General features: G+C 36.0%; 53 protein-coding genes and 1 tRNA gene (2 of these 54 cut by a window edge). 31 read left to right on the plus strand and 23 right to left on the minus strand.

Annotated features, from left to right (window positions below):
- Together DRF57_RS00480 and DRF57_RS00485 are read left to right on the plus strand one after the other, a co-directional pair.
- Positions 1–918: the 3' portion of a sensor histidine kinase gene (locus tag DRF57_RS00480; protein WP_084085761.1), read on the plus strand. 537 nt of this gene lie to the left of the window's left edge; 918 of the gene's 1,455 nt are visible here — the last part of the coding sequence; the start codon falls outside the window, past its left edge; it ends in the stop codon at positions 916–918.
- On the plus strand, positions 918–1,616 hold the full coding sequence (locus DRF57_RS00485; RefSeq protein ID WP_115916310.1) for a tRNA1(Val) (adenine(37)-N6)-methyltransferase: 699 nt from the start codon (positions 918–920) through the stop codon (positions 1,614–1,616). Before DRF57_RS00480 ends, DRF57_RS00485 begins: the two co-directional genes overlap by 1 nt.
- Positions 1,617–1,675: 59 nt before the next feature.
- On the opposite strand, the gene DRF57_RS00490 is transcribed toward DRF57_RS00485, so the two are convergent.
- Positions 1,676–2,386 (minus strand): cell division ATP-binding protein FtsE, encoded by a 711-nt coding sequence (locus tag DRF57_RS00490; RefSeq protein WP_047488760.1) that lies wholly within the window; start codon positions 2,384–2,386, stop codon positions 1,676–1,678.
- Between the two features lie 153 nt (positions 2,387–2,539).
- Positions 2,540–2,698: a 50S ribosomal protein L34 gene (gene rpmH / locus DRF57_RS00495; protein WP_039365072.1), complete on the minus strand. Its 159-nt coding sequence runs from the start codon at positions 2,696–2,698 to the stop codon at positions 2,540–2,542.
- Positions 2,699–2,934: 236 nt separating this feature from the next.
- On the opposite strand from rpmH, the gene DRF57_RS00500 reads away from it, so the two are divergent.
- Both DRF57_RS00500 and DRF57_RS00505 read left to right on the plus strand, forming a co-directional pair.
- Positions 2,935–3,951, plus strand: coding sequence for a DHH family phosphoesterase (locus DRF57_RS00500; RefSeq protein ID WP_115916312.1), 1,017 nt, complete (start codon positions 2,935–2,937; stop codon positions 3,949–3,951).
- A gap of 72 nt (positions 3,952–4,023) precedes the next feature.
- The gene (locus DRF57_RS00505; RefSeq protein WP_115916314.1) at positions 4,024–5,616 is read left to right on the plus strand and encodes a T9SS-dependent choice-of-anchor J family protein; all 1,593 of its coding nucleotides are present in this window, start codon (positions 4,024–4,026) and stop codon (positions 5,614–5,616) included.
- A gap of 17 nt (positions 5,617–5,633) precedes the next feature.
- On the opposite strand, the gene DRF57_RS00510 is transcribed toward DRF57_RS00505, so the two are convergent.
- From DRF57_RS00510 to tilS, 7 genes are all read right to left on the minus strand, one after another.
- The gene (locus DRF57_RS00510) at positions 5,634–6,446 is read right to left on the minus strand and encodes a patatin-like phospholipase family protein (protein WP_047488770.1); all 813 of its coding nucleotides are present in this window, start codon (positions 6,444–6,446) and stop codon (positions 5,634–5,636) included.
- A gap of 48 nt (positions 6,447–6,494) precedes the next feature.
- Positions 6,495–7,316 carry a hypothetical protein gene (locus DRF57_RS00515; RefSeq protein WP_052188604.1) on the minus strand — a complete coding sequence of 274 codons (822 nt, stop codon included), beginning with the start codon at positions 7,314–7,316 and terminating at the stop codon, positions 6,495–6,497.
- Positions 7,317–7,322: 6 nt separating this feature from the next.
- A complete protein-coding gene (locus DRF57_RS00520; protein WP_115916316.1) occupies positions 7,323–8,105 on the minus strand; it encodes an alpha/beta fold hydrolase in 783 nt (260 codons plus the stop codon).
- A 105-nt stretch (positions 8,106–8,210) separates the two neighbouring features.
- Positions 8,211–8,729, minus strand: coding sequence for a biopolymer transporter ExbD (locus DRF57_RS00525; protein WP_115916318.1), 519 nt, complete (start codon positions 8,727–8,729; stop codon positions 8,211–8,213).
- 197 nt (positions 8,730–8,926) lie between these two features.
- Positions 8,927–10,465, minus strand: a complete 1,539-nt coding sequence (locus DRF57_RS00530; protein ID WP_115916320.1) for a T9SS type A sorting domain-containing protein — start codon at positions 10,463–10,465, stop codon at positions 8,927–8,929.
- A gap of 149 nt (positions 10,466–10,614) precedes the next feature.
- Positions 10,615–12,681, minus strand: coding sequence for a protein-disulfide reductase DsbD family protein (locus DRF57_RS00535; protein ID WP_115916322.1), 2,067 nt, complete (start codon positions 12,679–12,681; stop codon positions 10,615–10,617).
- The gene (gene tilS, locus DRF57_RS00540; RefSeq protein WP_115916324.1) at positions 12,671–14,020 is read right to left on the minus strand and encodes a tRNA lysidine(34) synthetase TilS; all 1,350 of its coding nucleotides are present in this window, start codon (positions 14,018–14,020) and stop codon (positions 12,671–12,673) included. Before tilS ends, DRF57_RS00535 begins: the two co-directional genes overlap by 11 nt.
- 87 nt (positions 14,021–14,107) lie before the next feature.
- On the opposite strand from tilS, the gene DRF57_RS00545 reads away from it, so the two are divergent.
- Together DRF57_RS00545 and DRF57_RS00550 are read left to right on the plus strand one after the other, a co-directional pair.
- The gene (locus DRF57_RS00545; protein ID WP_047488785.1) at positions 14,108–14,941 is read left to right on the plus strand and encodes an OmpA family protein; all 834 of its coding nucleotides are present in this window, start codon (positions 14,108–14,110) and stop codon (positions 14,939–14,941) included.
- Positions 14,942–15,283: 342 nt separating this feature from the next.
- Entirely contained in the window at positions 15,284–17,779 is a 2,496-nt protein-coding gene (locus tag DRF57_RS00550) for a M1 family metallopeptidase (protein WP_115916326.1), read from the plus strand.
- Between the two features lie 127 nt (positions 17,780–17,906).
- Here DRF57_RS00550 and DRF57_RS23550 read toward each other — a convergent pair whose 3' ends face one another.
- Positions 17,907–18,062, minus strand: coding sequence for a hypothetical protein (locus DRF57_RS23550; RefSeq protein ID WP_156126049.1), 156 nt, complete (start codon positions 18,060–18,062; stop codon positions 17,907–17,909).
- A 350-nt stretch (positions 18,063–18,412) separates the two neighbouring features.
- Between DRF57_RS23550 and DRF57_RS24245 the strand changes: the two genes are divergently transcribed.
- From DRF57_RS24245 to DRF57_RS00580, 5 genes are all read left to right on the plus strand, one after another.
- A complete protein-coding gene (locus DRF57_RS24245) occupies positions 18,413–18,565 on the plus strand; it encodes a CCPGW family putative bacteriocin (protein ID WP_410493782.1) in 153 nt (50 codons plus the stop codon).
- Positions 18,566–18,700: 135 nt separating this feature from the next.
- Positions 18,701–19,348 (plus strand): O-methyltransferase, encoded by a 648-nt coding sequence (locus tag DRF57_RS00565; protein WP_115916330.1) that lies wholly within the window; start codon positions 18,701–18,703, stop codon positions 19,346–19,348.
- 90 nt (positions 19,349–19,438) lie between these two features.
- Positions 19,439–20,155, plus strand: a complete 717-nt coding sequence (locus DRF57_RS00570) for a C40 family peptidase (protein ID WP_047488801.1) — start codon at positions 19,439–19,441, stop codon at positions 20,153–20,155.
- Positions 20,156–20,158: 3 nt separating this feature from the next.
- Entirely contained in the window at positions 20,159–20,629 is a 471-nt protein-coding gene (locus DRF57_RS00575; RefSeq protein ID WP_115916333.1) for a DUF1648 domain-containing protein, read from the plus strand.
- Between the two features lie 57 nt (positions 20,630–20,686).
- Complete coding sequence (locus DRF57_RS00580) at positions 20,687–21,880, plus strand: 3-deoxy-D-manno-octulosonic acid transferase (RefSeq protein ID WP_373866360.1); 1,194 nt, start codon at positions 20,687–20,689, stop codon at positions 21,878–21,880.
- On the opposite strand, the gene DRF57_RS00585 is transcribed toward DRF57_RS00580, so the two are convergent.
- Genes DRF57_RS00585 through DRF57_RS00595 form a run of 3 tightly spaced genes read right to left on the minus strand, consistent with a single transcriptional unit; the run spans position 21,872 to position 24,255 of the window.
- Positions 21,872–22,498, minus strand: a complete 627-nt coding sequence (locus DRF57_RS00585) for a deoxyuridine 5'-triphosphate nucleotidohydrolase (protein ID WP_115916337.1) — start codon at positions 22,496–22,498, stop codon at positions 21,872–21,874. The genes DRF57_RS00580 and DRF57_RS00585 overlap by 9 nt on opposite strands.
- Positions 22,498–23,253 carry a glycosyltransferase family 2 protein gene (locus tag DRF57_RS00590; RefSeq protein WP_115916339.1) on the minus strand — a complete coding sequence of 252 codons (756 nt, stop codon included), beginning with the start codon at positions 23,251–23,253 and terminating at the stop codon, positions 22,498–22,500. Before DRF57_RS00590 ends, DRF57_RS00585 begins: the two co-directional genes overlap by 1 nt.
- 24 nt (positions 23,254–23,277) lie before the next feature.
- On the minus strand, positions 23,278–24,255 hold the full coding sequence (locus tag DRF57_RS00595) for an acyltransferase family protein (protein ID WP_084085739.1): 978 nt from the start codon (positions 24,253–24,255) through the stop codon (positions 23,278–23,280).
- 201 nt (positions 24,256–24,456) lie between these two features.
- On the opposite strand from DRF57_RS00595, the gene DRF57_RS00600 reads away from it, so the two are divergent.
- The 13 genes from DRF57_RS00600 (at position 24,457) to DRF57_RS00660 (ending at position 40,859) form a co-directional block, all read left to right on the plus strand.
- A complete protein-coding gene (locus DRF57_RS00600) occupies positions 24,457–24,933 on the plus strand; it encodes a lipocalin-like domain-containing protein (protein ID WP_047488812.1) in 477 nt (158 codons plus the stop codon).
- Between the two features lie 180 nt (positions 24,934–25,113).
- Positions 25,114–27,927 (plus strand): leucine--tRNA ligase, encoded by a 2,814-nt coding sequence (leuS, locus tag DRF57_RS00605; RefSeq protein ID WP_115916341.1) that lies wholly within the window; start codon positions 25,114–25,116, stop codon positions 27,925–27,927.
- A gap of 240 nt (positions 27,928–28,167) precedes the next feature.
- Positions 28,168–29,031 carry a MotA/TolQ/ExbB proton channel family protein gene (locus tag DRF57_RS00610; RefSeq protein WP_047488818.1) on the plus strand — a complete coding sequence of 288 codons (864 nt, stop codon included), beginning with the start codon at positions 28,168–28,170 and terminating at the stop codon, positions 29,029–29,031.
- A 61-nt stretch (positions 29,032–29,092) separates the two neighbouring features.
- Positions 29,093–29,695, plus strand: coding sequence for an ExbD/TolR family protein (locus tag DRF57_RS00615; RefSeq protein WP_115916343.1), 603 nt, complete (start codon positions 29,093–29,095; stop codon positions 29,693–29,695).
- 13 nt (positions 29,696–29,708) lie between these two features.
- Positions 29,709–30,281 (plus strand): ExbD/TolR family protein, encoded by a 573-nt coding sequence (locus tag DRF57_RS00620; RefSeq protein WP_047488822.1) that lies wholly within the window; start codon positions 29,709–29,711, stop codon positions 30,279–30,281.
- Positions 30,282–30,306: 25 nt separating this feature from the next.
- On the plus strand, positions 30,307–31,149 hold the full coding sequence (locus DRF57_RS00625) for an energy transducer TonB (protein ID WP_047488826.1): 843 nt from the start codon (positions 30,307–30,309) through the stop codon (positions 31,147–31,149).
- A 77-nt stretch (positions 31,150–31,226) separates the two neighbouring features.
- Positions 31,227–31,424 (plus strand): DUF308 domain-containing protein, encoded by a 198-nt coding sequence (locus DRF57_RS00630; protein WP_174772373.1) that lies wholly within the window; start codon positions 31,227–31,229, stop codon positions 31,422–31,424.
- Positions 31,414–32,286, plus strand: coding sequence for a PstS family phosphate ABC transporter substrate-binding protein (locus DRF57_RS00635; RefSeq protein ID WP_047488833.1), 873 nt, complete (start codon positions 31,414–31,416; stop codon positions 32,284–32,286). The genes DRF57_RS00630 and DRF57_RS00635 overlap by 11 nt, the downstream gene beginning before the upstream one ends.
- Before the next feature lie 91 nt (positions 32,287–32,377).
- A complete protein-coding gene (locus DRF57_RS00640) occupies positions 32,378–34,030 on the plus strand; it encodes a tetratricopeptide repeat protein (RefSeq protein ID WP_047488837.1) in 1,653 nt (550 codons plus the stop codon).
- Between the two features lie 82 nt (positions 34,031–34,112).
- Positions 34,113–34,832: a bacillithiol biosynthesis deacetylase BshB1 gene (bshB1, locus tag DRF57_RS00645; protein ID WP_047488840.1), complete on the plus strand. Its 720-nt coding sequence runs from the start codon at positions 34,113–34,115 to the stop codon at positions 34,830–34,832.
- 35 nt (positions 34,833–34,867) lie between these two features.
- A tRNA-His gene (locus DRF57_RS00650) sits at positions 34,868–34,943 on the plus strand.
- A 412-nt stretch (positions 34,944–35,355) separates the two neighbouring features.
- The gene (locus DRF57_RS00655; RefSeq protein ID WP_052188606.1) at positions 35,356–35,790 is read left to right on the plus strand and encodes a hypothetical protein; all 435 of its coding nucleotides are present in this window, start codon (positions 35,356–35,358) and stop codon (positions 35,788–35,790) included.
- Between the two features lie 26 nt (positions 35,791–35,816).
- A complete protein-coding gene (locus DRF57_RS00660) occupies positions 35,817–40,859 on the plus strand; it encodes a DUF4132 domain-containing protein (protein ID WP_115916345.1) in 5,043 nt (1,680 codons plus the stop codon).
- A 168-nt stretch (positions 40,860–41,027) separates the two neighbouring features.
- On the opposite strand, the gene DRF57_RS00665 is transcribed toward DRF57_RS00660, so the two are convergent.
- Positions 41,028–41,363 carry a DUF3276 family protein gene (locus DRF57_RS00665; RefSeq protein ID WP_034701927.1) on the minus strand — a complete coding sequence of 112 codons (336 nt, stop codon included), beginning with the start codon at positions 41,361–41,363 and terminating at the stop codon, positions 41,028–41,030.
- A gap of 99 nt (positions 41,364–41,462) precedes the next feature.
- Positions 41,463–43,124, minus strand: coding sequence for an ABC transporter ATP-binding protein (locus tag DRF57_RS00670; protein WP_047488847.1), 1,662 nt, complete (start codon positions 43,122–43,124; stop codon positions 41,463–41,465).
- 91 nt (positions 43,125–43,215) lie between these two features.
- Between DRF57_RS00670 and DRF57_RS00675 the strand changes: the two genes are divergently transcribed.
- The 5 genes from DRF57_RS00675 (at position 43,216) to DRF57_RS00695 (ending at position 47,096) form a co-directional block, all read left to right on the plus strand.
- The gene (locus DRF57_RS00675; RefSeq protein WP_115916347.1) at positions 43,216–44,121 is read left to right on the plus strand and encodes a transcription antitermination protein NusB; all 906 of its coding nucleotides are present in this window, start codon (positions 43,216–43,218) and stop codon (positions 44,119–44,121) included.
- Position 44,122: 1 nt separating this feature from the next.
- Positions 44,123–44,629: a DUF1573 domain-containing protein gene (locus DRF57_RS00680; RefSeq protein ID WP_047488854.1), complete on the plus strand. Its 507-nt coding sequence runs from the start codon at positions 44,123–44,125 to the stop codon at positions 44,627–44,629.
- 10 nt (positions 44,630–44,639) lie between these two features.
- Positions 44,640–45,005, plus strand: coding sequence for a preprotein translocase subunit YajC (yajC, locus tag DRF57_RS00685; RefSeq protein WP_047488858.1), 366 nt, complete (start codon positions 44,640–44,642; stop codon positions 45,003–45,005).
- A 147-nt stretch (positions 45,006–45,152) separates the two neighbouring features.
- Positions 45,153–45,887 carry an SDR family NAD(P)-dependent oxidoreductase gene (locus tag DRF57_RS00690; RefSeq protein ID WP_047488861.1) on the plus strand — a complete coding sequence of 245 codons (735 nt, stop codon included), beginning with the start codon at positions 45,153–45,155 and terminating at the stop codon, positions 45,885–45,887.
- A gap of 363 nt (positions 45,888–46,250) precedes the next feature.
- Positions 46,251–47,096, plus strand: a complete 846-nt coding sequence (locus DRF57_RS00695) for a mechanosensitive ion channel family protein (protein ID WP_115916349.1) — start codon at positions 46,251–46,253, stop codon at positions 47,094–47,096.
- 49 nt (positions 47,097–47,145) lie between these two features.
- On the opposite strand, the gene DRF57_RS00700 is transcribed toward DRF57_RS00695, so the two are convergent.
- From DRF57_RS00700 to ku, 4 genes are all read right to left on the minus strand, one after another.
- A complete protein-coding gene (locus DRF57_RS00700) occupies positions 47,146–47,586 on the minus strand; it encodes a hypothetical protein (protein WP_115916351.1) in 441 nt (146 codons plus the stop codon).
- Positions 47,587–47,708: 122 nt separating this feature from the next.
- On the minus strand, positions 47,709–49,589 hold the full coding sequence (gene ligD / locus DRF57_RS00705; protein WP_115916353.1) for a DNA ligase D: 1,881 nt from the start codon (positions 49,587–49,589) through the stop codon (positions 47,709–47,711).
- Between the two features lie 71 nt (positions 49,590–49,660).
- Positions 49,661–50,266, minus strand: a complete 606-nt coding sequence (locus DRF57_RS00710) for a DNA polymerase ligase N-terminal domain-containing protein (protein WP_084085730.1) — start codon at positions 50,264–50,266, stop codon at positions 49,661–49,663.
- Positions 50,266–51,051: a non-homologous end joining protein Ku gene (ku, locus tag DRF57_RS00715; RefSeq protein ID WP_115916355.1), complete on the minus strand. Its 786-nt coding sequence runs from the start codon at positions 51,049–51,051 to the stop codon at positions 50,266–50,268. The genes DRF57_RS00710 and ku overlap by 1 nt, the downstream gene beginning before the upstream one ends.
- A 143-nt stretch (positions 51,052–51,194) precedes the next feature.
- Here ku and DRF57_RS00720 point away from each other — a divergent pair, with 143 nt between their 5' ends.
- Complete coding sequence (locus DRF57_RS00720; RefSeq protein WP_047488885.1) at positions 51,195–51,764, plus strand: Crp/Fnr family transcriptional regulator; 570 nt, start codon at positions 51,195–51,197, stop codon at positions 51,762–51,764.
- Positions 51,765–51,974: 210 nt separating this feature from the next.
- The gene (locus tag DRF57_RS00725) at positions 51,975–53,249 is read left to right on the plus strand and encodes an adenylosuccinate synthase (protein ID WP_115916357.1); all 1,275 of its coding nucleotides are present in this window, start codon (positions 51,975–51,977) and stop codon (positions 53,247–53,249) included.
- Between the two features lie 100 nt (positions 53,250–53,349).
- On the opposite strand, the gene DRF57_RS00730 is transcribed toward DRF57_RS00725, so the two are convergent.
- The 4 genes from DRF57_RS00730 to DRF57_RS00745 form a co-directional block, all read right to left on the minus strand.
- On the minus strand, positions 53,350–54,675 hold the full coding sequence (locus tag DRF57_RS00730; RefSeq protein WP_115916359.1) for a M12 family metallopeptidase: 1,326 nt from the start codon (positions 54,673–54,675) through the stop codon (positions 53,350–53,352).
- Positions 54,676–55,175: 500 nt separating this feature from the next.
- On the minus strand, positions 55,176–56,930 hold the full coding sequence (gene aspS / locus DRF57_RS00735) for an aspartate--tRNA ligase (protein WP_047488893.1): 1,755 nt from the start codon (positions 56,928–56,930) through the stop codon (positions 55,176–55,178).
- 134 nt (positions 56,931–57,064) lie between these two features.
- Positions 57,065–57,424: an ankyrin repeat domain-containing protein gene (locus DRF57_RS00740; RefSeq protein ID WP_084085726.1), complete on the minus strand. Its 360-nt coding sequence runs from the start codon at positions 57,422–57,424 to the stop codon at positions 57,065–57,067.
- A 173-nt stretch (positions 57,425–57,597) separates the two neighbouring features.
- On the minus strand, positions 57,598–57,671 hold the end of the coding sequence (locus tag DRF57_RS00745) for an ankyrin repeat domain-containing protein (protein ID WP_084085725.1). It continues 373 nt past the right edge of the window; the window shows 74 of its 447 coding nt (coding positions 374–447); its start codon lies off the right edge, out of view — the gene reads right to left on this strand; the stop codon is at positions 57,598–57,600.

Genomic DNA, 57,671 nt, shown 5'->3' on the forward strand with positions numbered 1-57,671 from the left:
CATCAATATGTTAAATACATCCTTTTAGTAGATATATTCCTTATCCTTTTTAGTATCTGGATTAGCTGGGTGACGTCTAACAGTCTTGCAAAAACAATTACCAAGTTTTCAGATATGATTACCCGTATTACATTGTTTGAAAATGAAATGCGGCCCATAAGATACTATAAAAATGATGAGCTTAATGCTTTGGCCAGAGCTTATAACAGAATGATTTTGCAGATTCAGGATCAAAAAGAAAGACTTCGTTTCAAAGCATCGGAAGAAGCCTGGAGAGAAATGGCAAAGCAGGTTGCCCATGAGGTGAAGAACCCTCTTACTCCTATGAAGCTTACCATCCAGAATTTTGAAAGGAAATTTGATCCGGAAGATCCAAACATCAAGGAAAGAGTAAAACAGATGAGTAAAACAGTAGTGGATCAAATTGACCTGATTGCTACGGTTGCTTCTGCTTTCTCGGAATTTGCAAAACTTCCTGAAAAAAATAATGAGGTGATCAACCTGAATACTGAAGTTGAAGATATTTTACGCGTTTTCAATGATGACAGTGTTTTTATGCATGCTAATAAAAATAATATCATGATCAGTATGGATAGGATTTACCTTTCCAGAATTATCACCAATCTTGTAACCAATGCTAAGCAGGCAGAAAGTGAAGATAGAAAATTAATTATTAATGTTGATGTAGAACAACATCAGAGAAGGGTTATGATCTCTGTTCAGGATAATGGGATAGGAATTCCTGATAATATGTATGAACGGATTTTTGAGCCTAATTTTACTTCTAAAAACAGTGGAATGGGACTTGGTTTATCTATGGTGAGAAAGATGATAGAAGACTATAAAGGGGAAATTTCCGTGAAATCTGAAGTAGGGAAAGGGTCGACATTTATTATTACACTGCCTACCAATTTATAGTGAAATCTTTTAAGTTTAAACAATTTGAAATTCAGCAGTCTGAAAACGTCTTTCGTGTAGGAACAGACGGGGTTTTGCTTGGTGTGCTGGCAGATGTTGAGAATGCATCGAACGTGCTGGAAATCGGGACGGGAACCGGGCTGATTAGTTTAATGCTGGCACAGAGAAATCCTGAGGCTGTTTTTTTAGGATTGGATATTAATGAAGAGGCTGTGGCGCTTACAAAAGCAAATTTTGAAAATGCCCCTTTTCAGGCAAGACTCAGGAATATACATCAGGATTTTAAATCTTTCAATACAAAGGAATCATTTGATTTGATTGTTTCCAACCCTCCTTATTTTGAAGAATCTGTATCAGATAAAGATAAAATTGCACGCCAGACGGTAGAGTTGAACTTTAAGCAGCTTATAGGCCATGCTGCCGAACTTTTGTCTGAAAACGGGCTTTTATCTGTGATTATTCCCAGTGAAGCCGGAGAGGTATTCACTTCGATTGCGAAAGAAAATTCTTTGTTTTTAAACCGTAGAGTCAATATTACAGGAATTGAAAATTCAAAAGTTAAAAGATTGGTTCTTGAATTCTCATTACAGGAAAAAAAACTTGAAGAATCTGATTTTATTATAGAAAAAAGTCCGAGACAATACTCGGACCAATATCTTGAACTCACCAAAGAGTTTCATATTTTTAATAGAAGGTAAAGGTTAGAAATTAGATACTGACTATTCAGCTTATATTTAATCCTTTACTCTTTCAAGCCTTATTCAAATAGCTCAGCGGTGTCCAGTACGGAAACTTTCCCGTCTTCACATCGGATTGCTTCGCCCGGGAAGTTCTGGATCATATGATAATCATGTGTTGCCATTACTACTGCGGCTCCATTTTCAAGGGCTACCTGCTTTAGTAAAGTCATAATTTCATTAGAGGTTTCCGGATCCAGGTTTCCTGTTGGCTCATCCGCCAGGATAAGGTCCGGGTGATTCAGTAAAGCTCTTGCAATGGCAATACGCTGCTGTTCTCCTCCGGAAAGCTCGTGTGGCATTTTATGCTTTTTACTTTTCATGTTCACGCTTCCCAATACCTCATTGATACGGTCTTCCATTTTTACTTTATCATTCCATCCTGTAGCTTCAAGGACGAATTTTAAGTTCTTTTCAACAGTTCTGTCTGAAAGTAACTGGAAATCCTGGAATACAATTCCTAATTTTCTTCTAAGGTTTGGAATGTCAGAAGGTTTTAGCTTTGCCAGCTCAAATCCAACAACAGATCCATGCCCTGATGCTAATGGAATATGACCGTAAAGGGTTTTTAAAAGTGAGCTTTTTCCGGAACCTGTTTTTCCGATAAGATAGCAGAATCTACCTTTCTTAATGTTAAGATTTACATCAGTAAGAACAGTGAAGTTTTTTTGTGCAATCTTTGCATGCTGCAAACTTATGATATTGTCTCCGGAGATATTTGTATGTGGCATAATTTAATTTTAAAGGCTGTTTTCTAACAAAATTTTTCAACTTTTAAAAATAGAAAAAGAAGTTTATACAACCTAAATTTTAGTAAATTTTAACAACAAAAAATGCCTGAAAAAGATCTTTTCAAGCATGATTTGTATATGATAAGGTAGAAATTATCTCTTAGCGCGTGCAGCACTTACAGTTAAACTCTTTCTGCCTTTAGCTCTTCTCGCAGCCAAAACTCTTCTTCCATTTGGCGTAGACATTCTTTCTCTGAAACCGTGTTTGTTTCTTCTTTTTCTTTCTGATGGCTGGAATGTTCTTTTACTCATTACTATATATTTAAATCGTAATTAATCTATTTATTTTCAGGTTGCAAAGATATAGAAATTTTTATAAGCTACAAATTTTCACTATCTTTTTTTAAAATTATTTGAAATGTTTTTTAATCAGAAACTTACAAATCCCTAATCAGAAACGAAATTCTGTGTGCAAAAATAATATTTAAATGATTTATATAAAAGCTTTATCTTTGAAAACTTTAATTTTAACGAAAATAAACACAACGATGTTTACACCAGCAGAACTTTTAGAAATCAATACATTACTTAAACCTGAAAACAAAATAGTTATTCTTACCCACTATAACCCGGATGGAGATGCTATTGGTTCCAGTCTGGGATTGAAACATTATCTGAAAGCCAAAGGGATTCTTGCTGAAGTGATTGTTCCTAATGATTTTCCGAAATTTTTAAAGTGGATGCCGGAATCTAAAAAAGTAATCATTGCTGAATACAAGAAAAAGCTGGCTTCCGATATGATTGCTGGAGCTGACGTGATTTTCTGTCTGGATTTTAATGCTCCATCAAGAATTGGCCTATTGGGAGACTGGTTGGTTAAAGCACAGGGTAAAAAAATTCTTATTGACCATCACCAGCAGCCTGAACAATTTGATTATGTATATTCTGATACGGTCATTCCGGCTACCTCACAGATGATCTATCATTTTATCGAAGTGATGGATGATGAAAAACTGGTGGATCAGGATGTTGCAGAATGTCTTTATACAGGTATTATGACTGATACAGGTGGTTTCCGTTTTCGTTCTACAAGCGCTGCTACGCATAGAATAATAGCTAATCTTATAGAAAAAGGGGCAGACCCTGCAATGATAACTTCCAATACGTGGGATACCAATACGGTTTCCCGTCTTCATTTACTGGCTTTAATCCTGGGGAGAATAGAAGTAGTGAATGAGGGTACGGTAGCTGTTTTAAGCCTTACGAGAAACGAACTTAAAGAATATGGTTTCCAAAAAGGGGATACAGAAGGATTTGTAAATTACGGACTAAGTATTGCCGGAGTGAAAATGGCCGCATTTTTTATGGAAGACCTTTATGAGAATTTCATTAAAATTTCTTTCAGAAGTAAGGATGATGTAGATGTAAATCAGTTTTCCAGAAAATACTTTAGCGGTGGCGGGCATATTAATGCTGCAGGTGGAAAATCTTACGATTCATTGGCGGGAACTATTGAAAATTTCAAGCAATACATTGGAAAGGAAGAATTTTTAAATATGAAATAATTAAATAATAGTTTGTTTTTAATTTGGATTTATTGTACTTTAGGAAAGTAAATCACTAAAAAACAAACCATTATGAAAACAAAATTACTAGCATTCTTGCTTGCATTGCCGCTTTTTGCCAATGCACAATTTTCTCAAAACTTTGATGCAGGGACTACAACACCTGCAGGTTGGTCTGTCATTAACGGCGGAGATCTCAATGGATTTATCTTTGGTCCCGGAGCTCCGAGAAGTGTGTATTCATTACCCAATGCTGCACAAATTAATTATTCGGCTTCCGCACATGACGACTATTTAGTAACACCTGCAATTACTGTAACAGCAGGTGTTAATGACAGATTAACTTATTTTGTAAAAAATCAGGATCCTAACTATGTGGAAAGCTATGCTGTTAAATTATCCACCACAACGGCTACGGCAGCAGCGTTTACCACTGTCCTTACTCCGGTTGCTCTGGCACCTAATAAATGGACTTTCTTCTCTGTAGATTTATCAGCCTATGTAGGACAAACAGTATATCTGGGTTTCCAGGCTACTTCTGCAGATATGTTCAGGCTGTTGTTTGATAATATAAACAGTGATACTGCTCCTACTGCTGTTCCTAACTGTGCTGCATTGGTATCCCCAAGCAATGGACAGACAGGCGTAAATCCAAATGCAGCAACATTGACATGGTCAGCACCAACTTCTGGCGCTGCAGTAGACAGCTATGAGGTATATCTTGATACCAATCCAAACCCTACAACTTTAGTTCCAAGCAGCTATTTATTTGCTGATTTTAATAATCTGCTAGGGAATACCACTTATTATTGGAAAGTGGTGGCGAAAAATGCTGCAGGTGTAGCGGTTGCATGCCAGACGAATAGTTTTGTAACAGGAGATTCATTTGCTCCTTATTGCTTTGGAAACCTACTATTCACCAGCGGAGTGGAGCCTATTACTTCAGTTCAGTTCAGTAATATGACCAATACTTCCTCGGAGGCATTAACAAGCTCTTCTCATGAAAATTTTGCCAATAAAGTAGCCTCTGTAGAACAGGGAGGAACTTATCCGATTACATTTAAAGGAAATACAGATGGTAATAATGCTACTAAGATTGTAGTATATATTGACTGGAACCAGGATGGAGATTTCTTAGATGCGGGAGAAGTGTATTTCGGTACTGCCGGTACTGCGGTAACGATAACGAATTCTACAGGTATAGATGCTATAACAGCAACTGGAAACATCGCTGTTCCTGCCACTGCTACATTAGGAAAAACAAGAATGAGAGTGAAAAAGAATTATGCAACCGGAACAACATTTTATTTAAGTCCTTGTTATTCTTCAGGGGGAACTCTTGCCGCTGTTTCAGGAACCAGTGGCTATGGCCAGGCTGAAGATTACAGTGTTATGGTAGTTCCTACAGGAACGCTTGCCGTTAATGAAACTAAGGCCAAATCAGCCCTTGCCGTCTATCCGAATCCTATGAAAGATATTTTGAATATTGCTACAGCTGATAAGAAAATAACAGAGGTAACGTTCTATTCTGCTGAAGGTAGATTAGTGAAATCTGTTAAAGAAAATATTTCCGCTGTTAATACGGATGATTTGAAATCAGGAGTGTATGTGGTAAAAGTAAAAACATCAGATTCTGAACAGACGTTCAAAGTGATTAAAGAATAGTAAATAACTGATTCATATTATAAGCTCTCAATCTGAGAGCTTTTTTTATACCCTTTTTCTTCTAATTCAATACATGTATATTCATAGACCTGCTGAAACATTTCGTCCATGTATTTCTTATTAAAAAGGCTGAACTTTGTCATCTTGGGAGGGTCTAAAAATATATTGCAGTATTTCACTTTAGAATAAACGGATTTTGCAATGGCTAAGTGAAGTATGCGGTCAAATTCTTTCATCAGACTCATCTTTTTTAATTCATCATAGCTTATTGAATTCACATGGGAGGCGATCAGGAAATCACATTTATTCACAATAGGCTCAATGGGTAGGTTGTCCAAAACACCACCGTCTACATAGATTTTGTCTCCTATTCTTACAGGAGGAAGGATGAAAGGTACGCTAGATGAAGCCAGCAAAGGGCCAAAAAGTTCTCCTTCAGAGAAAAAATCAACAATACCATGGGTCATTTCCGTGGCAGTGACATAAACCGGTATTTTTAAAATATTGAAATTATCTTCGGGAAAATAATCTTTAAAAAGTTTTAAAATAAAATTGGAACTGAAAATTCCATTTTTTGACAGCTTCAGAGATGACCTTGAAAAAAAAGAAGTATGTTTGACGATTTCCATCATCTCATCAGGTGTCTTTCCAAAAGAATAGAAAGCGCCTATAATAGAGCCGGCACTGGTTCCGGAAATAATTTGTGGTTTCAGATTATATTCTTCCAGGGCCTTCAGAACGGCAATATGTGCAATCCCACGCATTCCTCCGCCTGAAAGAGTAAGGCCGATAACTGGTGGTTTCTTTTTTTTGAACGAGAATAAACCCATTGCGTCAATTATGCTTTACTAATATACAGGATTTTTTATAAATGCTGATTATGGCTCATCACAGTCAGCATCTATCTTGATGAAAAGGGATTCGAATTCTTGATTCATCCTGCCATCATGTGAGGGGCTCTGGATTTCACCGTTCATACAGTTTCCCCATCCAAAGGTAATCAGGTCTATGGCAGCATAATCCTTTTTGTCCGGTGAATTGAGGTGTTCGTTAAACAGGTTGATAATTCTTTCCGGATCTGCATTCATTTTACTCATCTGTTCTCTCAGTTTTTTCCATTCCGAAAACATCTGTTCATCCGTTGAGTTTAAGGCAGTGGTAAAATTCCGGCATTTGTTACCGGTATTACTTTTTAGAAGTATTGATGGATCAGAATAAGCTGCTATCCGCAATTTTTCCATTTCATACTTTTGTAGAAGTGATTCATATTGCAGCTTTTTTATATTTTGCCAATAGGGTACATTGACGACTGTAAGATGCTCGAGAAAAGCTTTTTTCTCAGCAAAATCCTTATCTAATTTTGCCAGGATTTTGGCATTATCACGTCTTATTTCCGTAAGGTCCTGAAGACTAAATACAGATGGAGTATCAAGCATGATTCCTCTCAGGTCAAACCACAGTGTATAGGCTCCTTTAATTTCTTCTTCAGTGTATTTATTGGCATCAAAATATCCCTTGCTGGTGCATAGATCGGTTACGAAATTGAAAACCTGCTGATTGGGTTTTGTGGGTACCGTATCGCTTTTTTTCGTTGTTTGAACAGTAAGAGAGTCGGCAGGAATCTTGTCGGTAGAAATTTGTTTTTCTTTTTTACAGCTTAATAATGTAAGAAAGAAAATCGTGTATATAGCGGATTTCATAGATTTTTAAAATACAAGCTTTTTAGGGAGGTTATGTAAAAGCTCAGTGTTGATAATTTCTGCACAGATACCTGGTTTTTCCCAGTGGCCATTGTGACCACAGTCTAATACATAAGATTTTATATTGGTTCTGTCCGGAAGGTTTTTAATGGTGATATCTGTTTTTACAGCATTGTCATGTTTACCTGCCAGTACCAGTATTTTAGCCTCCAGGTTTTCCATGATGTGTTTTTTGTCTGTTCTTTCTACCATCCCTTTTACGCAGGCCAATGCTCCTAAATTGTTCGTGGAAAGAGCTGTTGCAAGGGCCACTTCAATTTTGCCTTCAAGGATATCTTTTTCATTTGGGTTGAATAAATTGGGAATTCCCGCTCTTGCATAATGGGCAAATGCGTCCTTAATGATTCTGTAGCTTTTTATACGCTGTTGTTTTTTCTCTTCATCATCCGGGAAATAAGTAGAGAAGAACAACGTCAAACTTTTTAAAGAATCGGGATATTTCTCGGCAAAAGCCAATGAAGTATAACCTCCCATAGAATGTCCCAATAGGTGTACTTTTTCTAAATTCTGATGATCCAAAACTTTTTTTACCTCCTCTGCCATCAGTTCCATGGTGTGAACTTCACCCAGAATTTCAGATTGTCCATGACCGGGCAGATCAATTTTTAAAAGTGAAAAATCTTTGGAAAGATGAGGCTCCATATCACTCCATATAGAGAGGTTTTCCATAAAACCATGAAGGAGTACTAAAGTTTCTTTTCCGTTTCCTTTTTTTTCAAAGTTCAGCATGATATCAAAATTATAAAAGGTTAAAATAAGGCAGAGGATCTCCAGGAAACTCCTGCTGATTCAAATGTAAACAAAAAAGAGCATTTTTAAAATGCTCTTTCTCTTTTATTGAACTAAGTCTTTATAAACCTTTGTTTCCCAAGGTTTGATATCTGCAACGCCATAACGCTCTTTTTTTGCAATAGCAAGGTTGTCAAGCATATCTACAAAATTTTTATAATTGGCTTCATCAGTCGGTTTGATAATGACGGTGAAGTTTTGAGGTTTAGGAGCATTTTTGTATGCCTCAGCAATGATTTTTGAAATTTTTATCCCACTGAAATCGGTCTCTTTCAGGTTGTTTGTATTTAAATCTGTTGCATTGCTCTGATGATAAAATACCCGGTTGTCTTTTCCAAGAATAAATGTCACCTGATTTTCCTGGTCCATTACGATAGGCCCTGAAGGGGGATCTCCTTTTGCCGGAAGTCCCAGATCCATGACATTGGGTTTTGTAAAATTGGTAGTGAACATAAAGAAAGTAATCAATAGAAATCCCAAATCTACCATGGGAGTCATATCAACTCTTATTAATTTCTTTTTTTGCTTGCCGCCTTGTTTTTCTTGTGCGATTACTTCAGCCATAATTAATACTTTAAATGTTAAACGGTATTTGATGAAAACTTTTAAAACCCGATCGTAGTTTGGTTGAATTCATACAAAGTTTATACCTAAATTTCTTAAATGTTATGAATTTGCAAAAATTAATTATTATTTGGCACGAAAAAGCCTTATGGTATTTCAATTTCATAAGGCTTTAAGATTTTTTAACTATATGACGTTTATTTCTTTAGAATTAGTTTTTCATTTAAAATGATTTTTCCCTTATTTTCAATTTGAATCATATAAATTCCCGGAATTAGCTGAGAGGTATTTATTATTACTTTGTCTTCATGATAATTTTTAGACAATAGCTTTCTTCCGGATGTATCTGTAATGGTTACAACTGATCCATCTGGGAGATTCCTGATATTAATGAACTCTTTGGCAGGATTAGGAAAGAAAGATATAGATTGGTTGGCTTTAGCTTCCGCGGTAGCCAATGTTGTGGTAGGCATAAGTTTTACAATCCAGAAGTCTGAAAAACCATCTGAATGATTTCCTGAAACGTCTCCGTCATTAGAGTCTGTATTACCTGCAAGAATAAATCCTCCATCTGCTGTTTCTATTGCTGAATTCAGTTGGTCTGTAGCACTTCCACCTAAGCTTTTCTCCCATATAATACTGCCTGTTGCATTAAGTTTGGCAACATAGAAGTTGTCTGTGAGGTCTGTTGAGCTCGTTGTAGTTCCCCCAATAAGATAGCCGTTATCTGATGTTAATTCAACAGATGAAGCTCCATCATAACCGGTTCCGCTGAGAAACTGTTTCCATTGAATATCTCCGGTATTGTTAAGTTTAAAAATCCAAATGTTGGGTGAATTAGTATTTCCTGTAGCATCCCCGTCTGTAGAATTACTGTTCCCTGCTACAATATATCCACCGTCTATGGTTTGCTTTATTGCGGTAGCGTAATCATCATGACTGCCCCCTATCTTTTTTTGCCATTGTAGATCTCCGGACGAATTTAATTTCATGATCAGACAGTCGCTATAAGAAATGCCTCCGATTATGCTGTTTGTACTGCCGGCTACGATATAACCTCCTTCTGTAGTTTGCTGGATGGAGTAGGCGTAGTCTTTACTATTGCTACCATAAGATTTTTGCCACTGCAGATTTCCGGTTTGATCCAGTTTGATGATCCAGAAATCTTCCTCTCCATATGCAACGGTAACATCTCCGTTTGAAGAATTGGTATAGCCTGCGATGACATAGCCGTTATCAGTAGTTTGTTGAATGGAATAAGCCTGTTCAACAATATCTCCTCCAAAAGTTTTTTCCCACTGAATATTCCCCGATGAATCAAGCTTTACAATCCAATAATCAAAACTCCCGTGACTTCCTGTAACATCTCCATCTGATGAAGCAGCTGTGCCTGCGATAATATAGCCGCCATCATTTGTCTGTTGGATGGAGTTTGCTTCCTCAATACTGTTGCCTCCCAATGATTTTTGCCATTGTATCCCTCCCGAGCTGTTCAGTTTTACAATCCAATAATCAGTCATATAGAGTTGACCACCGGAGTGATTTCCTGTGACATCTCCATCGGTGGAACTTGAATGTCCTGCAACAATATAACCTCCATCGGTAGTGTGCTTGATTGACTTTGCCCATTCTAGATTGCTTCCTCCCAGTGATTTTTGCCACTGGATATTGGGTGCTTGGGCATACATTGAAATAGAGCAGCCTAAGGCTGCCAGAATGTAAAATAACTTTTTCATTTGCGTTTAATTTAGAATTGTTTTCTAAATATATTGAAAAAGACTTTACTTAATGAAACAAGTTAGTAAGTGTTGATCTATTTCTAATAAGTGTAAAAAAAAGCCTTACCAATAGAATTGATAAGGCTTAGTCTATTATAAAGTAGTATCTATTTAGTCTTCTTGAAAAAATCTACTCCGCATTCTAAGAATTTTTTGAAATCCTCTTTTGGCATATATCCGGAAACAGGGGTATTGATCACTTTTCCGTCAGGAGTTATTAAAACATAGTGAGGCTGAGAGTTATTATTAAAGTTAACCTGTTGGAATAAGCTCCATCTGTCACCAATTGTTTTTACTTTTTTAATCTGTCCTTCTCCAAGGTCTATTTTAGTTTTTTGATCTTCAGGAAGCTCTTCTTTATCATCTACATATAAAGAAGCTAATACTACGTCATTTTGTAATATTGGTAGAATATCCGGTTCACTCCAGACAAATTCTTCCATTTTTCTACAGTTTTCGCAACCGTATCCTGTGAAGTCAATTAAGATTGGTTTGTTTTCCTTTTTGGCAATTTCAATAGCTTTGAAAAAGTCATGCTCCGGATGCATTCCTAAAATCCCATCTTTTTCATCGTGGAAATAGCTAACATTCAATGGAGGTAAAATACCACTTAGCACCTGAAGTTTAGGACGCTCAGAAGGAATTAATCCCTGGATCAGATAAATGACAAATCCAAAACCTAATACCCCAAGGATCTTTCTGGTGATAGAGATCTTTGGTTTTTTATCATCATGCGGGAATTTGATCAGCCCGAATAAATATAAAGCAAGCCCTAGAGCAATAATGATCCAGATGGCAATGAAAAGCTCTCTTTTTAAGAAGAAAGTTTTAGAAACCAAATCCGCCTTGGATAAGAATTTTAAAGCTAATGCCAATTCTACGAATCCTAAAACAACTTTCACGGTATTCATCCATCCTCCTGATTTTGGAAGACTTTGTAAGGCTTGTGGGAATAAAGCCAATAGTCCAAATACAATGGCCCAAGCCAACCCAAATCCTGCTAATGCAAAAGTCAGCAGCATAGGAACATTGGAAGATCCTGTTACCGCACTTCCCAGTAAACTTCCTAAAATAGGTCCTGTACAAGAGAAAGAAACGATCACCAGTGTAAGTGCCATAAAGAAGATTCCGATGATCCCTCCGGCTTCTTCTGCTTTAGAAGATTTATTGGCAATAGAACTTGGTAATGTAATATCATAATACCCGAAGAAACTTCCGGCAAAGAAAATAAAGATGATAAAGAAGGCAATATTCAGCCATACACTTGTAGAAATCTCATTGAAGATATTTCCGGCAATCCCGTCAATAATATGGAAAGGAATACTTAATAAGACAAAAATAAGAAGAATGAAAAATCCGTAGATAATGGCATCTCTTTTTCCTTTTGCTTTATCTTTACTTCCTTTGGTAAAGAAGGAAACCGTTAGTGGAATCATAGGGAAAACACAAGGTGTTAACAAGGCAATTAAACCTCCGATGAATCCTAAGAACAGGTAGGTCCAGTAATTTTCTTCTATTTTTGTAGACGCTGTACCACAGTCAGTTAATGGGTTTTTGAAATCTAATGTTTCAATTTTCAGCTGTTTAGGGTCTAATTTTGAAACTTCTGAAACGGTAACTTCCTGTTTTGGAGCATTCTCAGTAACTGTTTCAACGGTTTTTACTGAGTCTTTTACTGCCAGAGGTGTTTCTTCAACAGCCTCTTCAGTAGCCCCTTTTGGAGTTACTTTTTGGTTAAATTCTAAAGTATTGGGAGCTAAACAAACCCTGTCGTCACAAGTCTGATACGTAATCTCCGAAGTAACATCTGCAGGTTTTGCAGGATCTTTTAATTTGAACTTCTGTTTGAAGCCGGCTGAATTGGAATAGAAAACAATAGTTCCTCCAAAAGCCTCAGAAAATTCTTCATGCTTTTTACCGACCTCGGTAAATTTTCCGATCAGTTCGATATTTTTTCCTGAAACTTTATACTCAGTTGGAATTCCGGTGTCTTCCGGTAAATCTTTTGAGTAAATATGCCAGCCTTTTTCCATGGTGGCATTCAAAACCGCTTCATACTGGTTATTTCCCAGATCGTTGATGGTGAATTTAAACTTTACAGGATTTTTTATCTGTGCATTAATTCCTGTCGCTAAAAATAGTAGAATTAATAAAAACCAATTTCTAAATTTCATTTTTCGTTTCATTAAAAATTTTGAGACTCCATTTTGTTTTCTCATCCTTTGTATATTTTCTGTCCTGTCTGAGAGGAAGTATTCCAAGTACGGAATTATTGCTGTCAGCCAGTATCCAAATTTTTTGCCTCGCTAAAATAGATAATTTTTCGTCCCTAAAAAATTTAGAAACTTTCTTTTTTCCTGAAAACCCGATAGGATAAAATTCATCACCATCCTGCTGCTTTCTCAGGCGTAGTGGAAACTGAAGTTTTTCAGCATCAAAATCCCATTCAAAATCCTTATTGATTCCATCAATCTCTTCAATAGTGTTTTTGAGGTCAAGATTGATTTGATCTTCAGAAAAATTAAAATGATCAATCAGGATAATTTCATCGGTAGACTTCTGCTCTTTATTTCGGTCAATAAATATCAATTCGTCACGGTTGATGACCAGTTGGTATTCTTTTGAAAAAAAAGAACTGTTGTTTTCAGCTGTGAAAATCTTAGGGATTTCTTCTTCCTGAGTAAATCCATATTTCTTTAAAATTTCAAACTTTACGAAATCGCTTTCCTGATCCAGCTTTTCCTTTGATAAGATTTTATAGTCTTGGTTAAATAAGGAAAGCTTATTTTCTATTTCTTCAACCTGTTTTCGAACAAAATCTTTAGTTTGATTCAGGTAGAAAGAACTCTTTTTAAAGTTTTCCAAAAAGTGATCATTAGTCTCCATGAGTTGGGGAACGATTTCATTTCTGATCTTATTTCTTAAATAATCACTTTTTTTATTGGATAGATCCTCACGGAATTCAATATGGTTTTCCTCAGCAAACTGATAAATTTCTTTTTTGGAAAAAGTTAAGAGCGGACGGAGAATATGATTGTAGTGAGAAGGAATACCGCTCAGTCCATTAATACCAGCTGCTTTGGAAAGATTAATAATAAAAGTTTCCAGCTGATCGTTGAGGTGATGTGCGGTAACCAGAAATTCAAGCTTTTCCTGATTCTGAATTTCTTTAAAAAAATGATAGCGGAGTTCTCTTGCCCAAAGCTGAATAGAGTGGTCCGGTTTTTTATCTTTTTCAGAAACTTCATACAGATGAAACTTTATATGATTTTTCTCACAAAAATCCTGAACTACTTTCTGATCCAGATCAGAATCTTTACCACGAAGTTTATAATTGATGTGAGCGACCTGTATGTCACACTTTTTATCTTGCCCATTATCCCGCAAATCCTGAAATAATGAGGCCAGAACCATAGAATCTGCACCTCCGCTTACCGCCAGAAGGTAGGAGTGTTTTTCAGGTTGATCAACAAGGTTTTCTAATTGATTTTTAAAGCTTGGTTTTTTCAACATATACGTTGAGAATTTCTTTTATGCAAAGATAACCGATATAATTCAATTGAATTTTCCTAACTTTGATTGGTCTAAAAATGATTATTTATGAAGATTTTAAAAATTTTAGCAGTTTCTGCAATGGCGCTGGGTATGACATCTTGTGTAAGCAAGAAACAATACGATGCCCTGAGCACAAACTATAAGCAGTGTATTGAAAATATCGGAGAAAGACAAAGAGAAATTCAGGATTTGAAATCTCAGAATTCTGCATTGACAGGTGAGAATAGCCTACTGAAAAGCCAGCATGATGCGTTGAAATCATCACTGGATGCATGTCTTTCAAATACAGGAAAAAGCTCTGCGAACATCGATAAATTGGTAAGTGAAATCAACTCTTCAAATTCATACATCAAACAATTGATTTCAAACAATGCTAAAAATGACAGCTTGAATCTGGCGTTGTCTAACAAGCTGAAGAGATCTTTAGATAATGTATCTGATGAAGATGTACAGGTGAAAGTACTGAAAGGTGTAGTGATGATCTCACTTTCAGATAAAATGTTATACAAAACAGGGGATTACAATATCTTACCTGCAGCTCAGGAAGTACTTGGTAAAGTAGCAAAAGTAATCAATGATTATGATAAATATTCTGTACTGATAGAAGGTAACACAGATAATGCGCCATTAAACTCTCCAAATTTACCTAGAGATAACTGGGATCTTTCTGCATTGAGAGGAACTTCTGTAGCTAAAGTCCTTCAGACTCAGTTTGGAGTAGACCCTGCGAGAATGACCGCGGGAGGACGTTCTGAATATAATCCTAAAGCTACAAACATGAGTGTTTCCGGTAGAGGTGAAAACAGAAGAACAGAAATCATCATTATGCCTAAGCTTGATGAATTTATGAAGCTGATGGATATCGCTCCAAAGAAATAATTAAATCAATTATAACATAACAGTAAATCCCGAAGAAATTCGGGATTTATTTTTTTATATACCAAGTTCATCTTCTATCAAAAGTAGATGGTGTAAGAATGTTTTCAAAGATGGAAATAGAGAGTTTTGCTTTTTGTGTAACTTTTAAAGTGATCACACTACCTATTTGATATAAAGAAATTGATATCGAAAATCAATTGGATACATTGAGCCTGTTGGCTTTCTTTTAAAAATAGAAAGAGTTCTGAAAATATTTGAAATAAACAGGAAAACTGAAAAATGGAGAGTGCATTTACTGATCAGAAATTACTCAATATGCCAGACCATAGAAAACAATAACACATGAAAACAATTATTTTATCGCTAAGCATGGTAACTCTTTTTTTTTCCGGAAAAGTTTTTGGGCAAACAGAAACCTCCGGAAGGAAAAAAATCTATAGAGCTACACATACAAAAAGAACGGAGCTTAAGCATACAAAACTGAAAGTAAATTTTGATTATCAGAAAGAAGAGATGAACGGAGAAGAGTGGCTTACCGCTTCACCTTATTTTTATCCGTCTGATTCACTGGTACTGGATGCTAAAGGAATGCTGATCCACGAAGTGGCTATGGATAAAGAAGGACGTAAATCTCCATTACAATATGAGTACAAAAATAATATCCTTAGCATTCGATTAGATAAAACCTATCTCAAAAATCAGGAGTATACAGTTTATATAAAATATACTTCCCGCCCGAATGAAGTAGAGAAACAGGGTAGTCCGGCAAAAGGCTTATACTTTATCAATGCTCAGAGTACGGATCAGAATAATCTGCCTCAGATCTGGACGGATGGGGAAACGGAATATTCTTCAGCCTGGTTTCCCACTATAGATAAGCCCAACCAGAAAACCACTCAGGAAATCTATATGACAGTTCCGGATAAATATGTTAGTCTTTCTAATGGAGTTTTAAAAGATTCCCGAAAAGAACCTAATGCTATGAGAACGGATCATTGGGTAATGGATAAAAGACATTCTGTATATCTTGCTTTTATGGGGGTAGGAGATTATGCAATTGTGAAGGATCAGTGGGAAAATATTCCTATAGATTATTATATAGAAAAGGAATATGAGCCTTATGCAAAGCAAATCTATGGTCATACTCCTGAAATGATGGCGTTTTTCTCTAAAAAACTAGGCTATGATTATCCCTGGATAAAATATGCACAAATCTCGGGAAGAGATTATCCAAGTGCAGCCATGGAAAATACTACCGCCACTTTACATAATACACAGGTATTGCAGAAACCTGGACAGCTGGCAGATGAGAACCGGTGGGAAAATATTATAGCACATGAATTATTTCATCATTGGTTTGGTGATCTGGTGACAGCGGAAAGCTGGAGTAATCTTACCGTAAATGAATCATTTGCGAATTATTCTGAATATTTGTGGTATGAATATAAGTATGGAAAGGACCAGGCAGATTATCATTTAATGTCAGAAATTAATAAGTATATCCATACCCCTTCAGACTTTCAGAAAGATCTTGTAAGGTTTGATTATGATTCCTCCGAGGATGTTTTTGATTTAGTATCGTATCAAAAGGGAGGGGGAATTCTTCACATGCTTAGAAATTATCTGGGTGATGAAGCTTTTTTCGCCGGAATGACCGATTATTTAAAAACCTATGAATATCAAAATGCAGAGGCTGAGCAATTGAGGCTGTCATTTGAGAGAATATCTGGAAAAGACCTGAATTGGTTTTTCAATCAATGGTATTATGGCAGTGGAAATCCTCAATTAAACTACTCCTATACTTTTGAGCCCGTAAAAAAACAGGTAGAAGTTACAGTCAATCAGTCTCAGGAAAAAGAGTTTGAGTTTCCTTTAGCCATTGATGTTTATGACAATGGGAAGCCGGTACGGCATAATGTATGGGTTACTGCCAAAGCGAAAAATACTTTTAGCTTTAATGTTTCTAAAAATCCGGATGTAGTCAATATAAATGCAGATGGAATATTGGTTTCCGAGATTACGGATAAGAAAACTGCTACGCAATATCTAATGCAATTCGTTAACTCTAAAGAATTTTCAAGTCGTTATAAAGCATTGACAGGCATAAAAGAGAATCTGAATGATCCTGCATCTGTCAAATTATTATCTGCCGCCCTTAAAGATCCTTTCTTCAGAATCCGTATCAAAGCATTGGAAATACTAGATGTTTCCAAACCTGAGCAGGGGAAAATATTAATTCCTGATATTGAAAAATTAGCAGCCAATGATTCTAAAACATTGGTGCAGGCAGCCGCTATTTCAGCGTTAGCAAAAACAAAGAATAAAAAGTATTTTCCTTTATTTGAAAAGGGATTGAATGCTACGTCCAATGCCGTAAGAGGAAGTGCGTGGCTAGCCATGATAACAGTAGAGCCTTCAAAAGCAGATGATTTAGCGGATAAAATTGATCTTTCCGATGCGTCCAAAGATATGCTTATTAAAATGATTCCCATTGTTGTTAAAAATAAAGTGACCTCCCAAATGAAGAATATTACTTCTATTGTGGCATTTTATCCGTTTATTAAATCTCAGAATCCGGAACTGGGAAAATTTTCTGAAGAAGGCTTTAATTGGATTATGACTTCTGATAATGCAGCAGCAACGGAGGGTATTGTTAGAATTTTAAGTCAGGCAAAAACTGAGATGTTAAAAAATGCACAAGCCAAAGCGATGGTTTCTCAGATGTTGAAAGAAGGGCTGTCAAAAAAAATGGAATTTCTGAAACTGAATCCGCAAAAAGCTGAAAGTGTCAATAAACAGATCACGGCTCTGAATAAAATAATAGAAGAGTATAAATGATAGTTGTGAAAAGATATTTTAAGATAAGGGAGAAATCAACCAGAGAAATAAAAATCAAAAGTAATCACTATTTACCTTCAAGGTCTATATAAAAAAATCCCGAAGTAATTCGGGATATGTTTTTTAATTAAATTAATTCTTCCTTTTTTAGGAGAGAAATAATTTTTTGCAAAAATGAATTGGATATTTCAGTCTTCGTTTTTTTTGCAGAAGAGGGTGTCTTACTTTTCAGTAAAACATTTTTTTGATTCTCACGGTTAGTTTGTTTTTCTTCTGCAATCATTTTCGTAGTGTTTTTACCCTTTGTTCTACTCGCAAAATTATACATATTGTAGCAGCAAAAACATCCGTATTTTCACGGTATTTTATATGGGGATTTTCCTGATAACTCGATCATATCTATAGCGATTTCTGAATAGAATCTGGAAAAACAAAATTCCCATGAAACATATTTGTTCAAGATACTTTGTGTAAAAAATCAACAAAAACACAAGTAATTATGTTTTAAATTACATTGAATCATGTTATTAGTTAATGAATATTGCGTATATTTAAATCTCTATAAAAGGAAATATAATACAGAGGTATCCGAAAATCTTAAAGAGTAGGAAAATAATACTAAACAAAATAAATATGAAAAATTCAAAAAAACTTTCAAGAGAACAGATGAAAGAAGTACAAGGTGCTATCCGTTGGTGCAACCCTCAGATTATTTGTCGCGTTACAGAAGACTGCTGCGAAGGATGGGTATGCGGTACACCTGGTCAGTATTGTATAGCTTACTAATGATTTCTTCTACCTGGAAGCAAGTATATAAAGAGAGATTGATTTCTCTCTTTTTTTGTTTTGTACATGGAATAGAAACAAGGGTTGCTCAAAAAGAAATTTTAAAATCCTTAAATTTGTTTAAATTAAATTTTTATGAGTTTTTTTGAAGAAAAGAATCCTGAAATGGACAGGTATTTGGAGGCACATGCTTCTTCAGAATCAGAAATACTGAAAAAGCTGAGACGCGAAACCTATCAGAAAACGACACAGCCCCATATGATTTCAGGATATCAGCAAGGAAGACTTTTAACCATTATTTCCCAAATGCTGAAACCCCAAAATGTTTTGGAAATAGGAACATTTACAGGATATGCTACATTGTGTCTGGCAACAGGTCTTGCTAAAGATGGAAAAATTACAACATTGGATGTGAATGAAGATCTTGCCTATCTGCCAAAGAAATATTTTGAGGCAAGTGAATATGCCGGTCAGATTGAATTCAGGCTTCAGGATGCTAAAGAGTTTTTGAAAGAAACAGATGAGGTTTTTGATCTTATTTTTGTGGATGCTGATAAAGAAAATTATGCAGACTATTTTAGACTCATTAAACCCAGAACGAAATCCGGATCGGTAATCATGTTTGATAATGTCTTGTGGTATGGAAAAGTACTGGAAGAAAACCCAAAGCAGAAATCTACGCAGTCTATTAAAGAATTAAATGATTTAGCGGCAAAAGATGAAGATTTCGAAAATCTTATTTTACCTTTGCGTGATGGAGTAAATTTTCTGAGAAGAAAATAAATTAAAAGATTTAAAAATTAAAAAAAATAAAAGATTTTACGGAATCTGATTTTTTAATTTTTAAATCATTCAATCTTTTAATCTTAATGAATGAATAAAGGAATTTGTATTGTTACAGTAGCACCGGTCCGTGCTGAAAATTCTGACAAAGCGGAAATTGTTACGGAAATATTGTTTGGGGAAAGTGCTGATATTTTGGAGGTTAATAAAAACTGGACAAAGATAAAAATGCACTATGATGGTTATGAGGGATGGATGGACACAAAACAGTTAAAGCCTGTAACAGATGAAGAGCTTGCCAACAGAAAAGTTACTATCGTTACTGAAGACTTTTCTTCGGTACTCATGAACGACGGTAAAACTTTGCTGTCTATGGGTTCTGAAGTGGAATTTCCTGCCGTAGCTTCAAAAAGAAGTCATGACCTAAGGGAAAGTATTGCCTTAGCCGCACGTGAATTCCTTAATGTACCTTATTTATGGGGTGGTAAAAGTTTCTTTGCCGTAGATTGCTCTGGTTTTACGCAGTTGATTTATAAAATTCATGATATAAAATTACCAAGAGATGCTTCTCAGCAGGCTGAAGTAGGAGAAGCTCTTACTTTTGTGGAAGAAACACAGCCTGGAGATCTTGCCTTTTTTGAAAATGCTGAAGGAAAGATTATCCACGTAGGGATTATGCTGGAAAATCAAAAAATTATCCATGCCTCAGGAAAGGTGAGAATTGATACATTGGACTCCACAGGGATCTTTAATAAAGAAATGAATAAACATACCCATAAGTTAAGAGTACTTAAAAGTGTTATTTAAAATATGAAAATTTCCAGCATATTATTAATTGTAAATACACTATTGCTTATTGCAATTTGGGTCTTTACCGGAATTAAATATGCTGCATTACCAGAGATGGTTCCTACTCATTTTGACTTTCAGGGAAATGTAGATGGAGAATCCGGGAAAACCGCGATCTGGGCCCTTCCGTGTATTGCTACTTTTATTTCTGTTCTTTTTGTTGGATTATCGAGATATCCCAATTCTACTTTATTGAACGTTCCTAAAAGTTTTCGTAATAAAGAGACTTTAGAGCTGTATATGTTTTCTCTGCAGTTTCCTGTAATGCTTTTATTTTTAGATATTATTATTGAGAGTGTTCGGGTAGCGGAGGGTAAGCAGACTGAGCTCAGTAATGTCATTTTTTTTATTCTAGGATTGCTGTTTACAGTGATTGGAGTAGGATTAGTGAAATCAATTCAGGAGAGATTCACAAAGAAATCTAACGATTAAATCAAATCAAAATTGAAACTGATTTACAACATATTTATTAGCCTTCTCATTTTCGGAATGAAGGTTTTCTCTTTGATTAATGATAAAACTAAAAAAGGCGTTGAGGGAAGAAAGCAGTCTTTGAATAAAGTAAAAGCCGCTTTTTCAAAAGAAGACAGAGTAATCTGGATGCATGCCGCTAGTTTGGGAGAATATGAGCAGGGATTACCGGTTTTGGAGCAACTAAAAGAAAGACTGCCGGATCATAAAATTCTGGTGACGTTCTTTTCTCCGTCGGGTTATGAAAACGTTGTTAAAAAGAAACATATCGCAGATGTAATCTGCTATCTCCCTTTTGATAAAAAAAATACTGTAAAAGACTTTGTATCACAGTTTAATCCTCAACTGTTTTTTACGGTGAAATATGATTATTGGTATAATCTGCTGGCAGAGCTTAAGAATAAAAATGCAAAAGTTTATGTGATTTCTGCATTATTCTACGAAAGGCAATCTTTCTTTACTTCTTATGGAAAATGGTTTGTAAAACAACTTCAGAGAAATGTAGATTGGTTTTTTCACCAGACTAAGTTTTCCCTTGCTCTTGCTAAAAGTGTAGGTTTGGTAAAATCTTCAGTAACGGGAGATACCAGATTCGATCGGGTCAGACAGCTTAGGCTACGTGATAATCATGTAGATTATATTGCCGATTTCATAGGGAATAATAAAGCAATTGTTTTTGGAAGCTCATGGCAGGCCGAGGAAAAAATTGCAGCAACGGTATTCCGAAAAAATTCCGGATTAAAACTGATTTTAGCGCCTCATGACTTGAAAAGAGTAGAGCATTTAAAAAATATTTTCCCTGAAGCATTGTTGTATAGTGAAATACAGACTTCTCCAGCCACAAATCTCAATACTCAACTCTTAATTATAGACAGCATAGGTTTATTGTCCAAGTTGTATTCCTATGCAGATGTTGCCGTAGTGGGAGGCGGTTTTCATGATGCAGGACTGCATAATATTCTGGAGGCAGCAACATTTGGTATTCCTGTTATTTTTGGGAATCGGTATAAGAAGAATCCTGAAGCAGATGATCTTATTTCTGTAGAAGGAGGAAGATCTTTTGCTGATGAAGCCACTGCTGCAGAATTTGTCTTATTTCTTGCCAATGAGGATAACAAAGAAGAATTGGAAACCATGTCTCAGAATGCTCAGAAATTCGTCGACGGAAAGCCTAATTCTACAGAAATAATCCTTCAGAAAATTCTATCTTAAAAATCCCTGGCTTTTGATCTCTTTCATAATCGTTTCAAGATCGTCGGGAATCTTTTCGCATTCAAGCCAGTTGATATCAAGACCATTATTGATGCAGAGCTTTTGCAGGTAGTGATTTTCAGAAATTTTATGTTGAGTGTCTCTCAGGAGTTCATCAATTTCCATCCAATAGTCTTCATCCAGCTTTTTAGCTAAAATCAGATACTTAAATATTTTATTAATAATGTAAAGATACAGCTTGTAGACATTGTCAAATCTCTGTCTGCTGAGGTCTTCATTATATTCTAAAATGGCATTGATCATCAGTAAATTAAGAGAAATATCTCCAAATTTATCCGTGGTGATCTTTACATGCTCTGTAACTTCCGCGCTTATTTTACGGATAATGGTCAGGAAATACTTAGCATTGCCAATATATTTTGAGGCTAAAAGAACCTTTTCCGCCACTTCTTTTTCCATTGCATTTCTTTTATCGTCCGTGGTTTCAGGATCAATAAGTTCGAAATATAATTTTTTAGACAACAGTTTGTCCTTTCTTAAAAGTCTGAAAATAAGTTTATCCTTATCCGTGCTGGAAAAAGCACTCAGCGCTATTTTAAATTCTTTTGAATACTCCATTAATTAAAAATCTTTGAATACTTTAAAAATCCGTTTACTGCCCAGTTGACAGTGTAATACAATGATTTTACAGTAGAAAAGCCCATGAAATCCTTATAGACTAAATATTGGTCTTTGATAATGTCTTTTTTCTTTCTGGAAACACTGTTTTCACGCATTCTGTATTTCGCCATTGTTTTGTTGATGGGCATTCCTTCAGGAATTACTTTCAAAAGGTTCAGCCACATCACATGATCCTCACGTTTACTTTTTACCGGGAATAAAAATTTCCCTACTCTTTTGGTATCATACATGGTTGAAACCGGGGCCAGTCTGCATGTTTTCAGAAGATTTGAGAAAGTAACTACCGTGTCTGCCATAAAATCTTTTAATATAGGCTTCAGATGCTCATCACATCGGGAGTAATTGCAGTACACAAGCTCTGCATTATGTTCCTGCATATAATCAGTCATGGTTTCTATATATTCCGGATACCAGTAATCATCAGAATCAAGAAAAGCAATATATCTTCCCTGAGCTCTTTCAAGACTTTTATTTCTGGCATTTCCTGCGCCACCGTTTTTTTCCAATACCAGTAATTTTATTCTGGGATCATTGTACCTCCTGAGGATTTCTACCGTATTATCTTTAGAAAGGTCATCTGTGATCAGCCATTCCCAGTTGTCATAGGTTTGATTAAGAACAGATTGTATAGTTTCTTCAATGAATTCTGCAGAATTATAACAGGGAGTGATGATGGAGACAAGGTCTTTCATTTGCGGTTTTAAATATGTTCAAAATTATAAAAATCTTTTTTCATAAAAGTGCCAGGAAGAAACTCCTATTCCAATTACGGTCAGCATACAGATAATACCCATTACATAAGGATTATAATCTTCAAAGAGTCCTAAGGTCTGGAATACCCGGATAACAGGGAAGTGGAATATATAAATGCCGTACGTAAAGTCTCCGTATTTTCCGAAGTTATTCAGGAATTTAAAAGAGTAGGCAATATACAGTACAATAATGCTGATCATGATAGGAGAGAACAGTTTTATTTTAAAAATAAGATCTATCCATACAGTGATTATAGCGATTATAAAAAGTGTATGCTTGTGTTGGATGAATTTGTCGAAATTAAAATACAAAAGCATCCCGCCAATGAAATAACATAATGATCCGGGTAATTGTCTTGAGATGGCTGGCTTTCCTGTCATTTCAAAATAATTAAGAAATACCAGTGAAAGAAAATACAGGACAATCAGACTTACATTTCTGTATTTGTTGTTTTTTCCGAAGAATAAAAACATGAAGGGAACGGCAATATAGAAACACATTTCTATTTTAAGGGTCCACAATGCACCATTTACAGCCTGGTTGCCAAATACTCCGGGAAGCCATGGTGATTTAAAATTCATGAAAATTGAATTCCAGAACCAATATTTGTAGACCTGTGTATTGCCGAAATATTCAGAAAATGGCAGCTTGCTTACAAGACTTAGTAAAACTGTGCAGAGAAATACCACCAATAAATAGGCAGGCACGATTCTGTTGAACCTCTTTTTTGCATAGCTTTTTAAGCTGGAAGATCTTTCATAACTTCTTGCAATTAAAAAGCCACTGACGATAAAAAACGAAAAAACCGCGACTTCTACTGGGCTGTGTTCTAAAAATTTAAGTTGAGGAGAGACGCTTAAGGCGCCTAAATGTCCCACAAATACAATGAACGCCAGGAGAACACGGATAAAGTCAAAATTATTTTTCGTTATATCTTGCATTTTTTTCTTTCTTACCTACAAAAATAACTTTTTTAATAAAATAGAGGGCTTTTCGAAGGTTCAATATTTGTTAAATAAAGGCAATATCGTCCTTAAGTGTTTAAAAAAATGTATAAATAAAGGTTGACTCAATAATTTTTCACAAAAAATAGTAATATAAATCAAAAAAATTATAATTTTAGCCCTTGAAAAAATTGATCTATGAAGAAATTAGCACTACTATTTGCCGGGTTATCATTATTTGTAGCTACCGGATGTAATGATGATAAAGATCCTGTCATGGAGGCACCTATTGTGGGGGTCTGGCAGCCTTTAAAGGAAGTGGTTACCACCGTGGAAGTAAATGAGCAGCCGGTTTCGGATGTTATTACGTATTCCACATGTCAGAAAGAATCCAGATGGAGGTTCAATACTGACGTTCTGGGCAAAAGAACTGACTGGGGAGATACGGCTACACCAGGGCAGTGTGCTATTATTTCTGATAAAAATTTCACCTATACTTATGATAAAAGCAGTAAATCTGTACAGATAAAGTATCAGGGGATTGTAGAGCCGGTTACTGCAAAAGTGGTTACCCTCGATGCTACAACGCTCAATCTAGCAGTAAGAGAAGAAACACAGGATCCGACTGTATTTAAAACAAGAACCTATACTTTCAAGAGAATTCCTCAGCCTTAATAAGTATACTTCAAGATATAAAGCAGATCTCATCCCAGGATGAGATTTTTTTGTTGGGTACCGATTGGTAATTAATAATAAATTAAATTTTTATTTCTTTTAAAATCATTAATTTTGTGAATCTTGTTAAAAGAAAATGACATTCAATAGTTAAAGTCTAACATATAACATATATATAAAGTGTTTTACGATCATCAGCAGATAGAAAAAAAGTGGCAGAAATACTGGGAGGAAAATCAAACCTATAAAACTTCCAATAACACAGATAAACCTAAATTTTATGTACTCGATATGTTTCCGTATCCATCCGGGGCAGGGCTTCACGTAGGTCACCCGCTTGGATATATTGCTTCGGATATCTATGCGAGATATAAAAGACACCAGGGGTTTAACGTTCTCCACCCGGTAGGATATGATAGCTTTGGGCTTCCTGCTGAGCAGTATGCAATCCAGACAGGACAGCATCCGGCAATCACTACAGAACAAAATATCAACAGATACGAAGAGCAATTAAGAAAAATTGGATTTTCATTCGATTGGAGCAGAGAAGTAAGAACGTCTGATGCTTCTTATTATAAATGGACACAGTGGATTTTTATCCAACTGTACCACTCTTGGTATAATAAAAATACAGATAAGGCAGAAGCTATAGATACCTTAATCAAACATTTTGAAGAAAAAGGTACAGAAGGGCTGAATGCCAATCAAAATGATGAACTTAGCTTTACCGCAGAAGAATGGGTGAATGCTTCTGATGTGGATAAAGAAGATATCTTATTAAATTATCGTCTTTCCTACAGAGCAGAAACAACGGTGAACTGGTGCCCTGCTTTGGGAACCGTGTTGGCAAATGATGAGGTAAAAGACGGAAAGTCTGAAAGAGGTGGTTTCCCAGTATTCCAGAAAAAAATGATGCAGTGGAGTATGAGAATCTCTGCCTACTCTGAAAGATTGTTACAAGGGCTTACCCAATTGGATTGGCCACAGCCTCTGAAAGATGCCCAGGAATACTGGATTGGAAAATCTCAGGGTGCTCAGGTGAAATTTCAGGTAGAAGGTCATGATGAGATCGTTGAAGTTTTCACCACAAGACCTGATACTATTTTTGGTGCTACTTTTATGGTGTTGGCTCCGGAGAATCCATTAGTGGAAACCATTACTACAGCTGCCCAAAAAGCGGAAGTAGATACTTATATAGAAGAAACTTCCAAAAAAACAGAAAGAGACAGAATGGCTGACGTGAAAAACGTGAGCGGAGCTTTTACCGGAAGTTATGCAGTAAATCCTTTCAGTAATGAGAAGATGCCGATCTATATTTCAGATTATGTATTGATGGGATATGGAACAGGAGCTGTAATGGCTGTACCTGCCCATGATGAACGTGACCACAGATTTGCTAAGAAATTTAACCTGGAAATTAAAAAAGTGGTGGAGACTGAAGAAGACGTTCAGGAGAAATCTTTTGATTCTAAAGATTCTGTCTGTGTCAATTCTGATTTCCTAAACGGACTGCATTATAATGATGCCAAGTCGAAAATGATTTCAGAAATCGAAAACAGAGGAATTGGTCATGGAACAACAAACTACAGACAGCGTGATGCCATTTTCTCAAGACAGCGTTATTGGGGAGAACCTGTTCCTATATATTATAAGGAAGGGATGCCATATACGTTACCGGTTTCTGCTTTACCATTGGAACTTCCAGAAGTTGAAAAATATTTACCTACTGAAGATGGAGATCCTCCATTAGGAAATGCAAAAGTATTTGCGTGGGATGAGGCAAACCAAAAAGTGGTCTCTACAGATTTAATTGATGATCAAACTATTTTCCCAATAGAATTGTCTACCATGCCGGGTTGGGCTGGAAGCTCATGGTATTTCCTTAGATATATGGATTCTCAGAATGACGGAGAGTTCTGTGCAAAGGATCTTTCAGATTATTGGGGACAGGTAGACTTATATATAGGAGGTAGTGAGCATGCAACAGGACACTTGTTATATTCCCGTTTCTGGAATATGTTCTTAAAAGACAGAGGTTGGATCAACCATGATGAACCTTTCCAAAAACTGATCAACCAGGGGATGATTTTAGGAATGAGTGCTTTTGTATACAGAATAGACGGAACCAATCAATATGTTTCTAAAAATCTGGCAGCCGATTATAAGACTCAGCAAATCCATGTTGATGTATCCTTATTAAAAGGAACTTCTGATGAATTGGATACAGAAGCGTTCAAAGCATGGAGACCAGACTATGCCAATGCAGAGTTTATTTTTGAAGATGGAAAATACATCACAGACCGTGAAGTAGAAAAAATGTCCAAATCAAAATACAATGTAGTTAACCCGGACGATATCTGTGAAGAATATGGAGCAGACGGTTTAAGACTGTATGAAATGTTCCTGGGACCTTTAGAACAATCTAAGCCTTGGAATACACAGGGGCTAAGTGGAGTCTATGGTTTCCTTAAGAAATTCTGGAATCTGTATTTTAACGGAGATGTATTTGAAGTTTCTGAGGAAGAACCTACCAAGGCGGAATATAAAGTTTTACATACCTTAATAAAGAAGGTAGTTTTTGATATTGAGAATTTCTCTTTCAATACTTCGGTGTCATCATTTATGATCGCTGTAAACGAGCTACAGAAAATAAAATGCAACAAACGCAATATATTGGAACCATTAGCCGTTATCATTTCTCCGTATGCACCTCACATCTGTGAAGAGCTTTGGAGCTTACTGGGACACGCTACATCTATCGAATTTGAAAGATTTCCAGCATTAAATGAAGAATATCTTGTTGAAGATGAAATTGAATATCCGGTAAGTGTAAATGGTAAAATGAAGTTCAAAATTTCCCTTTCTGCTCAATTATCTGCTAAGGAGGTGGAAGATTTGGTGATTTCAAATGAAAAAATGCAACAGATTTTGGAAGGTAAAACCCCTAAAAAAATCATTGTTGTCCCTCACCGTATTGTGAATATCGTAATTTAAAAAAAAATTAACATTGGGAAATTAAAAAAAATGGGGTGCTAATTTTTTTGATTTTTTAACTCAAATGTTAAATTTGGAAAAAATATATAAAATATCTAAGAATAATTATTATTTTAAAATCGTATTAATTTTTCTTTATCAAAAAAAAGCAAAATGTTTAATTAAGACTCTTGCATTTTAATTAATTTTGCCTTTAATTTACACCCTGTAAAAATTTAAAACAATATAATTTAGTTAAATATGGAAATGAATGTTTCAAAAAATGATGAGCAAGTAGTTGCTAGAAAAGCGGGAGGTTTAAATCCAGCTGTTATTATTCCTATTCTATTTGCTATAGGAATTTGTATTTATTTATTCGTTCTTGGTAACCCAGGAAACTTTAAAGATGCAGACAAACTAGGTAGTGGTTCTGTAGCTTTCTCAAGTGTTGAAGGAAAAGACATTCACCCAGAGTCGTTTTTAGGTATTATCTACAAAGGAGGGGTTATTGTACCAATCTTGATTACTTTCATGATTACGGTAATTGTTTTCTCTTTTGAAAGATATTTCGTACTTGGTAAAGCTGCCGGAAAAGGAAACTTAGACAACTTCGTTGTACAAGTAAGAAGCTTACTAAACCAAAACAAAATTGATGAAGCTCTTGAAGAGTGCGATAGACAACAAGGTTCAGTAGGTAACGTAGTAAAAGAAGGTCTTACTACTTACAAAGCTCTTTCTCACGATACAACTTTAAATAAAGAGCAGAAAATGGTAGCTCTTAACAAAGCTATCGAAGAAGCTACTACTCTTGAGATGCCAATGCTTGAGAAAAACATGATGATCCTTTCTACTTTAGGTACGGTTGCTACGCTAATCGCACTTTTAGGAACGGTAATCGGGATGATCAAGGCATTCTTCGCATTAGGTTCAGGAGGAGGTACTCCAGATGCTGCTGCACTTTCTACAGGTATCTCTGAAGCATTGATTAACACAGCTTTAGGTATTGGTACTTCAGCAATCGCTATTATCCTTTACAACTTCTTTACTTCTAAAATTGATGGATTAACTTACAAGATCGACGAGATCTCTATGAGTATCCAACAGTCTTTTGCTGAATTCAACTAAGAATTAGCAAGGTATTTGCATTGGCAATTAAAAGAAGTTTAATTAAAAATATTTTATAATAATGGCGAGAGTCAAACCAAAAAGACATGGAGTAGTGACGGACATGACCGCGATGTGTGACGTTGCGTTCCTACTACTTACATTCTTTATCTTGACCACTCAGTTTAAAAAACCTGACGTGGAGCAGATTAAACCGCCATCTTCAATATCAGAGAAGTTACTTCCTGACGCAAGTTTGATGACTATCAACGCTACTCCAGACGGAAAATTTTATTTCCAGCCAGTAGAAAATGCATCAGAGAGATTACAGCTTTTAGACAAAATGGGCCAAAAGTATAATATTACTTTTGACAACAAACAAAAAGCATCATTTCAGAAAGTACAAGCTATTGGGGTTCCTATGAACCAACTGAAAAGCTATCTCGATTTGTCAGATGAGGAGCAGAAAAATTTCAGGAGTCCTAAAGGGATTCCTATGGATAGTACAAATAAGCAGTTAGTTGACTGGGTACAGCAGAGTTTGAGCGTAAATCCTGATTACAAATTAGCAATCAAGGGTGATGTTACGACTCAGTATCCTAAAGTTAAAAGCCTATTTGAAGGTTTAAGAGATATTGATTTTCTTAAATTCTGGTTGATTACATCACAAGAAGGTAAACCATAATATATCATTAGAAATGGCAGAAGTACAAGTACAGGAAAAAGGCGGCAAAGGCGGCAAAGTACGTTCCAAGAAGCAGAATACCAGAGTCGATATGACTCCTATGGTGGACTTGGGTTTTCTATTGATTACCTTCTTTATGTTCACAACCACATTTAGTAAACCGAATGTAATGGATTTGGGTCTTCCGGCTAAACCTAAAAAGGATCAACCGAAACCACCTCCAACAGAAATTAAACTTTCTAACTCAATTTCCTTATTATTGGGTAAAGACAATAGGATTTTTTGGCATCAGCAGGATAATACTTCTTTAACTGATCAGAATCTTAATGAAACTTCTTTCGATAGAGAAGGGATTAGAAAAGTAATTGAGCAGGCAAGAGCAAACGCGGCAGATAAAACGAAATTTACTGTTATTATCAAACCGACTGACGATGCTGTATATAAGAACTTTGTAGATATTCTTGACGAAATGGCAATTACCAAAAGTGAGCAATACGGGGTAACCGATGTGAAGCCTTGGGAGCTAGCCGTTTATAATAAGAAGGTTGGTAACTCTGGAGCTCCTGCAGCACCAGCAACAAAGTAATTTAACCATAAAATTGTAAAAATCTATGGCAGATGAAAATGTATACAATCAGAATCTTACTTTAGACGAGATTGTATTTGAAAATAGAAACAAGGAATATGGTGCCTATGATCTTAGACATCAGTATCCGAGACTTCTGACAAAATCATTTATTGTTGGAACGGCATTATTCCTGGTTGCGGCATTGTCTCCTTTTATTTATCTTACCATTAAGAGACTTACTGAGCCACCTAAGCAAGAAGTGAAGGCAGACTTGGTAGAAATTCTTCAGGAAGATAAAATTATTGAGCAGCCAAAAGAAGAAGAACCACCTCCACCACCTCCACCTCCAAAAGAAGAGGAGAAAATTGAGGTAATTCAGAACGTGGTTCCTGAGCCTGTAAAAGCTCCGAAAATTGAAACTCCACCACCACCGATTTCTAAGCAGTTGGAAACAACAACTGGTTTGAACAATCAGGAGGGGGTTAAAGCTCCGGCTTATACGCCACCACCGCCACCACCATCTACAGGTACTAAAGCTAGTACTGTGGAAGTAAAAGCGAATAATCCTAACGAGATCTACAAAGATGTAGACCAGTCTGCAGAATATCCTGGAGGTATGGGTGCACTAAGAAAGTTCTTAGGGGATAACTTCGATACTTCTCTAATGGAAGGAGGTGAAGGTACGCTTAAAGCTAAGCTTAAGTTCGTTGTAGAAAGAGACGGAACTGTTTCTGGTGTTACCATTGAAGAGAAATCTCCAAATGGCGACTTTAACAGTGAAGCGATTCGTGTAGTTAAGAAACTTAAAAAGTGGACTCCAGCGAAAAGAAATGGAGAAAGCGTTAGATCTTACTATAGCGTTCCATTTACTATGAACTTTGAATAATTAGACTTATTTATTCATAATATAAATAAAAAGAGAGGCATATGCTTCTCTTTTTATTTTTTTTGTATTTTTGTTACATGATGTTCAATTGGTTATCCCTGGTTACGGGATTGTTTTATATCGTTTTAGGAATTGTAGTCATTATCTATAAATTCTTTTTTACAATTTTGGAACCTGCTATTGCCTATGCAATGGGAACTGTTCTGATTATTTATGGAATTTTCAGGATTTACAGGGCGATTTCAAAAATTAAAAAATCGAAGAATGAAGAATAGTTTTAAGATTGTAGTTGTTTTTATTCTGAGTATAATGCTCATCAACTGCAAAAAGGAAGAGAAATCTCCGTCTTACAATAAAGGTGACCTTACAATTTTTACTGACGAATCTTTTCAAAGTGTTACAGAAGCATTAGCCGACGGCTACATGATCAATTATCCGGAAACACGTATTAAAGTTGCTACAAAAAAAGAGGATTTAGGCCTTCTTGACCTCCTGAATGGGAAGGCAAAGGTTATTGTAATGTCGAGAAACCTGACTACAGAGGAAGTGAAAACTTACGAAGAGAGAACTGATTTAAAGTTCTTACCCTCAAAGTTTGCAGCGGACGCAGTGGTTTTCGTAGTTCCTAAAAATTCTCCCAAGGAAAGCATTTCAATGGAAGAGATTAATGAGGGAATGTTATCAGAGAACAAAAATTTTATTTTCGATGGTACGAATTCCAGTAATTTGAATTTTGTTGCTGAAAAGCTGAAAAAACAGCCGAAAGATCTTAAGTTTTCAATTATCCCCGGGAATAAGAAAATCATAGAAGAATTGGGTCAGTATCCTGATAAAATTGGAGTGGTGGGATTAAATACCTTTAGCCGCCCTTACGATAAAGCTTCTGAAAAATTAAGAGAAATGGTTAAGGTGCTTCCTGTAGTACAGAAAGGGAAGCAGTACACTCCTGATTTTGAAGGGCTTCGTTCAATGGAATATCCATTTACAAGAGTTCTTTATTTTCTGGCAAATGAAGGTAATTTTAACATCGCTAACGGATTTATGAGATTTTCATGTACTCATTTGGGGCAGAAAATTGTTCAGAAAGAAGGTTTACAGCCTTATAACGTATACCGTAGAGAGGTACAAATGCGTTAAAAATTATTAAATTCACAATATACCCTATCAAAAAGTATTATTTTGGTCTGAAAATTGTGTAGAATATAACTCAAATATTTAGAAATATAAAATGAAAGATATAATGAATATGAATGTAAAGAAAATTGCTTTTGGAGCAGCTGTGGTATTTTTTGCCGGTTTTACCTCTGCACAAACACTGCAGGATGGTATCAACAGTATAGACAGTGATAAATTTGCTCAGGCAAAAACTAACTTCACTGACATGATCACTAAAGAGCCTACTGCTGAGAACTACTTCTATTTAGGAAATACTTTCTTAAGACAGGGTGAACCAGACTATGCTAAAGCTATTGAAAGCTTTAACAAAGGGGTAGCTGCTGACGGAAAGAGTTATCTTAACAAGATTGGTTTAGCTGCTGTAAAACTAGGTAAAGGTGATAAAAGTGCTATTGCTGAAATTCAGAAAGTAGTAACCGATTCAAGAGAAAAAGATGCTGAAGTACTGTTCAGAGCTGCTGAAGCATTAACATTATTTGAAAAAAACAGTTCGCCTGATCTTGCTATTCAGTTCCTGACTAAAGCGATTGAAAAAGCAGAGAAAAAAGGAGTTCCTGCACATTACTATTATACATTAGGAGATGCTTACAGATTGAAAAGAATGCCGGGAGATGCTATGTCAGCATATGATAAAGCATTACCATTGGCTAAGAACAAAGCGTCTGTTTATACGAGAATGGCTACCTTATGGATGGCTGCTCAACAATGGCAACAAGCTAAGCAGAACATTGATAAAGCTATCGGTGTAGATGCTACTTATGCACCTGCCTATAAAGCGCTTGCATCTTACGATATCAGATATCAGCAAAATGCTAAGGCTACACAAGACCTTATCAACTATACAAAATATGCTGATGAAGATCCATATACTCAGTTAGAAATTGCTAAATTATATTTCACTAACGAAGATTATACAAACTCTAAAACAGTATTGGATAAAATCTTTGATAAAATTGAAGATCCTATCAAATTCAAATTAAGAGCGTACCAGTCTTATGCTGATGGAAACTATGCTGAAGCAAAACAAAATATGGATACTTTTGTTTCTCAGGCAGAAAAAACAAGAGTATTACCTGCAGATCAAGGTTTACAGGGACTTATTGCTGCTGGATTAGCAAAAACAGAAACTGATGCTGCTAAAAAATCTGCTTTAACTACTGAATCTCAACAAAAAATTGCTATTGCAAAAGCTGCTAAAGATGAGACCATGAAGTGGGATCTTGAATTAGCTAATATTGCAGGAGGTGGTGGTGCTTCTCAGGCAGAAGCGGATAAAGGACCAACTAACCCGACTATTGAAGGTTTGAAAAAACAAGTTGCAGCTAATGCTCAGGATTCTGATGCTTTATTTAAATTAGCAACCGCTTATCAGGATGTTAAAAACTGGAATGGAGCAATTCTTACTTGGCAGAAAATGAGTGCACTTCTTCCAGATTGGGCACCTGCTTATTACAGCCAGGGATATTCTTACCAACAGGCTGGAAATAACGAGGCAGCAAAAATTGCTTACGAGAAGTTTATTTCTACTGTGAAACCTGCTGATCAGGAAGCTAACAAGCAAACTCTAGCTTATGCTTATTTTGCTGTAGCGTACATGAATAAAGATTCTGATGCTGCAAAAGCTAAAGATTATGTAGCAAAATCATTACAGCTTGATCCTACATATCAGGATGCTGTAAAATTAAATGCAGAAATCAATAAGTAATTTAAAATTTAAATTATAGATATTAAAACTTCCCATTCGTAATGTTTGGGAAGTTTTTATTTTAAACCTTATCTTTGGATACATGAAAACTGATATACTTGCTTTTGGAGCACATCCTGATGACGTAGAATTAGGCTGTGGCGGAACTATTGCTAAAATGGTTTCTGAAGGAAAAAAATGTGTTGTTGTAGATCTTACAAGAGGAGAACTCGGAACAAGAGGTACAGATGAAACAAGAAAAGCGGAAGCAGCAGACGCTGCCAGGATTTTAGGTCTTTCTGCAAGAGAGAATCTAGGAATGAAAGATGGATTTCTTGTCAATTCTGAAGAATATCAGATGAGGATCGTAAAAATGATCCGCAAATACCGCCCGGAAATCGTATTGGCTAATGCGATTGATGATAGACATCCGGACCATGCAAAAGGAGCGAAATTAGTGTCGGATGCGTGCTTCTTGTCCGGACTGAGAAAAATTGAAACAGTAGAGGAGGGCGAGAGCCAGGAAGTCTGGAGACCCAAGCATGTTTTTCATTACATTCAATGGAAAGATATCAAACCGGAATTTGTAATTGATATCTCAGAACATCTTGACAAAAAACTTGCAGCCTGTATGGCTTATAAAACTCAGTTTTATGACCCCACTTCTAAGGAACCTGAAACTCCAATTACAACAAAAGACTTTTATGAGAGCTTAACTTACCGTGCACAGGATTTAGGACGTTTATCGGGAGTTGCTTATGCTGAGGGATTTACGTCTGAGAAGTTAATTGCAATGAAAAATTTTGAAGGAATTGTTTGGTAATTAAAAAATCTTTCCTATATTTGCACTCACAAAACGGTGATTGTAGCTCAGTTGGTTAGAGCGTCGGATTGTGGTTCCGAAGGTCGGGGGTTCGAGACCCCTCATTCACCCAAGAAAAGTACACTTTTTAAAAGTGTACTTTTTTATTTTATACCTGTTTCTAAGGTTCAATAAAAGTGGTTTTTTCTTTTTTCTGAGAATATTTTACCCATAATCTATTCATATTCTTCATGTCAACGCTCAAAAAGGGTATTACCTGTAACGGAGTTGTTGTTTTTAGCGGACTAATAATATAATTAAGTGATCAAATAATCGATATAGATCATCAAATGAATAGGAACGGGCTTTAGCCCGTTTTTTTTATTATCAATACTCAAGTCAACGGCTTTAGCCAAAACATAGGATTAAAACAATCTGTATTTAAAAATTTTCGCTCTGCTTTTCTTGATATTCATCATAAAATCTCAAATTGATCCAATAGCACTGCAAAATTTTCCTATATTTAATCACACTAAGTTCAAATATGGAAATAAAGGTCACTGTAAAGCAGTTGGGGAAAAAACACCCTGTTCTTTCGGAACAAAAAATTGAGATCAATTACGAGGATTCACACATTACATTACAGCATTTATTACAACTGGTTGTTCAGCAGCAAGTGGAGGCATTCAATGCACAATCATTTGAGCTGGAAGATGAAGACTATACTAAAACTCCTCAGGATCATTATCTCAATATTCTTACAGATACCGGAAAAGCAGGTTTTGGAAGTATTTATAACTTAAAAAAGGCGGATGTAGACAAAGCGCAGGAAAATGTTATTCAGGCTTTTGAAGACGGAATGTTTGCTGTGTTTTATAATGATGAACAGCTGGAAGACCTTTCTCAAACCATAGACTTAAGTTTACAATTTACCTTTGCTTTCATCAGGCTTACATTTCTGGCAGGAAGTTACTGGTAATCTATTTATACTAAACATCAAAAAACATGGAAATCAACGAAAAGTTAGAATCAAAAAAGGTTATAACAAATTATTATGAAAAAGTAAGAAAAGACCTGATAGAGCAATCAGAAAATGGAATGTCTACTCAGATATTTCCTGATAGACCTTTGCTTAAGAAAGAAGTTGCAGAATTAGGCTTATTGTTGAGTGGAAAACCTAATTCTTATGAGATTGTAACTTTAGGTTCCAAAACTTCTGAAACACTTAAAGACTATATAAAATCTGATCTCTGGGAAGATCAGGACTACTATAATTTATTGGTTTATTTCTTTGGGGATGACGCAGATCTGGTAAAATATGTATGGAATAAAATGCCATATAAAATGTATCAGACAGGGTATTATCGACGTTCGTTTCGGGCTCCTCATCAGGAAGAATATATACTACTGAATCAGATTAATTTAATAAGAAGTCTCTTACGTCTTCCGCAGCGGAATGCTTATAATCAGGAATTTTATAACCTTTCATTAGAGGAGCAGATTATATATGACAGTGAAGTATCTAATAATAGCAGCCAGTTCTATATATGGTCGGCAGCTATTGATACGGGGAATACGGCCATTTATCAGTTGATTGAAGATATTATATTCAATAAACATACTCAGGGAGAAGTATCTTTGAATATTATCAAAGCTTTGCTCAACAGTGAACAGAAGCATTGTTGGGAACTGGTGGAGAAACTTTTGCTTGCTGCCCAGCGTCAGGAAGGATTACGCCAGACGATATTAGAAGCCCTGGATGAAACAAGTATAGGTGCATTGGAATATATGACCCATGTGATCGTAGAGCATAAACTCACTCGTTTTTCATCGGTTGTTCGGGCGGTAGATACCTGGACGGGCTTAGGATGGGAAGCAGAGAAAGAATCTGTGGTAAAAAATATTGTATCATTGGCTCATACCTATTTCAAAAATCCTGAACTGATTCCTGATGCTATAAAAAGCAAGAATAATAATGAGGTTTATATGGCACTTTGGGCACAGGCGGTATGGGATGTGGAAAAAACCGTACCTTATCTGCATCAGTTGTTTGAGAAAGGCAATGAAGAAAAAAAATGTTTGGCAATTAAATTTGCGATAGAAACGCAGAATCCTTACATTCAGATGCCTCTGTATTATAAAGCCGTGCTGGAAGGGGATATGCAGGTATTGGCGTTCACCGGGCAGCCGCTTTCAGAATTATTAAGTGCCAATACAAAATCTAAATTTTTTATCAATAATAAAGATTATCCGGACTTTTTTGAAAAACTGCATGAGCTGACTCAAAAAATCGAGATAAAAGAAAAGAAATTTGAAGGAAAAGTATTCTCCTGGCTGAAGACTACATTTAAAAAGAGCGATTTATATGCTTCCATGTTTTATCTGGTAGGAGAAGACAGCCATAAACTGGAGGTGATACTTTCTTATTTTGATCAGTTTGATCTTTCCTTACGGGAGCTGCTTACCCGAAATATTCTAGGGGATTTTTACTGTTATTCCTTATCTTATAATATCGGTAAACAGAAGAAAAATACGGTAACCCCTTTTCAAAAAGAGTTTGCCTTTAAGGTTATAAAAGATAGGGGTGAATCTCTGATCGCTTCAGGAATCAATGTTCTGCATCAGAATCCTTTACATAAAGAGGAAATAATGATCTTTTTCGATATGTTTAAAAGAAAAGGTGGAACTCTCCGTAAAAAACTTATAGAACTGGTGATTGCACAGGAAGATGCCGAAATCACTCCTTTGATTGATGAACTCACAACTAAAGGGGATATCGAGCAGCGGGCTGCTTCTTTGGATATGATGCTTCAACTTCAAAAAGAGAAGAGATTGTCTGCTCAGATTTTTCGATGGACACAGCAATATACCGAAAGGACAAAGGTATCCGAAAGAGAACAGAGTTTGCTGGATCAGCTTCATCCTTCCGATGATAAAAAAATACTTTCTGCTGAAAACGGATTCGGGTTTTATGACCCTTCTGTGATCTCAAAATATGCGTTACCAGCAGTGGAAGCCAGTTCGGTATATGCACAGGCCGTTAAAACAGATAAATATGGATTTTCAAAGCCTCTGACCCAAGTAAAAGAAGAATTAAAAAAACTTAATGATATATTTCTGCAGCATAAAGACTATGAGTATGAATCTGAAGACTGGAGTGGTTCAGTAACAGTTGAATTGATGGGAAATACTTTCCGTCAGATAAAAACTAATACCGATGGATTTACTCCACAACAGCTCGCTGACAATTATCCTTTGTCTGAAGTCTGGGAACAATGGTATAAAGATTCTGGATTAGAGCCCAGAGACCTGTTTTTACTGACCTTTGCAGATACTTGTGACCGGAAAGTATTCAGGGACTTTTTGGAAGATTATGTATTTTATAATCAGGGTGTTATTCCTAATCCTACGAAAGGAAACTATCACTGGGATAATGCGATTAATAAAATTCTTTACTCACTGCAGCATCTATTTGTATTTGAGGAAAAAGTGGATTTCTTACAGGACGCCTGCAGTACCCTGTTTGCTCATCTTCCTGAAAATATTATTAACTATAAAGGAAAAGATAACAAAGACTATTATTACTCATATCAAGGAAATGGCTGGCAGCAACTGTCTTTCTTTGATGTGTTTTTAAGGGCGGTTCCGTTGAAAAATCTTACCGAAGAACAACATCTCAAACAATGGAATTTATACCGATGGATGCAGTATAATGGATTGCAGGAAAATATAACAAATAGTGTTCCCCCCTTCCATATATTCTGTAAAGCCTATGAGTTGAAAGCCATTACCCGAGAAGAGCTTTATGAGGGAATCCTCACTGCTGATTCTGCAATCAGGGACCTTACCATCACCAAATTCTATCATCATAATGAGAAATATCTCGAGGTATTTCCGTTCTTAAAACCGATGATTGAAGAAATACAGGATAAATTCCTGGATATAGAGCTTATTCGTGGGGATGTCAACACAGCTGTTTCTCATTTTGTACAGCAGTTTCAGACGATATATGGAACACATCGTTTTATTCAGCTTCTGAAAGGATTAGGGAAGTCCGGGTTATATGCCAATTATATATACAGCTATACTGGGGAAAGTATGACAAAGCAGAAGCTCTTTTCCTGGCTTATTTCGAATTGCTATCCTTTGGAGAATGATACACAGGAAGCATTTAACGAGATGGTGAAAAAAGAAAAGATTACAGAACTTCGCCTGATACAGGCTGCAGTATATGCACCGCAATGGCAAAAGCTGATAAGTAATTATTTGGGTTGGAAAGGTTTGGATTCGGCGATCTGGTGGATGCATGCCCATACAAAAACAGGAGCTTATGAAGCACAGAATGCAAAACTGGAAAGCGAAGTTGCAAAATATTCCTCAGTAGATATTCAGGAGTTTAAGGATGGAGCCGTGGATAAAGATTGGTTTACAAAAGCTTACAAAGAGCTAGGTAAAGCAAGATGGGAGATGCTTTATGAATCTGCTAAATATATATCTGATGGAAACGGACACCGACGGGCGAGGCTTTATTCCGACACACTGGCTGGCAGCTTAAAAATAAAAGAAGTAACGACAAAGGTAAAAGACAAGCGTGATCAGGATTATCTCCGTGTATATGGACTGGTACCGTTGAGTAAAACCAATCCTGAGAAAGATGTCCTGAACCGTTATGAATACATCCAGCAGTTCAAAAAAGAAAGTAAGGAATTTGGCTCTATGAAACAGTCGAGTGAGGCGCTGGCTATTCGGGTAGCATTAGAAAACTTAGCCCGAAATGCAGGGTATCCTGATCCGATAAGGCTGACCTGGGCTATGGAAACCAAACAAATTCAGAATCTTTTATCAAAAGAAACACAGGTTACCATTGACGGAGTTACAGTAGGCTTAATTATAGAAGACAATGGTAAAGCAGAGCTTGTGGTATTCAGAGATGATAAACAGCTGAAGTCTATTCCGCCAAAGATTAAAAAAGATAAAGCTATTATAGAACTTGGGAACTACCGTAAAATCATGCGTGAACAATGGACGCGTTCCCGAAAAGGATTGGAGGAAGCAATGATCAGGGGAGATGAGTTCTTTTTTGCTGAAATCAAGAAACTTTTTGAACATCCTGTTATTGTAAAGCATTTAGAGAAACTGGTATTTATTTCCAGTGATCATAAAATCGGATTTTTCCATGATGGAAACCTGATCAATACTGATGGTGAAATACAGGAAGTAAATGAACATCATACTTTGCGTATCGCCCATTGTGTAGATTTCCATCAGCATTCAGTCTGGAATGATTACCAGCATTACTGTTTTAAAGAAAAGCTTATTCAGCCATTCAAACAGATTTTCAGAGAGCTGTATGTTCCTACCCCTGACGAATTGAAAGAAAAATCTGTATCCCGTCGTTACGCAGGACATCAGATCCAGCCCAAGCAGACTTTGGCTTTGCTTAAAACACGTGGATGGAAAGTAGATTATGAAGAAGGCTTACAGAAAGTGTATCATAAGGAAGGGTTCCAGGTCAAGCTTTATGCAATGGCCGATTGGTTTTCACCTGCCGATATAGAAAGCCCGACATTGGAAACGATAGAATTTCATTCTTTAAAAGATGCTAAGAATATTCCTTTTGAAGAGATCAGTCCAAGACTGTTCTCAGAAGTAATGCGTGATGTGGATCTGGTAGTCTCGGTAGCTCATGTGGGAGGTGTAGATCCGGAAGCCAGTCAGTCTTCTATTGAAATGCGGACTGTACTGATGAAAGAAACGGCTCGTTTATTTAAACTTGAGAATATAAAGATTGAAGGTTCACACGTATTGATAAAAGGGAGCTTGGCAGAATATAGTGTGCATTTGGGAAGTGCTGTAGTACATCAGGTTCCCGGACATTATCTTTCCATACTTCCTGTTCATTCTCAGCATAGAGGCAGGCTGTTTTTACCTTTTGCAGATGATGATCCGAAATCTGCTGAAGTATTATCTAAAGTACTGTTACTATCTAAAGATAATGAAATACAGGATCCAACGATACTTTCACAGATAAAACGGGAGTACGTATAAAATACAGAAAGTACACTTTTCAAAGGTGTACTTTTTTGTTTTTTCAAACTTTACATTTGCTAAGCCATAAGCCATAAGCCATAAGCCATAAGCCATAAGCCATAAGCCCAATTTTTTCCACAAAAAAAGCATCCTTTTTCAGATGCTTGTGTTTTTAGATATTCTTTTTTAAACTTCGTCGTCAGAATCAATCGTAAAAGATTTGCTTTTGAAGTCTTTGTCATGTTTTTCAGAAATTACATCCTCCCCCTTTTCATTAATGATGAAATCTGTGGACTCATTAAACATCTCCTGAAAACTTTTAAAATCTTCCTTATAAAGGTAAATTTTATGCTTCTCGAATGTAGCTTCCCCATTCTCTCCGAAATTTTTCTTACTCTCAGTGATTGTAAGATAATAATCTCCTGCTTTCGTCTCGCGCACATCAAAGAAATAAGTTCTTCTCCCTGCTTTTAACACCTTAGTGAAAATTTCATTTTCATGGCGTTCCTTGTATTCACTCATTGTTAGATATTTTTTAATCTTGTTAAGAACAAATATAAAAGAATTCTTTTAATCACAAAATTTTTTTTATGATTTATTTAACAATTGAGAACGAAACGGCTAAGCGGTTACAGAATTGGCAATTTCCGTGAGGTTGATGATTTTGTCTGCTTTTTGAGCGCTAGACTCTCTGTGTGTGATAATTATGGAAGTAGCATTGCCTATTTTTTTATCAATATTTTCAAGAATATTCTGCTCGGTCTCTGTATCCAAAGCCGATAAAGAATCGTCAAAAATAATGATATTTGGGTCCTTAATTAAAGCTCTGGCAATACAAATTCTTTGCTTTTGACCTCCCGAAAGCATGACTCCACGTTCACCCACCAGTGTTTTATATTGGTCTTTAAACTCGACAATATTTTTGTGAACATCGGCAATCTGAGCATATTCTACCACTTTTTCGTGAGAGGGATGATCTATAGCAAAACCAATGTTGTTTTCGATAGAATCAGAGAATAAATAGCTTTCCTGAGGAATGTATCCTATAAAATCTCTGTAGTTGCTGAGATTGTGTTCTTTAAGGTTTTTACCGTCAATAAGAATCTCACCTTCTGTAGGATCTATCAGCCTGCAGAGAAGAAGGGCTATGGTAGATTTTCCACTTCCTGTTTTCCCCATAATAGCTAAGGATTCTCCAGCATTAATGGTGAAACTCAGGTTGTCCAGTGCTTTGATTCCCGTATTTGGATATACATAAGAAACATTTCTAAACTCAATACTGCCCTGGATGGGATAATTTTCAAAATTTGAATTTACAATTTCAGATTTCTTATCCATAAATTCATTAATCCTCTGCATAGAAGCTTCAGCTCTCTGGTTCACCGAAGTAACCCAGCCAACCATGGAGAATGGAAAAATTAAGGTATTGATGTACATGAAGAAATCGGCAATTTTCCCTATACTTAATTCTCCTGCAATGTATTTTTCACCACCAATCCAGATAACGGCAACATTCAGTAATCCGATTACAAATAAAATAATAGTAAAGAAATAGGCTTCAGTTTTGGCAAGATCCAAAGCTTTGTTCTGGTAATCTGTTACCTTGATTCCGTAATTGTTTTTGATGTATTTTTCTCTTGCAAAAAACTTTACCACACGGATTCCTGAAAAGCTATCCTGAACAAAAGTTGAAATAGCAGACTGGCTTTTCTGCATCACTTTAGACTTTTTATTGATAATGGAACTTACCTTATAGATAGCATAAGATAGTATCGGAAGCGGCAACAATGTCCATAAAGTCATCGAAGCATCTGTTTTCACCATATAAATAGAAGTGATGACAACCAGGACAATGAGGTTAGCTACATACATGACACCAGGTCCTAGATACATCCTTACGGCTACAACATCTTCACTTAACCGGTTCATTAAATCTCCGATGGTGGTTTGTTTATAATCCGTCAAAGATAAATCCTGATAATGTCGGTAGATTTTATTTTTAAGTTCATATTCAATTCTTCTGGAAGCAACAATAATTGTCTGCCTCATCATGAAGGTGAAAAATCCAGTCAATAGGGAACACCCCACAATGATAGCAACATAAATAAGAACCTGGTTATTGAAGCCAAGATTCCCGTTTTTAGTGAGTTCATCTACGGATTTACCTACAAACTGAACTTTATAAATATTAAAAAAGTTACTGGCAATGATAAATAGTACTCCCCAAAACAATAGTATTTTGTGTTTCCAAAAATAAGGGTTTAAGGTTTTTAGAGCTTTCATATAGTTTTACAAAATTACGAAAATGTCATCACACTACGAATTTCATCAATTTTAAATTTTGTATCTTTGCAGGCATAAAAAAGCTCTTTGAATGTTAGGAAGACGACAAATCCGTGAAAAATTAGTACAAACAGTGTATTCGTACTATCAAAATCCTGTAAAGTTTGATGTTTTAGAGAAAAACATGTTCGCTGGAATAGAGAAAATCTATCATCTTTACATCTATCAGCTGAATTTTTTGGTGGCACTAAAAGATTTGGCAGAGCATCAGATCGAAATCGGGAAAAATAAGTATCTGAAGACAGATGCTGATATTAACCCTAACCAAAAATTCATCAACAATCAAGTATTAAAGAAGCTGGAAGAAAATCCTGAGAGATTATTTTTCACAGGCCAGCACAAGCAGTTGAAATGGGATATGCACGATGATTTGTTGGTAAAGACTTTCCAAAGAATTACAGCAGGAAAACGTTATCAGGATTTTATGAAAGAAGATGGATATTCTTTTGATGCTGATCAGAAGTTTATCGGTAAATTATTCCTTAGATATATCGCAGAAAACGATGATTTTCATGATTATTTAGGAGATAAAGAACTTTCTTGGTATGATGATATTCATATTGCCAATTCAATGGTTCAGAAAACCATCGGTTTCCTGAGAGAAGATGAAGAAAGCAGAACTTTAATTAAGATGATTAAAGATGAAGAAGATAAAAGTTTCGCTTCTAAATTATTGAGAGATACTCTGAATAACTGGGAAAATAACGAGAAAAAGCTGGAAGAGAGACTTGAAAACTGGGATTTGGAGAGAGTTTCTTTAATGGATAAAGTTATTTTGTCAACCGCAATTTCGGAGCTGGATAATTTTGCGTTTACGCCTTCAAGAGTGATTATTAACGAATATATTGAAATTGCAAAAGTATTTGCGACAGACCGTTCCAATATTTTTGTTAATGGTATTTTAGATAAATATTGTAAAGATCAAAATAGAATATAAAATGAAAAAGACGTTATCAATTATCGCCTTATCTATCATAGGCCTGGGATTAGTTTCTTGTAAAAAAGAAAACAAAGAAGTTCAAAGTGCTGAAACAGTAGCTGTTGATTCTACAGCTATAACAACTCCGGCAACGGCAGATTCTACAGCAACTCCTGCAACAGGTGAAGCTGCTGCTCCTGCTTCTAATGAACCTTCTACTTCTATCGCTTTATCTGAAAGCAACTTCGATTTTGGAAAAATCAAAAAAGGAGATAAAGTAGAACACGTTTACGAAGTAACTAACACTGGGAAAAATCCATTGGTTATTTCTGAAGTTAAGCCTGGATGCGGATGTACAGCTCCTGACTTCACAAAAGAACCTATCATGCCAGGTAAAAAAGGGAAGATTACATTACATTTCGACTCTTCAAACTTCGATGGAAACGTTCAGAAGTATGCAGATGTTTTTGCAAATGTAGAGAAAGCTCCAATCAAATTAACGTTCACTGCGAACATCCAACCATAATTAAAAAAATATGTTGACATTATTTTTACAGGCACAACCACAAGGATCTTCATCTATGATGCTGATCATGATGGGGGTGATGTTTGTAGGGTTTTATTTCTTAATGATAAGACCTCAGATGAGAAAACAAAAACAGGAGAAGAATTTCCAGGAAAATCTAAAAGTAGGAACAAGAGTTGTGCTTACTTCAGGACTTCACGGAAGAATTGCTCAGGTTCAGGATGACGGTTTTGTTATCGAAACATTATCAGGAAAACTGAAATTCGAAAAAGCGGCTATCTCAAGAGAAATGACAGAAACCCGTTTCGGAGATAAAGCAAAAGCTGCTGATAAAACAGCAGACAAAAAAGAAATAGAAACTGAAGAAAAGAAATAATTCGGTTTGAAAATATGCAGAATCGGCGGGTGAACGAAGTTCACCCGCCGATTCTCTTTTATAGAATATACTAAGCCATCTATAACACATAATAGTTATTTGGCAACCATTCATTTTCATTTTGAAAAAAGAAATTATCTTTGCCAAATGGATCAAAACGCAAATAAAACTGTTCTTATTTTAGGAGCCAATTCAGATGTCGCGAAACAATGCATCAAGCAATATATTGAAAAAGGACTTTCTGTAATTGCGGCTTCCAGAAATACCCGATCTCTGGAAGATTTTATCTCTGAGAATAATTTGGATCAAACTAAAATTGCCGTTTTATCTTTTGATGCCGCAGATTTTAATTCCCATCAGAAATTTTACGATCAACTTCCTGTAAAACCTCATATAGTAGTTTATGCTGCCGGTTTCCTGGTAGATAATGAAAGAGCATTAGCTGACTTTAGCGGGGCTAAACAAATGATGGAGGTCAATTATATGGGAGCCGTTTCCATTCTCAGCATTATTGCAATGGATCAAAGCAATAAACACCTGGAAAGAATAGTAGGACTCTCTTCATTATCCGGTGTAAGAGGAAGAAAAAGCAATTTTGTATATGGAAGTACAAAAGCTGCCTTTACTCAGTATCTGGCGGGTTTAAGACAGGAATTGGCTTCCAGAAAAATCATTGTCAATGCATTGGTCATTGGATATATCAGAACAAAAATTAATGACGGATTACAGCTTAATGAGTCCTTGATTATGGAGCCTGATTATGTGGCAGGATATATTGTCAATGCCGGAAATTCCTTTACTATTGTTCCAAATTTTAAATGGAAAATGATTTATCATATTCTCAGACTTCTGCCGGAAGGTTTAGTCGCTAAATTGCCGTAATGTTTTGAATATTAGCATTCAAAACGGTCCGTGTAATGAATGTATTTATTATTTTTCCTGTCTGTTATGTATAATAATAAGAACCTTATTTCTTTAAAAGGGGAGTTCGGTATCCTCTTTGCTATTATAAAACCCAAAATTATTTCTTCGTACCAAGATTCAATTTTTGAAATGATCATTGAGTAAGCCAAACCATTCTGTTTCGCAATCAATTTATATTCATGGATAATACTTTTTCTTTAGCTCGAAAGGGCTAGGGCCTGTTTCTTTTTGGAAACCGGATGATGTTATACTCATTTTCATTTTAAATCTTGTACAGAAGCCTATAACGGATATATAAATACTAAAATAAGCAGCAGACAAATGAACGATTTAGAATTAAACAACATTCAGCAACACTGGGATTCTTTACTATCTTCAGCCATTTCATGGACACCAAGAATTATCACAGCAGTAATTTCTGCAATACTGATCTACCTGATTGGTTCATGGATGATAAGAATGATTAAAAAGCTGGTTGCAAAAGCGTTTAAAAAACGTAATATGGAAGCTTCTTTACAGCTTTTCCTTTTAAATATTATTAATTGGGGACTTAATATTCTTCTTTTTATAGTGGTTGTTACCCAATTGGGAGTACAGACCTCAGCTTTTGTGGCGATGATTGGTGCAGCCGGTTTGGCAGTAGGTCTGGCATTACAGGGATCACTAACCAATTTTGCAGGTGGAATTCTTATTTTACTGTTAAAACCATTTAAAATAGGAGACTTTATTTCTACCAATTCCGGTGTTTCAGGAACCGTTGAGGCTATTGATATTTTTCATACCAAGCTGATTACCCCACAAAACCAATTAATTGTTATCCCGAATGGGGTAGTTTCCAATAACAGCATTACTAATTTTACCCAATTAGGATCCCGAAGAACTTCTTTGGATATAGGAGTAGCGTATGATGCAGATCTTAAACAGACCAAAGAAATATTAATGAAGGTGATCAATAACAACCAATATGCCTTTACAGAACCTGCCCCACAGGTAATGGTGACAGAACTTGGTGACAGTGCTGTAAACTTATCTGTAAGAGTGACCACCTCTAATGAGAATTTCTGGAAAATGAATGAGGAACTGATTATCAACTGTAAAGAAGCTCTTGATAAGGCAGGAATAGGAATCCCTTTTCCACAGAGAGATATTCATGTTTACAATAAATAAAAGGCATAAAATCTTAAAAAAAACCTGCATTGCTAACAATGCAGGTTTTTTATTTTTTCTTTGACTTTGCTTTATGTTTCAAAAAGCTAAGAATCTCGGCATATTGATCAGTTTCTTCTTCACTGATAACGTAGATAAAGGGAGTTCCTATTTCAACTTGAATCAAAATAATGTTACCAGAAACTTCATAAGTGATTTTTTTCCAAATACTTCTTACATCATACTGTTCACCTTTGATATAAAAGTTTTCCTCATCAAAATATAATTCTGTGACAGGATGATATCCTTTTAATTCATCAATATGCTTATTTATCTTAGTAGAGTAGGTTATCTTTTGATAATAAAAGTTAATAAGATAAAAAATACAGGTAAGGCCTAAAAATACAATAACAAATTGTAAGAAGTTGTATCTGGTTTTATTGCCCAGAAGGCTATCAAAAATGAAAATGATAAATAATACATAAAAGAAGTTTCGTAAAATAGTAGGCATTTTCTTTTTCCATGAATAGTAGAAATACGTCCAAAGTTATTTACGAATAATCTTCTCATTAAAATTTACTTGAATTCTAAGAGTGTTTTCCATGATTATAGTTTTCGGCAAAAATATCAAAATTATTCAATATTCTGCATAGTATCCAAAGCCTTTATCATATCAATACCCTTAGCCAGAACCGGTTTAAACAAATCTCCTTTTTCCTTTATCCTATCCAGGGCATTATCAATATTAAAATCAGTAGGTTTCAATCCCGGTTTGAGCTCATTCCATTCCAATGGCATGGAGACAGATGCTCCTTGTTTGGGTCTTATGCTATAGGCACTGGCCAAAGTCTGTCCGGTTCTGTTTTGAAGATAATCCAGATAGATTTTTTTGTTATCCCTTTTTTGAAGGCTCCTTTCTAAAGTGGTTATCTTTGGGAGCTTTTCATTGACCTGTTTCATGAGAATATGAGCGAAATCTTTTACCTGGTCGAATTCATATTTTCCACCCATCGGAATATAAATGTGAATCCCTGTACTCCCTGAAGTTTTGCAATAGCCTTTTACTGTAATAGATTGTAAGACTTCATTCACCTGAAGTGCGGTCTCAATAACCTCATCAAATGTGTTCTTTGATGACGGGTCGAGATCCAAAACCAGATAATCCGGATGCTCAAGATCCGGCAGAGAGCTATTCCATGGATTGAAATCAATACACCCTAAATTATTAAGATATGCCAACGTTGCCTGATTATTACAGTAGATATAATCAATGTATTTATCATTAGATTCCGAGTATACCTTTGTTGTTTTGATCCAGTCAGGGATATGATCTCCGGCGTCTTTCTGATAAAAGCCCTGTTCTTCTATTCCGTTGGGAAAACGGTTGAGAGACAAAGGTCTGTTTTTCAGGTAAGGTAAAATATAGTCTGCGACAGATTGATAATAAGAGATTACATCCCCTTTGGTAATACCATCTTTTGGAAAATATACTTTATCCTGATGAGTGAGCTTTACATGATGCTTATTCAGTATGAGTTCAGTTTCTTTTTCGGAAGTTTCCTTTTTTCTGGAAGTGGTTTTTGTTTTCATTCCTTTAGATTTTTCGTTTTGACTGTTCTTCAGCAGACTTTTAATTTCTTCAGGTTCTTTATCCTCACGAATGATGATAAAAACCGGATGCCGGAAAATTCCGTCTTTAGTAATCTCAGAATATTTGATTTCACACACCAGTTCAGGTGTAATCCATGTTACGGGCATATTCGTTTTGGGAATTATTTCAAAAGGTGAAATCCTGACTGTTAATTTTTGAAGTTTTTTGTAAAGTTCCTGCAATGAATTTTTATTGAATCCTGTTCCTGTATGGCCGCAATAGGTGAGTTTTTGATCAATATACTTCCCTAAAATCAGGGCTCCAAAACCCTGGCGTGAGCCTCTTGGTTCAGTGAAACCACAAATAATAGCTTCATCCGTATTGGTGAATTTTATTTTAAGCCAGTCACTGGTTCTTTGATTTTCGATATATGGGCTGTCAGCCCGTTTGGCAATCATTCCCTCCAGTTTCATTTTTTTCATTTGGTTAAAAAACGCAATACCTTTTTCAGGAATATGATCACAATAGACAATGGTTTCAGTTTCAACCAGCGCTTCTTTTAAAAGCTCTTTTCGCTGAATAAGGGGCAGTTCCTCTGTGGAGTGGCCATTTAGCCACAGAATGTCGAAAACCTGATAAACAAGACTTAGACTGGGAGTATCACCAATTTGCTGTAAAAGCTGAAAACTGGGTTTTCCCTTGTGGTCATATGCTACAATTTCCCCATCCAGGATCATGTGATGCTTTTGTCTTGCGAAATCACGCGTTACCCTTTCAAATTTTGATAAGAATGAAATTCCGTTTCTGGAGTAGAATAGGGGTTCTTTATGGCGGAGGTCGGCGATTGCTCTGTAGCCATCCCATTTTATTTCAAAAACCCAGTCTTTATCATTAAAAGCATTTTCCGAAAGCTTCGCCAGCATAGGTTTTATAAAGGTTGTAAGCTTTTTTTCGTTGGTTAAAGAATTAAAGCTTTTGAAAGGTTTCCCTGAAGTTATAACTTCTTTTTTGCGTTTATTTTCAGGCTTTTTTTTTCCTCTAAAAATTGGGTGACTAAAGATTTTGAGGAGGTATTTTCCTCAGCGTCATATGGGCTTTCTGCAAATTCATCTTTATGTTTAATCAGCAACCATGCATTGTTTTCAGCATTTTTCATTTTAACCAAAGCAAACTCGCCTTTCAGCTTTGTACCATGTAAGATAAACTTTAATGATCCGGAATGCAGTTCTTTCAACAGTTCCTTTTCGTCAGAAAGTGCAGTACTTTCATCCAACGGTTCATAGGTTCCGCTGTCCCATACTTCTACCTGCCCGGCGCCATAGTTTCCTTCAGGAATATTTCCTTCAAAATCTTTGTAATCATAAGGATGATCCTCTACCATCATTGCCAGGCGTTTATCCTGCGGATCTAATGACGGCCCTTTGGGTATAGCCCAGCTTTTCAAAACTCCTTCCATCTCCAGTCGGAAGTCATAATGAAGCCTTGATGCTGCATGCCTCTGAATGACAAAAATCAATTTATTTTTGCTCTTTTTTGTTTTACCCTTAGGTTCACTGGTTTCATCGAACTTCCGTTTTTTTTGATAATCTTTGAGAGCCATTATGATGCAGATTTAGATTTAGAATTACTCAGGCTGGCTTTTAGCTGGGCCATAAGGTCAATCACTTTGCCTTCTTTAGCAGGTTGGGCTTTTTGAGCTTTTATATTCTTACCTTTCGCCTTCTGTTTGATAATCTTCATAAGGTCTGCAGAATATGTGTCTTTATACATGGCAGGATCAAAATCTTGTGAAAGTTGCTTGATAAGACTTACCGCCATTTTTAGTTCTGCCGGTTTCGGTGCTTTAAGTGCCGGAATTTTTAAATCCGAATAACTTCTTATCTCCTGATCGAATCTCAGGCGATTCAAAACTAAGATATTATCATGGTATGGGCGTATCATTCCGATTGTTTCACTTTCGCGGAGTACGAAAGTACCTATTCCGACCATTTTTGTTTCTTCAAGTGCTTTTAATAAAAGCCTGTAGGCATTTTCACCGTTTTTCTGAGGCTCCAGATAATAAGGAGTCTCAAAATAGACACTGTCTACTTCCCCTTCCTTTACAAACTGATCAATAGAAAGTATTTTTGTTTTTTCAGGACTTGCCGCTTCATAATCCTCTTCATCCAGAACGATGTATTGGTCATCCATGAGATAACCTTTGACAATATTTTCCCATTTGACTTCTTTTCCCGTATTCTCGTTCACTCTTTTAAACCGGATATTGGAAAAATCAGATTTATCGAGCATATCAAGGTCCAATTTACTGGTTTCCGTGGCAGAGTAAATCTTAACGGGAATGTTTACTAAACCGAATCCAATGGCACCATTCCAAATTGCTTTCATTGTCTTACGTTTTTAAAAATCAAGCAATTAACATGCCGTTGGAGGCTTGTGTGGTATGTGTTTGTACGCTTTTTGTCAAATGGCAATTGTTTTACAGATATAGTTTTATACCTTTATGTTTTCCAATTTGTGGGCAAATAATCATGGATGAACTTTTTAATTACATCAAAAAATTTGGGGTACTGAGTGATCAGGAAGAATTACTCATCTCTCAGGGAATCCAGGAGATTAGTGTAAAGAAGGGAGACAGTTTTGTAGAAGCAGGAAAAGTAAGTAAAAAGATTGCTTTTGTGAAGGAAGGCGTTTTCAGATCTTTGTATTATAATAAGCAGGGAGATGACTTTACGCGATATTTTATCTATGAAGGAAGGTTTATCGGAGACTTTCAGGGTTTTACAGATCAGGTATCTTCTCATGAATACATTGAAGCTGTAACCGATGCGGTACTGCTTGTTATTGATTGGGATCATTTCAAGATTCTGGAAAAAGAAATTGCCATATGGCCTGTCTTATTTGCCAGAATTCATGTCTTTGTAGCAGAAAATAAGCTTAAAGTAGCGAGTATCATGCTGAACCAGGATGCTAAAGCCCGCTATATTCATTTTTTAAACCATTATCCCGGCCTTGCTAACAGGGTTCCTCAATCTATGCTGGCTTCCTATCTTGGGATTACGCCATCTTCCCTAAGCAGGATCAGAAGAAATATCTTATAGTATTTAAACAGACAATACCAATTTCCATAAGAGGCAGAGCATATTCTGTTTCCTAAAATGATCAATCCATTCAAACTTTACCAAAGTTTAAGGGTCAGACTGTCAATCTGGTACATTGTACGTTGCATAATGTAAAACCCCATGCTTTTTGCCAAATGACAATGGTCCTCACGTCTGGCTGGCCTAATTTTGCAGCATAAAATTAAAAATATGGATATTGTATTAGGATTACAGTGGGGGGATGAAGGAAAAGGAAAGTTTATTGACCTTATCAGTGAAAACTATGATATTACAGCGCGTTTTAATGGAGGTTCCAATGCTGGACACAGTATACAAAGAAATGGAAAAAGAATCACGCTTAAAATGATTCCTTCGGGAATCTTTATGAAAACAGTACAGAATGTCATTGGAACAGGAACGGTTCTCGATCCTGTAAGTTTTAAAAAAGAAATACTGAATCTTCAGGTGTTTGATGAAACCATACAGCCGGAGAAAAATATTATTATTTCCAGAAAAGCTCATCTGGTGTTACCCACTCATAAGTTTTTGGATATTTTTATGGAGGAAAGTCCGGATTATACTACAATTGGAACCACCAAAAATGGGATTGCACAGGCTTATTCCAATAAAATACTGAGACAAAACCTTAGGGTAGGGGATCTGTTTTCATCAGATTTTCAAACAAGGGTAGTGCCTATTTTGAGGAGAGACTATAAAATGCTTACAGACGGTGGGATGGTTTTACCTTCCTTTGAGGAGATGAGCAACGAGTTTTTTGAAGCGGTAGATTTTCTTAAGAGGTTCAACTGTACAGAAACTGAAATCTATTTGAATACCGCTTTAAATGAAGGGAAAAATATATTGGCCGAAGGATCTCAGGCGGCCATGCTGGATATCGATCATGGTACTTATCCATACGTAACCTCTTCGTCTACTACGGCGGCGGGAGCCTGTAGCGGATTAGGTATTTCACCGAAAAAAATGGGTGAGATCTACGGGATTGCAAAAGCCTATTGTACCAGGGTTGGAAACGGAATGTTTCCTACAGAGCTTTTTGATGAATTGGGGGAAGAGATCAGGATAAAAGGAAACGAATTCGGCTCTAATACGGGAAGACCACGCAGAATTGGATGGTTGGATTTACCTGCCTTACAATACGCTGTTATGATCAATGGAGTTACCCAATTGGTATTGACGAAAGCTGATGTCTTAAGTGGATTGAAATCAGTAGCTATCTGTACACACTATGAACTGGAAGACGGAAAAATAGAAAAGATTTCCGCCGTGCTTCCGGATAATGCAAAACCGGTACTGAAGTGGATGGAAGGATGGAACGCCGATTTTTCCAATATGGAAGGCAACTCCGAATTGCCTCAAGAATTACAAGATTTCCTGACGTTTTTGGAGGCAGAGCTGGGTATTCCTGTAGCTTACCTTTCTATAGGCCCAGGAAGAGAGCAGATTTTGAAATTAAGCAGTAAATAGTTAAGGCAAGTAGGTTTACCGGTCAGTTTATATAAAACAGAGGAGGTTAGGAAATTTATTTCCTAACCTCCTTACGTCTGGAAGAATGAAAAAGTTTAAGTTAATTGACCTTTGTAAGTTTAAAACGTTGCTTTGTATACGGCTGAACCGTTGTATCCGTACTACCGATTACAATAGGCGTAAGATTAGTTGTCAAACCATCTTTTACCTCTAATCGTAAGGATGGTGCATTTTTAGGGGCGAACCCAAAGCCATTATTTCCCAGATTGAACAATAACCATTTCTGAGAATCTGTATTAGAATTGGTTCTTAATTCTACAGCTGTTCCATTCAGTGTTCCGCTATTTTTTACGGTTAATACCTTTGTAGGATCCACTGAAGATTTGATGATATAATAACCATGATCTGACTTGGTGAACGTAAATTTCTGATTATTTCCTGTAGAGGCTGAGTTCAGAATAATATTAACTCCATCTGTAATGGTACTTCCGGAAATATCTAAATTTTTATCACTTGCTAAAGATGTTGTCAGCGTATAAGTTCCATTGATTGCAGAAGTGGCATTAACAGGTCCATACAAATGGTTAATTCCAGCATAATCACCAGCAGACAATGCTGTTCTTTGCTTGGTAAAAGTAGAACCGTCCAGTTTAGTCATTACAGGTTTGCTTGTATCAATAGCAAAGTCTGTGGACTGATACATCATTACTGACCCGAAATCAAATTCGCCATTTCCTGCGTAATCATTGTAAAGGTTGAAGTTATGTCGGCTTCCTTCTATTGCCCTGTTAACATCTACAATAATATATTGATCTCTGTCCGGACGGCATTGTTCATGCATGATTCCCATAGAGTGCATCACTTCGTGAGCAATAATTGCAGGATAGGTAATATTATAAATTTTAATACCATTAACTGTGTTTTTTCCCCATCCAAGTGGAGAACTGTTTGTACTAGTAGAATAAGTAAAGGTGATATATTCAGTTTGATTGGTACGTTGAATAAATTGAACACTGGTTTGAGAGGAAATCATTTCAAACGCTTTGTTAATATTTGTAAGAAACGTATTATAATTCTGGGTACTCAGGCTTCCCTGGCTAGGTAATGTATAGTATACTGTTGCATTTGGCCATGTCTTAATAAAGGAGCTGACAATTGTACTTTTCTCCATTGTTGACAATTCAGAATTGGCCTGCATCTTTAATTTGTTAAATTGTTCGGAGGTAATAGTAATATCATCTGCATAAAAATATTCACCATTTATTTCATTGACATAAGTATAATTCCCATTAATTGATAATTTGTGAATCGTTGTGCCATTGAGCTTCGATGTTGTATGATCAATTGAAGCGTTTTCGGTATCTGACCTACATGAATTCATTGCCAAAACAAGGCATCCTGATAAGACTAATAATTTGCTTTTCATATAATATTAAATATTGGTTTTATTGATAAATTTTTCCAAATACGAACAGCGGGCTCATCAGCATACGGAACATAGTACAGAGGCAAATTAATTCCTAAGTTTGATCTTAATTATCATTCAGCTGTGTTTTGTAAATATAATAACAAAAGCTGTATTTATATATAACATAATATAATGGTTGTTTTACTGCTTACTTTGCTTTGTTTATGTATTTATTTCGTTTAAATATTGATTGTTTGTTTAAATTTTCCTATTAAATCGTGAATTAAGTTATTTCATGGGTAGTTGATATAAGATTAATATGATCCTATATTATGAGAAAGTTCGTTTTATTCTGGTAAACTCAAAAGTATGTGAAAATCCATCTTATAGACAGTAGAGTAGTACCACGCCCGAATAGTTGCTTTTAAAAAGAATGATATCGGCAAATGAGGAGCTAGACTGGACGTTTCAGTAATTTTGGGTAAAAAAAAAGCGGAGAAAAAATCTCCGCTTTATATTTATGCTTTTAAATTCAATTGAAGTTCTAGTTCATCAAGCTGTGCATCAGCAATGGAAGCCGGTGCATCGATCATCACATCTCGCCCTGAATTATTCTTAGGGAATGCAATATAATCTCTGATGACCTCATTGCCATCCAGGATAGCTACTAAACGGTCAAATCCAAAAGCTAAACCACCATGTGGAGGTGCTCCGTATTTGAATGCGTTCATTAGGAATCCAAACTGAGCTTCAGCTTCTTCTTTTGTGAATCCTAACAGGTCAAACATTTTTGACTGTAAATCTCTATCAAAAATTCTGATAGATCCACCACCGATTTCATTTCCGTTCAATACCATATCATAAGCGTTAGCTCTTGCTTTACCCGGATCAGTTTCCAATAAGTGGATATCTTCCGGTTTTGGAGAAGTAAACGGATGGTGCATTGCATGGAATCTTTCAGTGTCTTCATCCCATTCCAACAGAGGGAAGTCAACTACCCAAAGAGGAGCAAATACATTTCCTTTTCTCAACCCTAAACGGTTTCCAAGTTCCATTCTTAAAGCAGAAAGCTGCGCTCTTACTTTATTCTCATTTCCGGAAAGAATTAACATTAAATCTCCTTCCTTCGCTCCGAATTTTTCAATGATCTTCGCAAGGTCTTCTTCATTGTAGAATTTGTTGACAGATGAGGTCTTCACACCATCATTCTGGAATTTTGCCCATACCATTCCTGAGGCACCCACCTGTGGACGTTTTACCCAGTCTACAAGCTCGTCAATCTGTTTTCTCGTATAGTCTGCACATCCTTCTACATTAATCCCTACAACCAGTTCAGCTTCATCAAATATTTTGAAATCTTTTCCTTTTACCAGTTCATTAAGTTCTACAAACTCCATCCCGAAACGGATATCCGGTTTGTCGTTTCCATATTTTTTCATCGCATCTGCGAAAGTCATTCTTGGGAAATTTCCAAATTCCTGACCTGTAATATCTTTTAAAAGAGTTTTAGTCATTCCTTCAAAAACATTCATGACATCTTCCTGCTCTACGAAAGCCATTTCGCAGTCTATCTGTGTAAATTCAGGTTGTCTGTCCGCTCTTAAATCCTCATCACGGAAACATTTTACAATCTGGAAATACTTATCCATTCCACCTACCATCAAAAGCTGTTTGAAAGTCTGTGGAGACTGTGGTAATGCATAAAACTGCCCAGGATTCATTCTGCTGGGAACCACAAAGTCTCGGGCTCCTTCCGGTGTAGACTTGATCAAAACAGGAGTTTCTACTTCAATAAAACCTTCATCAGATAAATAATTTCTTACTTTCTGTGCCATTTTGTGACGGAAGATCAGCTTTTCTTTTACCGGATTTCTTCTGATATCAAGGTAACGGTATTTCATTCTCAGCTCTTCTCCACCATCTGTTTCATCTTCAATAGTAAAAGGTGGAAGTTGTGAATTATTAAGAACAGTCAGTGTTTCTACTAAAAGTTCAATTTCCCCCGTTGGAATATTGGGGTTTTTACTTACTCTTTCAATGACTTTTCCGGAAACCTGAATTACAAATTCACGGCCTAATTTCTTAGCTTCTTCCATTAGCTGTGCTGAAGAGCGATCCTGGTCAAAAACCAACTGAGTAATTCCGTAACGATCTCGAAGATCTATCCAAATCATAAATCCTTTATCACGGATAGTCTGTACCCATCCTGATAGTGTAACTTGTTCATTCAGATTTTTTAGAGATAGTTCTCCATTGGTGTGTGATCGAAACATAATTATTTGTTTAAAGTTCAATGTTTAAGGTTCCTATCCGAACCTTGTTTTTTTCGATGGCAAAGATAAGGTTTTTACAGGTTTTATAAACAAAAAAACTTCCTTTCGGAAGTCTTGTATATTTTTAATGAATTTTAGTTTTTAACTGCTCCATGCTCTATCAGGAGTTTTGCAGTATCTTCACTTTTTCCTATTTCTGCTAATTCCAACGGAGTCTTGTCTTTACATTTCTTATTAATATTTGCTTTGTTGTCCAGTAGAAACTTGACAAGAGTTTTGCTTCCATATAATGAACTGAATCCAAGTGGGGTATATGCTTCCTGGCCAATTGTAAAACATTTATTGTAATCTCCGGGAGCAAACTGTTTTTTAAAGGCAGCTATATTGTCAGAATTGATTGCTCTCATTTTCGCTTGGGAAAGTTGCTGTGCAGAAAGCATACCTGCAGATAATGATATTCCAAATAGAAAGAGTGTAGAGATTATTTTTTTCATAAGAACTATTTTTAAGAATATACAAATCTAACTAAATTTTATTATCAATTGCTAAGTTTTGTTAATAATTGTACTGGTTTATCTAGGGTATTGGTTCGAAAATAATAATAAAAATTATCTAAAAACCTTTCTTTATTGTCATTTGAAAATGTCGAATAAAAAGAATTGCATTATTATTCCAAAAGCTTAACAGCCTCTGGCTTTTCATATTTCTTGGCATAGTCCAAGGCAGTATACCCTTTTTCAG

The sequence above is a fragment of the Chryseobacterium rhizosphaerae genome, from assembly GCF_003385455.1.
Taxonomy (GTDB): Bacteria; Bacteroidota; Bacteroidia; order Flavobacteriales; family Weeksellaceae; genus Chryseobacterium; species Chryseobacterium rhizosphaerae.

Excerpts from the sequence above, each read along its gene's own strand:
- DRF57_RS00690 (WP_047488861.1), top strand. The coding sequence starts at position 45,153 with ATGGATCAAAACGCAAATAAAACTGTTCTTATTTTAGGAGCCAATTCA.
- DRF57_RS00520 (WP_115916316.1), bottom strand. The coding sequence starts at position 8,105 with ATGCTGAACTTTGAAAAAAAAGGAAACGGAAAAGAAACTTTAGTACTC.
- tilS (WP_115916324.1), bottom strand. The coding sequence starts at position 14,020 with ATGTTGAAAAAACCAAGCTTTAAAAATCAATTAGAAAACCTTGTTGAT.
- DRF57_RS00565 (WP_115916330.1), top strand. The coding sequence starts at position 18,701 with ATGAGTTTTTTTGAAGAAAAGAATCCTGAAATGGACAGGTATTTGGAG.
- DRF57_RS00600 (WP_047488812.1), top strand. The coding sequence starts at position 24,457 with ATGAAGAAATTAGCACTACTATTTGCCGGGTTATCATTATTTGTAGCT.
- DRF57_RS00625 (WP_047488826.1), top strand. The coding sequence starts at position 30,307 with ATGGCAGATGAAAATGTATACAATCAGAATCTTACTTTAGACGAGATT.
- DRF57_RS00595 (WP_084085739.1), bottom strand. The coding sequence starts at position 24,255 with ATGCAAGATATAACGAAAAATAATTTTGACTTTATCCGTGTTCTCCTG.
- DRF57_RS00665 (WP_034701927.1), bottom strand. The coding sequence starts at position 41,363 with ATGAGTGAATACAAGGAACGCCATGAAAATGAAATTTTCACTAAGGTG.
- DRF57_RS23550 (WP_156126049.1), bottom strand. The coding sequence starts at position 18,062 with ATGATTGCAGAAGAAAAACAAACTAACCGTGAGAATCAAAAAAATGTT.
- yajC (WP_047488858.1), top strand. The coding sequence starts at position 44,640 with ATGTTGACATTATTTTTACAGGCACAACCACAAGGATCTTCATCTATG.
- DRF57_RS24245 (WP_410493782.1), top strand. The coding sequence starts at position 18,413 with ATGAAAAATTCAAAAAAACTTTCAAGAGAACAGATGAAAGAAGTACAA.
- DRF57_RS00590 (WP_115916339.1), bottom strand. The coding sequence starts at position 23,253 with ATGAAAGACCTTGTCTCCATCATCACTCCCTGTTATAATTCTGCAGAA.
- DRF57_RS00660 (WP_115916345.1), top strand. The coding sequence starts at position 35,817 with ATGGAAATCAACGAAAAGTTAGAATCAAAAAAGGTTATAACAAATTAT.
- DRF57_RS00545 (WP_047488785.1), top strand. The coding sequence starts at position 14,108 with ATGAAGATTTTAAAAATTTTAGCAGTTTCTGCAATGGCGCTGGGTATG.
- DRF57_RS00680 (WP_047488854.1), top strand. The coding sequence starts at position 44,123 with ATGAAAAAGACGTTATCAATTATCGCCTTATCTATCATAGGCCTGGGA.
- DRF57_RS00695 (WP_115916349.1), top strand. The coding sequence starts at position 46,251 with ATGAACGATTTAGAATTAAACAACATTCAGCAACACTGGGATTCTTTA.
- DRF57_RS00500 (WP_115916312.1), top strand. The coding sequence starts at position 2,935 with ATGTTTACACCAGCAGAACTTTTAGAAATCAATACATTACTTAAACCT.
- DRF57_RS00575 (WP_115916333.1), top strand. The coding sequence starts at position 20,159 with ATGAAAATTTCCAGCATATTATTAATTGTAAATACACTATTGCTTATT.
- DRF57_RS00640 (WP_047488837.1), top strand. The coding sequence starts at position 32,378 with ATGAAAGATATAATGAATATGAATGTAAAGAAAATTGCTTTTGGAGCA.
- aspS (WP_047488893.1), bottom strand. The coding sequence starts at position 56,930 with ATGTTTCGATCACACACCAATGGAGAACTATCTCTAAAAAATCTGAAT.
- DRF57_RS00530 (WP_115916320.1), bottom strand. The coding sequence starts at position 10,465 with ATGAAAAAGTTATTTTACATTCTGGCAGCCTTAGGCTGCTCTATTTCA.
- DRF57_RS00570 (WP_047488801.1), top strand. The coding sequence starts at position 19,439 with ATGAATAAAGGAATTTGTATTGTTACAGTAGCACCGGTCCGTGCTGAA.
- DRF57_RS00580 (WP_373866360.1), top strand. The coding sequence starts at position 20,687 with ATGAAGGTTTTCTCTTTGATTAATGATAAAACTAAAAAAGGCGTTGAG.
- DRF57_RS00550 (WP_115916326.1), top strand. The coding sequence starts at position 15,284 with ATGAAAACAATTATTTTATCGCTAAGCATGGTAACTCTTTTTTTTTCC.
- DRF57_RS00585 (WP_115916337.1), bottom strand. The coding sequence starts at position 22,498 with ATGGAGTATTCAAAAGAATTTAAAATAGCGCTGAGTGCTTTTTCCAGC.
- ku (WP_115916355.1), bottom strand. The coding sequence starts at position 51,051 with ATGAAAGCAATTTGGAATGGTGCCATTGGATTCGGTTTAGTAAACATT.
- DRF57_RS00515 (WP_052188604.1), bottom strand. The coding sequence starts at position 7,316 with ATGAAATCCGCTATATACACGATTTTCTTTCTTACATTATTAAGCTGT.
- DRF57_RS00655 (WP_052188606.1), top strand. The coding sequence starts at position 35,356 with ATGGAAATAAAGGTCACTGTAAAGCAGTTGGGGAAAAAACACCCTGTT.
- DRF57_RS00490 (WP_047488760.1), bottom strand. The coding sequence starts at position 2,386 with ATGCCACATACAAATATCTCCGGAGACAATATCATAAGTTTGCAGCAT.
- DRF57_RS00620 (WP_047488822.1), top strand. The coding sequence starts at position 29,709 with ATGGCAGAAGTACAAGTACAGGAAAAAGGCGGCAAAGGCGGCAAAGTA.
- DRF57_RS00630 (WP_174772373.1), top strand. The coding sequence starts at position 31,227 with ATGATGTTCAATTGGTTATCCCTGGTTACGGGATTGTTTTATATCGTT.
- DRF57_RS00720 (WP_047488885.1), top strand. The coding sequence starts at position 51,195 with ATGGATGAACTTTTTAATTACATCAAAAAATTTGGGGTACTGAGTGAT.
- DRF57_RS00675 (WP_115916347.1), top strand. The coding sequence starts at position 43,216 with ATGTTAGGAAGACGACAAATCCGTGAAAAATTAGTACAAACAGTGTAT.
- DRF57_RS00635 (WP_047488833.1), top strand. The coding sequence starts at position 31,414 with ATGAAGAATAGTTTTAAGATTGTAGTTGTTTTTATTCTGAGTATAATG.
- DRF57_RS00740 (WP_084085726.1), bottom strand. The coding sequence starts at position 57,424 with ATGAAAAAAATAATCTCTACACTCTTTCTATTTGGAATATCATTATCT.
- DRF57_RS00505 (WP_115916314.1), top strand. The coding sequence starts at position 4,024 with ATGAAAACAAAATTACTAGCATTCTTGCTTGCATTGCCGCTTTTTGCC.
- DRF57_RS00670 (WP_047488847.1), bottom strand. The coding sequence starts at position 43,124 with ATGAAAGCTCTAAAAACCTTAAACCCTTATTTTTGGAAACACAAAATA.
- rpmH (WP_039365072.1), bottom strand. The coding sequence starts at position 2,698 with ATGAGTAAAAGAACATTCCAGCCATCAGAAAGAAAAAGAAGAAACAAA.
- DRF57_RS00710 (WP_084085730.1), bottom strand. The coding sequence starts at position 50,266 with ATGGCTCTCAAAGATTATCAAAAAAAACGGAAGTTCGATGAAACCAGT.
- DRF57_RS00510 (WP_047488770.1), bottom strand. The coding sequence starts at position 6,446 with ATGGGTTTATTCTCGTTCAAAAAAAAGAAACCACCAGTTATCGGCCTT.
- bshB1 (WP_047488840.1), top strand. The coding sequence starts at position 34,113 with ATGAAAACTGATATACTTGCTTTTGGAGCACATCCTGATGACGTAGAA.
- DRF57_RS00535 (WP_115916322.1), bottom strand. The coding sequence starts at position 12,681 with ATGAAATTTAGAAATTGGTTTTTATTAATTCTACTATTTTTAGCGACA.
- DRF57_RS00700 (WP_115916351.1), bottom strand. The coding sequence starts at position 47,586 with ATGCCTACTATTTTACGAAACTTCTTTTATGTATTATTTATCATTTTC.
- ligD (WP_115916353.1), bottom strand. The coding sequence starts at position 49,589 with ATGCTGGCGAAGCTTTCGGAAAATGCTTTTAATGATAAAGACTGGGTT.
- DRF57_RS00725 (WP_115916357.1), top strand. The coding sequence starts at position 51,975 with ATGGATATTGTATTAGGATTACAGTGGGGGGATGAAGGAAAAGGAAAG.
- DRF57_RS00525 (WP_115916318.1), bottom strand. The coding sequence starts at position 8,729 with ATGGCTGAAGTAATCGCACAAGAAAAACAAGGCGGCAAGCAAAAAAAG.
- DRF57_RS00730 (WP_115916359.1), bottom strand. The coding sequence starts at position 54,675 with ATGAAAAGCAAATTATTAGTCTTATCAGGATGCCTTGTTTTGGCAATG.
- DRF57_RS00610 (WP_047488818.1), top strand. The coding sequence starts at position 28,168 with ATGGAAATGAATGTTTCAAAAAATGATGAGCAAGTAGTTGCTAGAAAA.
- DRF57_RS00615 (WP_115916343.1), top strand. The coding sequence starts at position 29,093 with ATGGCGAGAGTCAAACCAAAAAGACATGGAGTAGTGACGGACATGACC.